The 57,671-nt window shown below is 70.8% G+C and carries 45 protein-coding genes, 1 tRNA gene and 1 pseudogene (2 of these 47 running past the window's edge); 25 read left to right on the forward strand and 22 right to left on the reverse strand.

What is annotated here, in order from left to right:
• The 4 genes in view from LMU33_RS14575 to LMU33_RS14590 are tightly spaced (at most 21 nt apart) and all read left to right on the forward strand, a layout consistent with a single transcriptional unit that may run on beyond the window.
• Positions 1 to 65, forward strand: the 3' end of a protein-coding gene (locus LMU33_RS14575) for a polysaccharide lyase (RefSeq protein ID WP_228620772.1). 721 nt of this gene lie to the left of the window's left edge; only the last 65 of its 786 coding nucleotides appear in the window; the start codon falls outside the window, past its left edge; the stop codon is at positions 63 to 65.
• Positions 66 to 78: 13 nt separating this feature from the next.
• Positions 79 to 3,324, forward strand: a complete 3,246-nt coding sequence (locus LMU33_RS14580; protein WP_372477961.1) for a glycosyl hydrolase family 28 protein — start codon at positions 79 to 81, stop codon at positions 3,322 to 3,324.
• On the forward strand, positions 3,321 to 5,570 hold the full coding sequence (locus LMU33_RS14585; protein WP_228620774.1) for an alpha-galactosidase: 2,250 nt from the start codon (positions 3,321 to 3,323) through the stop codon (positions 5,568 to 5,570). The genes LMU33_RS14580 and LMU33_RS14585 overlap by 4 nt, the downstream gene beginning before the upstream one ends.
• Positions 5,571 to 5,591: 21 nt before the next feature.
• Complete coding sequence (locus LMU33_RS14590; RefSeq protein WP_228620776.1) at positions 5,592 to 7,622, forward strand: PQQ-dependent sugar dehydrogenase; 2,031 nt, start codon at positions 5,592 to 5,594, stop codon at positions 7,620 to 7,622.
• Between the two features lie 16 nt (positions 7,623 to 7,638).
• Here LMU33_RS14590 and LMU33_RS14595 read toward each other — a convergent pair whose 3' ends face one another.
• Together LMU33_RS14595 and LMU33_RS14600 are read right to left on the reverse strand one after the other, a co-directional pair.
• Positions 7,639 to 9,465, reverse strand: coding sequence for an AMP-dependent synthetase/ligase (locus LMU33_RS14595; RefSeq protein WP_228620778.1), 1,827 nt, complete (start codon positions 9,463 to 9,465; stop codon positions 7,639 to 7,641).
• A gap of 345 nt (positions 9,466 to 9,810) precedes the next feature.
• Positions 9,811 to 11,313: an MFS transporter gene (locus tag LMU33_RS14600; protein WP_228620779.1), complete on the reverse strand. Its 1,503-nt coding sequence runs from the start codon at positions 11,311 to 11,313 to the stop codon at positions 9,811 to 9,813.
• 118 nt (positions 11,314 to 11,431) lie between these two features.
• On the opposite strand from LMU33_RS14600, the gene LMU33_RS14605 reads away from it, so the two are divergent.
• On the forward strand, positions 11,432 to 12,412 hold the full coding sequence (locus LMU33_RS14605) for an Lrp/AsnC family transcriptional regulator (protein ID WP_228620781.1): 981 nt from the start codon (positions 11,432 to 11,434) through the stop codon (positions 12,410 to 12,412).
• A 6-nt stretch (positions 12,413 to 12,418) separates the two neighbouring features.
• On the opposite strand, the gene LMU33_RS14610 is transcribed toward LMU33_RS14605, so the two are convergent.
• The gene (locus LMU33_RS14610; protein WP_228620783.1) at positions 12,419 to 13,288 is read right to left on the reverse strand and encodes a LysR substrate-binding domain-containing protein; all 870 of its coding nucleotides are present in this window, start codon (positions 13,286 to 13,288) and stop codon (positions 12,419 to 12,421) included.
• Between the two features lie 162 nt (positions 13,289 to 13,450).
• On the opposite strand from LMU33_RS14610, the gene LMU33_RS14615 reads away from it, so the two are divergent.
• Entirely contained in the window at positions 13,451 to 14,467 is a 1,017-nt protein-coding gene (locus LMU33_RS14615) for a bile acid:sodium symporter family protein (protein ID WP_249813814.1), read from the forward strand.
• Here the strand turns inward: LMU33_RS14615 and LMU33_RS14620 are convergent.
• Together LMU33_RS14620 and LMU33_RS14625 are read right to left on the reverse strand one after the other, a co-directional pair.
• Positions 14,417 to 16,294, reverse strand: a complete 1,878-nt coding sequence (locus LMU33_RS14620; protein ID WP_228620787.1) for a sialidase family protein — start codon at positions 16,292 to 16,294, stop codon at positions 14,417 to 14,419. The genes LMU33_RS14615 and LMU33_RS14620 overlap by 51 nt on opposite strands.
• Positions 16,295 to 16,425: 131 nt before the next feature.
• A complete protein-coding gene (locus LMU33_RS14625) occupies positions 16,426 to 17,343 on the reverse strand; it encodes a quinone oxidoreductase family protein (protein ID WP_228620789.1) in 918 nt (305 codons plus the stop codon).
• Between the two features lie 130 nt (positions 17,344 to 17,473).
• On the opposite strand from LMU33_RS14625, the gene LMU33_RS14630 reads away from it, so the two are divergent.
• Both LMU33_RS14630 and LMU33_RS14635 read left to right on the forward strand, forming a co-directional pair.
• Positions 17,474 to 17,911, forward strand: coding sequence for a MarR family winged helix-turn-helix transcriptional regulator (locus LMU33_RS14630; RefSeq protein ID WP_228620791.1), 438 nt, complete (start codon positions 17,474 to 17,476; stop codon positions 17,909 to 17,911).
• Between the two features lie 19 nt (positions 17,912 to 17,930).
• Entirely contained in the window at positions 17,931 to 18,458 is a 528-nt protein-coding gene (locus tag LMU33_RS14635; protein ID WP_228620793.1) for an isochorismatase family protein, read from the forward strand.
• 4 nt (positions 18,459 to 18,462) lie between these two features.
• On the opposite strand, the gene LMU33_RS14640 is transcribed toward LMU33_RS14635, so the two are convergent.
• The gene (locus LMU33_RS14640; RefSeq protein WP_228620795.1) at positions 18,463 to 19,182 is read right to left on the reverse strand and encodes an SDR family oxidoreductase; all 720 of its coding nucleotides are present in this window, start codon (positions 19,180 to 19,182) and stop codon (positions 18,463 to 18,465) included.
• 120 nt (positions 19,183 to 19,302) lie between these two features.
• On the opposite strand from LMU33_RS14640, the gene LMU33_RS14645 reads away from it, so the two are divergent.
• Entirely contained in the window at positions 19,303 to 20,118 is an 816-nt protein-coding gene (locus tag LMU33_RS14645; RefSeq protein ID WP_228620796.1) for a LysR family transcriptional regulator, read from the forward strand.
• 71 nt (positions 20,119 to 20,189) lie between these two features.
• Here LMU33_RS14645 and fdhD read toward each other — a convergent pair whose 3' ends face one another.
• The 5 genes from fdhD to LMU33_RS14670 are packed head-to-tail and all read right to left on the reverse strand — an operon-like array spanning position 20,190 to position 26,640.
• A complete protein-coding gene (fdhD, locus tag LMU33_RS14650; RefSeq protein ID WP_228620797.1) occupies positions 20,190 to 21,038 on the reverse strand; it encodes a formate dehydrogenase accessory sulfurtransferase FdhD in 849 nt (282 codons plus the stop codon).
• A 7-nt stretch (positions 21,039 to 21,045) separates the two neighbouring features.
• On the reverse strand, positions 21,046 to 21,906 hold the full coding sequence (locus tag LMU33_RS14655) for a 2Fe-2S iron-sulfur cluster-binding protein (protein WP_228620798.1): 861 nt from the start codon (positions 21,904 to 21,906) through the stop codon (positions 21,046 to 21,048).
• Positions 21,903 to 23,720 carry an NADH-ubiquinone oxidoreductase-F iron-sulfur binding region domain-containing protein gene (locus LMU33_RS14660; protein ID WP_228620799.1) on the reverse strand — a complete coding sequence of 606 codons (1,818 nt, stop codon included), beginning with the start codon at positions 23,718 to 23,720 and terminating at the stop codon, positions 21,903 to 21,905. Before LMU33_RS14660 ends, LMU33_RS14655 begins: the two co-directional genes overlap by 4 nt.
• Before the next feature lie 5 nt (positions 23,721 to 23,725).
• Entirely contained in the window at positions 23,726 to 25,645 is a 1,920-nt protein-coding gene (locus LMU33_RS14665) for a molybdopterin oxidoreductase family protein (RefSeq protein ID WP_228620800.1), read from the reverse strand.
• Between the two features lie 23 nt (positions 25,646 to 25,668).
• A complete protein-coding gene (locus tag LMU33_RS14670) occupies positions 25,669 to 26,640 on the reverse strand; it encodes a 2-dehydropantoate 2-reductase (protein ID WP_228620801.1) in 972 nt (323 codons plus the stop codon).
• Positions 26,641 to 26,863: 223 nt separating this feature from the next.
• Here LMU33_RS14670 and LMU33_RS14675 point away from each other — a divergent pair, with 223 nt between their 5' ends.
• The 4 genes from LMU33_RS14675 to LMU33_RS14685 all read left to right on the forward strand — a co-directional run bounded on the left by LMU33_RS14675 (position 26,864) and on the right by LMU33_RS14685 (position 30,180).
• Complete coding sequence (locus LMU33_RS14675) at positions 26,864 to 28,195, forward strand: OFA family MFS transporter (RefSeq protein WP_228620802.1); 1,332 nt, start codon at positions 26,864 to 26,866, stop codon at positions 28,193 to 28,195.
• Positions 28,170 to 28,298, forward strand: coding sequence for an MFS transporter small subunit (locus LMU33_RS41390; protein WP_283844141.1), 129 nt, complete (start codon positions 28,170 to 28,172; stop codon positions 28,296 to 28,298). The genes LMU33_RS14675 and LMU33_RS41390 overlap by 26 nt, the downstream gene beginning before the upstream one ends.
• 138 nt (positions 28,299 to 28,436) lie before the next feature.
• Positions 28,437 to 29,384: a beta-ketoacyl-ACP synthase III gene (locus LMU33_RS14680; RefSeq protein WP_228620803.1), complete on the forward strand. Its 948-nt coding sequence runs from the start codon at positions 28,437 to 28,439 to the stop codon at positions 29,382 to 29,384.
• 118 nt (positions 29,385 to 29,502) lie between these two features.
• Positions 29,503 to 30,180, forward strand: a complete 678-nt coding sequence (locus LMU33_RS14685; protein ID WP_228620804.1) for a GntR family transcriptional regulator — start codon at positions 29,503 to 29,505, stop codon at positions 30,178 to 30,180.
• 325 nt (positions 30,181 to 30,505) lie between these two features.
• On the opposite strand, the gene LMU33_RS14690 is transcribed toward LMU33_RS14685, so the two are convergent.
• From LMU33_RS14690 to LMU33_RS14710, 5 genes are all read right to left on the reverse strand, one after another.
• A complete protein-coding gene (locus LMU33_RS14690; RefSeq protein WP_228620805.1) occupies positions 30,506 to 31,924 on the reverse strand; it encodes an OFA family MFS transporter in 1,419 nt (472 codons plus the stop codon).
• Position 31,925: 1 nt separating this feature from the next.
• Positions 31,926 to 33,248 (reverse strand): MFS transporter, encoded by a 1,323-nt coding sequence (locus LMU33_RS14695; protein ID WP_228620806.1) that lies wholly within the window; start codon positions 33,246 to 33,248, stop codon positions 31,926 to 31,928.
• A gap of 364 nt (positions 33,249 to 33,612) precedes the next feature.
• Positions 33,613 to 35,745, reverse strand: coding sequence for an acetate--CoA ligase family protein (locus tag LMU33_RS14700; RefSeq protein WP_228620979.1), 2,133 nt, complete (start codon positions 35,743 to 35,745; stop codon positions 33,613 to 33,615).
• A gap of 4 nt (positions 35,746 to 35,749) precedes the next feature.
• Positions 35,750 to 36,991: a formyl-CoA transferase gene (gene frc, locus LMU33_RS14705; protein ID WP_228620807.1), complete on the reverse strand. Its 1,242-nt coding sequence runs from the start codon at positions 36,989 to 36,991 to the stop codon at positions 35,750 to 35,752.
• Positions 36,992 to 37,003: 12 nt separating this feature from the next.
• Positions 37,004 to 38,686: a thiamine pyrophosphate-binding protein gene (locus LMU33_RS14710; RefSeq protein WP_228620808.1), complete on the reverse strand. Its 1,683-nt coding sequence runs from the start codon at positions 38,684 to 38,686 to the stop codon at positions 37,004 to 37,006.
• Between the two features lie 235 nt (positions 38,687 to 38,921).
• Between LMU33_RS14710 and sucC the strand changes: the two genes are divergently transcribed.
• The 4 genes from sucC to LMU33_RS14730 all read left to right on the forward strand — a co-directional run bounded on the left by sucC (position 38,922) and on the right by LMU33_RS14730 (position 43,066).
• Complete coding sequence (sucC, locus tag LMU33_RS14715; RefSeq protein WP_228620809.1) at positions 38,922 to 40,052, forward strand: ADP-forming succinate--CoA ligase subunit beta; 1,131 nt, start codon at positions 38,922 to 38,924, stop codon at positions 40,050 to 40,052.
• 11 nt (positions 40,053 to 40,063) lie between these two features.
• Entirely contained in the window at positions 40,064 to 40,945 is an 882-nt protein-coding gene (gene sucD, locus LMU33_RS14720) for a succinate--CoA ligase subunit alpha (RefSeq protein WP_228620810.1), read from the forward strand.
• A gap of 262 nt (positions 40,946 to 41,207) precedes the next feature.
• Entirely contained in the window at positions 41,208 to 42,806 is a 1,599-nt protein-coding gene (locus LMU33_RS14725; protein WP_228620811.1) for an aldehyde dehydrogenase family protein, read from the forward strand.
• 175 nt (positions 42,807 to 42,981) lie between these two features.
• A tRNA-Leu gene (locus LMU33_RS14730) sits at positions 42,982 to 43,066 on the forward strand.
• Here the strand turns inward: LMU33_RS14730 and LMU33_RS14735 are convergent.
• Entirely contained in the window at positions 43,031 to 44,371 is a 1,341-nt protein-coding gene (locus LMU33_RS14735) for a recombinase family protein (RefSeq protein WP_228620812.1), read from the reverse strand. The two genes, LMU33_RS14730 and LMU33_RS14735, sit on opposite strands and share 36 nt — an antisense overlap.
• Before the next feature lie 65 nt (positions 44,372 to 44,436).
• On the opposite strand from LMU33_RS14735, the gene LMU33_RS14740 reads away from it, so the two are divergent.
• From LMU33_RS14740 to LMU33_RS41670, 5 genes and pseudogenes are all read left to right on the forward strand, one after another.
• Positions 44,437 to 44,763 carry a putative quinol monooxygenase gene (locus LMU33_RS14740; protein ID WP_228620813.1) on the forward strand — a complete coding sequence of 109 codons (327 nt, stop codon included), beginning with the start codon at positions 44,437 to 44,439 and terminating at the stop codon, positions 44,761 to 44,763.
• A 398-nt stretch (positions 44,764 to 45,161) separates the two neighbouring features.
• A complete protein-coding gene (locus tag LMU33_RS14745; protein ID WP_228620814.1) occupies positions 45,162 to 46,166 on the forward strand; it encodes an aldo/keto reductase family protein in 1,005 nt (334 codons plus the stop codon).
• Positions 46,167 to 46,369: 203 nt separating this feature from the next.
• Positions 46,370 to 47,140 (forward strand): SDR family NAD(P)-dependent oxidoreductase, encoded by a 771-nt coding sequence (locus tag LMU33_RS14750; RefSeq protein WP_228620815.1) that lies wholly within the window; start codon positions 46,370 to 46,372, stop codon positions 47,138 to 47,140.
• A 15-nt stretch (positions 47,141 to 47,155) separates the two neighbouring features.
• Positions 47,156 to 47,647, forward strand: a pseudogene (locus tag LMU33_RS41665) (catalase); the annotation flags it as partial.
• A gap of 57 nt (positions 47,648 to 47,704) precedes the next feature.
• On the forward strand, positions 47,705 to 47,974 hold the full coding sequence (locus tag LMU33_RS41670) for a catalase-related domain-containing protein (RefSeq protein ID WP_308280784.1): 270 nt from the start codon (positions 47,705 to 47,707) through the stop codon (positions 47,972 to 47,974).
• 688 nt (positions 47,975 to 48,662) lie between these two features.
• Here the strand turns inward: LMU33_RS41670 and LMU33_RS14760 are convergent.
• From LMU33_RS14760 to LMU33_RS14780, 5 genes are all read right to left on the reverse strand, one after another.
• Complete coding sequence (locus LMU33_RS14760) at positions 48,663 to 49,925, reverse strand: MFS transporter (protein ID WP_228620816.1); 1,263 nt, start codon at positions 49,923 to 49,925, stop codon at positions 48,663 to 48,665.
• Positions 49,926 to 50,353: 428 nt separating this feature from the next.
• The gene (locus tag LMU33_RS14765) at positions 50,354 to 51,457 is read right to left on the reverse strand and encodes a Gfo/Idh/MocA family oxidoreductase (RefSeq protein ID WP_228620817.1); all 1,104 of its coding nucleotides are present in this window, start codon (positions 51,455 to 51,457) and stop codon (positions 50,354 to 50,356) included.
• A 296-nt stretch (positions 51,458 to 51,753) separates the two neighbouring features.
• Entirely contained in the window at positions 51,754 to 52,611 is an 858-nt protein-coding gene (locus tag LMU33_RS14770) for an aldo/keto reductase (RefSeq protein ID WP_228620818.1), read from the reverse strand.
• A gap of 290 nt (positions 52,612 to 52,901) precedes the next feature.
• Positions 52,902 to 53,792, reverse strand: coding sequence for a GntG family PLP-dependent aldolase (locus LMU33_RS14775; RefSeq protein WP_228620819.1), 891 nt, complete (start codon positions 53,790 to 53,792; stop codon positions 52,902 to 52,904).
• 622 nt (positions 53,793 to 54,414) lie between these two features.
• Positions 54,415 to 55,299 carry a LysR family transcriptional regulator gene (locus tag LMU33_RS14780; protein ID WP_228620820.1) on the reverse strand — a complete coding sequence of 295 codons (885 nt, stop codon included), beginning with the start codon at positions 55,297 to 55,299 and terminating at the stop codon, positions 54,415 to 54,417.
• Positions 55,300 to 55,410: 111 nt separating this feature from the next.
• Between LMU33_RS14780 and LMU33_RS14785 the strand changes: the two genes are divergently transcribed.
• The 3 genes in view from LMU33_RS14785 to LMU33_RS14795 are tightly spaced (at most 55 nt apart) and all read left to right on the forward strand, a layout consistent with a single transcriptional unit that may run on beyond the window.
• Positions 55,411 to 56,286, forward strand: a complete 876-nt coding sequence (locus LMU33_RS14785; protein WP_228620821.1) for a dioxygenase family protein — start codon at positions 55,411 to 55,413, stop codon at positions 56,284 to 56,286.
• A gap of 55 nt (positions 56,287 to 56,341) precedes the next feature.
• On the forward strand, positions 56,342 to 57,316 hold the full coding sequence (locus LMU33_RS14790; RefSeq protein WP_228620822.1) for a quinone oxidoreductase family protein: 975 nt from the start codon (positions 56,342 to 56,344) through the stop codon (positions 57,314 to 57,316).
• A gap of 32 nt (positions 57,317 to 57,348) precedes the next feature.
• Positions 57,349 to 57,671 carry the start of an MBL fold metallo-hydrolase gene (locus tag LMU33_RS14795; protein WP_228620823.1) on the forward strand. The gene runs 649 nt beyond the window's last position, so the window shows 323 of its 972 coding nt (coding positions 1-323); its start codon is at positions 57,349 to 57,351; the stop codon falls past the right edge of the window.

The raw sequence follows: 57,671 nt of genomic DNA on the forward strand, positions 1-57,671 counted from the left end.
CCTCCGGATCCCTGCAGGACACCTACCTGCTGCTCACCAACCTCCGCGGCTACCAACTCGCCTAGAGGAGCGGTCTTCGTGAAACCCGCCATCGCCGACCCGAGACGGGCGGCGGCGATCGTCCTGTGCGTCCTCGCCGTCGTCCTCGGCCTCACCCACCCCGCCGCCTTCGCGGCCCCGCACCCTGCAACGCCCCGCCCGGCAACCGTTTACGACGTGCGCGACTACGGCGCCAAGGGCGACGGCTCGACCAACGACACCCCCGCCATCGACAAGGCCATCACCGCGGCCAACGCGGCGGGCGGCGGCACCGTCCGCCTCCCGGCCGGCACCTACAAGTCCAAGAACACCATCCACATGAAGAGCCATGTGACGCTCCAGGTCGACAAGGGCGCCACCCTCCAGGGCTCCTCCGCAGGCACCTACGACCCGCCCGAGTCCAACCCGAACGACAAGTACCAGGACTACGGGCACAGCCACTTCCACGACGCGATGATCTACGGCGACCGGCTGACCGACATCGGTTTCACCGGCGACGGGGTCATCGACGGCGCCGGCAACCTGATCACCGGCAACCCCAGGTCCGGGCAGGCCGACAAGATCCTCTCGCTGACCCGCTGCGACGGGCTCCGGCTCGGCGACGGTCTCACGCTGCGCCGCGGCGGCCACTTCGCCGCCCTGGTCAACGGATGCACGAACGTCGTCTCCGACCACCTGACCATCGACACCGCGAGCGACCGCGACGGCTGGAACGTCATCTCCACGACCGACGTCACGATCACCAACGCGCACATCGCGGCCAACGACGACGCCCTGGTCTTCAAGAGCGACTACGCCCTCGGCGCCAAGCTCCCCAACGGCCATGTGCGCGTGAGCGATTCGGTGCTGTCGGCGCGCTGCTGCAACGCCCTGATGTTCGGGTCCGAGACCTGCGGCGACTTCTCCGACTACCAGTTCGAGAAGATCCGTATCGAGGGCGCCGACAAGTCCGGGCTCGGCATGGTCTCCATGGACGGCGCGAAGATCTCCGACGTCCACTACCGCGACATCACCATGACCAACGTGCACTCGCCGATCATGGAGAAGATCGGCACGCGCAAACGGTGCGGAAACAGTCCTGGTGTCGGATCGATCAGCAACATCACCTACGACAGCATCACGGCCACCGGCAACAGCCCGTCCTTCAGCCCGACCCTGTGGGGCGAGGACGGCCACCGCATCAGCGACGTCACCTTCAACCATGTCAACATTACCGTCCCCGGCGGCAACGGCACCATGTCCACCGGTGTGCCGAGCAACGACCCCAAGGACTACAACCCCAAGAGCATCGGGACCCGGCCGGCGTACGGCTGGTACCTGCACGATGCCGACGGCGTCACCTTCACCGACAGCTCCGTGAAGTTTGCGGCGGACGACGGCCGCCCCGCCTTCATCGCCAACGCGGCGAGCGGCATCCGGTTGACCCGGTTCACAGCGCAGAAGGGCGGCAACTCACCTCACGACCTCGGTTTCCAGTCCGTCACCGGCTACTGCGTCAGCGACAGCCACACCACCAACGGCGGCGCCCTGCGCGTGTCGGCGAGCGGATCCAGCCAGAACTGCGCGGCACCGGTGCGCCCCGGCGACGTCCAGAACCCCCGCCAGGCCTTCCTCCGCGCCTCCGTCGGCGGCCTCTTCCTGCACTGGGGCCTGCGCACCGCCCCCGCGCACACCAGCTGCACCGCCTGGGAGAAGGACGTCACCAGCGGCGGCTGGACGCCGGACTACTGGGTGAACGAGGCGCGGAAACTGCACACGCAGTACATCGTGCTGGCGACCTTCCACAGCCGGCTCGGCTACGGCCGCCCGTGGCCGTCGAAGATCCCCGGTTCCTGCTCCACCGAGCGGGACTTCCTCGGTGAGCTGATCAACGCCGCGAAGGCCAAGGGCATGAAGGTCATCCTCTACATGACCGACGACCCCCAGTGGCACGACGAGGGCGGCCACGAGTGGCTCGACTCGGCCGCCTACTCCGCCTACAAGGGCAAGAACGTCGACCTCACCACCCGCGACGGCTTCGGGCAGTTCTCGTACGACAACTTCTTCGAGGTCATGGACCGCTACCCCGACCTCGGCGGCTTCTGGATCGACAACGACAACGCGTACTGGGAGAGCCACAACCTCTACGCGCAGATCTATCAGAAGCGCCCGAACTACACGCTCAGCAACAACAACGAAGACACGCCGATCATGGACATGATCAGCAATGAGCAGAAGACGGGGATGACGCCCGCCTACGACTACCCGCAGGCGATCTACACCGCCCAACCCCGCCTGACCGAGGCCGACTTCAAGCTGCCGTCGACCGGCGCCTGGTGGTACGACGGCTCGAACCCCACCGTCGACAAGATGCTCACGCTCGGCCGGCTGATCACCAACGCCGGCTCCTCGGTGAAGGCGCTCATGGCGGAGACCGCCCAGGTCAACGGCAAGTTCCCGGCGAACCAGGCGGACTTCAACAACTTCGCCAACTCCTACCTCGACAAGATCTGGGAGGCCCTGCACGGCACCGAGGGCGGTGGCTACATGTACGGCGGCCTCAAGCCCGGCTTCTGGAACGACGGCGCCCACGGCGTCACCACCGTCGCCAAGGACGACCCGAACCGGCAGTACATCCACGTCCTGACCCCGCCGAGCACCGGCACCCTGCGCATCCGCGACAACGGATACCGCATCGCGGCGGTCACCAACCTCCGTACCGGAGCGCCGGTTTCCTGGTCGCAGTCCGGCGGCGTGCTCACCCTCACCGGCCTCGGCGGCTGGGACCCGTACGACACCGTCTTCAAGGTGATCACCGCGGGGCGCCAGGGCATCGCGACCGGCGTCAAGGTCACCGCGAGCACGTCCGCGAGCGGCCACTCCGGCTCCGCCGCCGGCGACGGCGACCACCTCACCTACTGGGACAACGACAAGACGCTCCCGGTCAGCCTCACCTTCGACCTCGGCACGGCGCAGAAGGCGCAGTACCTCGGGCTGAACCAGCGCGAGGACTCCGTCGCCTACGCCCGCTCCGCCACCGAACAGTCCGCGCGGATCAAGGCCTACAAGGTCTACCTCAGCGACGACGGCAAGAACTGGGGCAGCCCCGTGAAGACCGGACAGCTCCCGAGCGCCCGTGGCATCCAGGGCATCGACCTGCCCGGCACGACGGCCCGCTATGTCCGCCTCGAGGTCGACACCACCTGGGCCGCCTCCACCGACACCACCCGCTACCAGCGGCTGCGGATCGACGAGGCCTGGATCGGCACCTCCTACGCCACACCCGCCCCGAAGGGACGTCCATGACCCGGCTCAGAACCCTCACGACTGCGGCGGCCGGGCTGCTCGTCGCCGCCGCCGTGCCCCTCGCCGGCGCCGCCCACCCCGCGGCCGCCTCCGGCAACGGCCAGTCCCTGCGGCCCGCCATGGGCTGGAGCAGCTGGAGTTTTGTACGCCGGCAGCCCACCGAGGCGAAGATCGAGGCCCAGGCCGACGCGCTGGCGTCGAGCGGCCTGAAGGACCACGGTTTCGTCCAGGTCAACCTCGACGACTTCTGGCAGAAATGCGATGCAAACGGTTTCACGGTCGACTCCCACGGCCGCTGGGCCGTGGACACCGCCAAGTTCCCCGACGGCATCAAGGCCCTCGCCGATCACGTCCACGCCAAGGGCCTGAAGTTCGGCTTCTACGTCACCCCCGGCATCGCGAAGAACGCCGTCCTGAAGAACACCCCGATCGAGGGCACGCCGTACCACGCGAAGGACATCGCGGACACCTCGAAGACGGAGAAGAACTACAACTGCAAGAACATGTACGCCATCGACTACTCCCGGCCCGGCGCCCAGGAGTTCGTCGACTCGTGGGCTGGCCAGTTCGCTTCATGGGGGGTCGACTACCTGAAGATCGACGGCGTGGGCAGCCAGGACATCCCCGACGTCCAGGCCTGGGACAAGGCCCTGCGCGCGACCGGCCGGCCCATCACCTTCGCCCTGTCCAACAACCTCCCCCTCGACCACGCCACCACCTGGCGTGCGCTCGCCAACAGCTGGCGCACCCAGGGTGACGTCGAGTGCTACTGCGGTCCGGGCCCCAACGGAAGCGGTTACCCGCTCACGAACTGGTCCCATGTCTCCACCCGCTTCGACTCGGCCGCCGCCTGGCAGCCGTACGCCGGCCCCGGCGGCTGGAACGACCTGGACTCCCTGGAGATCGGCAACGGCGACCAGGCGGGACTCACCGCCGACCAGCGCCGCTCCCAGTTCACGCTGTGGTCGATGGCGGCGGCACCGCTGCTGCTGGGCACCGACCTGACCCACCTCGACCCGGTCGACAAGGCGATGCTCACCAACGACCGGCTGATCGGCGTGGACCAGGACGGGGCCGCGGCGAAACGGATCGTGAACAGCGGGGTCAAGCAGGTCTGGAGCAAGCGGGAGAGCACCGGCGACTACGTGGTGGCCCTGTTCAACACCGGAACCTCCGGCAGCGCCACGGTCACCGTGAACTGGTCCCAGGTCGGGTTCACCGGCTCCGGTGACGTCACCGACCTGTGGTCCGGCTCCCACAAGGGCACGGTCACCGGCTCCTACAGCGCGACACTCCGCCCCGGCGAGACCCGGCTCGTCCGGGTCAGGCCCACCGCCGCCCCGAAGTCACTCGCGGCGTCCCCCGGCATGGCCGTCGCCCCCTACGAGTACCTGGGCTGGGGCGATCCGCCGGACCCGACCGAGGTGATGTCCGCGACCGGCGCCAAGTGGTTCACCCTCGCCTTCGTCCTGTCCGACGGCACCTGCAACCCCAAGTGGGACGGCACCCGGCCGCTGACCGGCGGCGGCGACCAGTCGGCGGTCAACCGCATACGGTCCGCGGGCGGCGATGTGATCGTCTCCGTCGGCGGCTGGAGCGGTGCCAAACTGGGGGAGAAGTGCTCCAGCGCCTCCGCACTGGCCGGCGCCTACCAGAAGGTGATCAACGCGTACAGGCTGAAGGCGCTCGACATCGACATCGAGAACACCGAGTGGTCGAACGCCACCGTCCGCCAGCGTGTCGTGGACGCCCTGAAGACCGTGAAGGCGAACAACCCCGGCCTGAAGACGGTCATCACCTTCGGCACCGCCACCAGCGGCCCCGACGCCACCGGCGTCGACATGATCAAGCGCGCGGCAAGGTCCGGCCTGGCCAACGACGTCTGGTGCGTCATGCCGTTCGACTTCGGCGGCGGCACCACGAACATGGGCACCCTCACCACGCAGGCCATGGAGGGCCTCAAGGCCCGGGTCAAGGCGGCCTACGGCTACGACGACGCCACCGCCTACGCCCACATCGGCCTGTCGTCCATGAACGGAAAGACCGACGACTCCGGTGAGCGCGTCCGCGTCGCCGACTTCCGGACCATGCTCGCCTACGCCCGGCAGCACCACATCGCGCGCCTCACCTACTGGTCCGCCAACCGCGACCGCCCCTGCGGCTCCGGCACCGACGGCGACTCCTGCAGCGGCGTGCCGCAGCAGCCGTACGACTACCTCAAGGTCTTCACCCAGTACACGGGCTGAGGGGAAACAAGGGGAACACCCATGCATCTCAAGAGAGTTCTGCCGTACGGCCTGGCCGCGGCCCTCGCGCTGCCCCTGGCCGGCCTCAGCCAGGGCACCGCCGTCGCGGCGACCGACTACCAGGCCGAGGACGCCCTGATCTCCCAGGGCACTGTCGCCAGCAACCACACCGGCTTCACGGGCACCGGTTTCGTCGACTACACCAACGTCAAGGGCTCCTACGTGGAGTTCACGGTCAGCGCGGCCTCCGCCGGTCCCGCGTCGGTCACCCTGCGGTACGCCAACGGCACCGCGGCCGACCGGCCGATGGACCTCTCCGTCAACGGCACTGTCGTCGCGCCCGCCGTCTCCTTCCCGGCCACGGCGGACTGGAACACCTGGGCCGCCAAGTCCGTCAACGTCACCCTGAAGGCGGGCAGCAACGAGATCCGGGCGACGGCCACCACGGCGAACGGCGGCCCCAACCTCGACCGCGTGAGCCTCGGCACGCCGACCGACACGCAGGCCCCGACCCGCCCCGGGCAGCCCTCCTGCTCGGACATCGGCGAGGACCGTCTGACCCTGTCCTGGGGCGCGTCGACCGACGACGTGGGTGTCGCGGCGTACGACCTCTACGAGCACGGCAACAAGATCGGCGAGGCGCCGGGGGACACGACCTCGAAGTCGCTGACCGGACTCGCCCCGAACACCACCTACGACCTCACGGTCATCGCCCGTGACGCGGCCGGCAACACCTCGCCCGCCAGCCCGGTCGTCGACTGCACCACCAAGCCCAGCTCCGACACGACACCGCCGACCGCGCCCGGCACCCTGCACACGGCCGACGTCACGTCGAACACGGTCGACCTCACCTGGGGCGCCTCGACCGACGACCACGCGGTCACCGCCTACGACGTGCGCAGCGACACCACCGTCTACAAGACCGTCACCAGCGGGACGTCCACCACGCTCACCGGGCTCGCCTGCGACAGCCCGTACAGCCTGAACGTCGTCGCCCGGGACGCCGCCGGCAACGTCTCCGCGCCGAGCAACACGGTCTCCTTCACCACCAAGGCCTGCGCCACCGACGGCGGTGTCCCGTCCTCCATCGCCACCCTGTCCACCGGCTGGACCATCCCCTGGGGCACCTACTGGATGCCCGACGGCCAGTCCGCCCTGGTCACCGAGCGGGACGACTTCCGGGTGTGGAAGCTGACCAAGAGCGGCGCGAAGACACAGGTGGGCACGGTCCCCAACGCGGTCACCACCAACGGCGAGGGCGGTCTGCTCGGCGTCGCCGTCGACCCCAAGTGGGAGACCAACCACTACGTCTACTTCATGCACACCGCCGCCGAGGGCAACCGGGTCGTCCGCATGACCTACGACGGCACGACACTCAGCGGCTACAAGGTGCTGCTGCAGGGCATCAAGAAGAACCGCTACCACAACGGCGGCCGCCTCGCCTTCGGCCCCGACGGCTACCTGTACGTCTCCACCGGCGAGGCCCAGCAGCCCGACCTCGCGCAGGACAAGAACTCCCTCAACGGCAAGATCCTGCGCATGACCACCGACGGCAAGCCGGCCCCCGGCAACCCTTTCGGCAACTACGTCTACTCCTACGGCCACCGCAACCCGCAGGGCCTCGCCTTCGACCGCAACGGGCGGCTCTGGGAGGCGGAGTTCGGCAACAGCTCCAAGGACGAACTGAACCTCATCAAGCCCGGCTCCAACTACGGCTGGCCCACCTGCGAGGGCAGCTGCAACGTCGCCGGCATGACCAACCCCAAGGCCACCTGGAACGTCTCCGAGGCCTCGCCGAGCGGCATCGCCATCGTCCGCAATGTGATCTACATGGCGTCCCTGCGCGGCGAACGCCTCTGGCGCATCCCCGTCAACGGCGACACCGAGAGCGTCGGCACACCGAGTGCGTACTACGTCGGCACCTACGGCCGGCTGCGCACCGTGACCAAGGTGCCGGGCGCCGACCAGCTGTGGCTGTCCACCACCAACTGCGACAACAACGGAGGTGCCGCCGACGGCTCGGACAAGATCTTCAAGGTGACGATCAGTTGACGCCCCATAGGGAAGATCACGTCCGGTAGAGGGCCTCGACCTCGTTGCCGTACGCCTTCTCGATCGCCTTCCGCTTCAGCTTCAACGAGGGTGTGAGCAGGCCGTGTTCCTCGGTGAACGGCTGCGCGAGTATGCGGAAGGTACGGATCGACTCGGCCTGGGAGACGAGGGTGTTGGCGGCGACCACCGCCCGCCGCACCTCCGTCTCCAGGTCCGGGTCGCGCACCAGCTCGGCCGGGGTCATCCTCGGCTTTCCGCGCATCTGCAGCCAGTGCTCGACGGCCTCCTGGTCGAGGGTGACCAGGGCGGCGATGTAGGGGCGGTCGTTGCCGACGACGATGCACTGGTTGACCAGCGGATGCTCCCGGACCCGCTCCTCCAGCACACCGGGGGAGACGCTCTTGCCGCCGGAGGTCACCAGGATCTCCTTCTTGCGGCCGGTGATGGTCAGATAGCCGTCCTCGTCCAGCGAACCGAGGTCGCCGGTGGCCAGCCAGCCGTCGTGCAGGGTCTCGTCGCTGGCCTTCGGATTGTTGAGATAGCCCTGGAAAACGTTTCCCCCGTACAGCCAGATCTCCCCGTCGTCGCCGATGTGCACGGTCACCCCGGGGATGGCCTGGCCGACGGTGCCGTAGCGGGTGCGCTCGGGCGGGTTGGCGGTCGCGGCGGCCGTCGACTCGGTCAGGCCGTAGCCCTCGTAGATCTGCACGCCGGCGCCGGCGAAGAACAGGCCCAGCCGGCGGTCCATCGCCGAACCGCCGGACATGGCGTTGCGGATCCGGCCGCCCATCGCCGCGCGGACCTTGGAGTAGACGACCTTGTCGAAGAACTGGTGCTGCATGCGCAGCCCCGCCGACGGACCGGGCCCGGTGCCCCACGCCTTGGCCTCCACGGCCTCCGCGTACTTCACCGCGATGTCGACCGCCTTCTCGAACGGCCCCGCCTTGCCCTCCTTCTCCGCCTTCCGGCGGGCGGCGTTGAACACCTTCTCGAAGATGTACGGCACCGCGAGGATGAACGTCGGCTTGAACGCCTGCAGGTCGGGGAGCAGGGCGGCGGCGTTCAGCTGCGGCTGGTGCCCGAAGCGGACCCGGCCGCGGATCGCGGCGACCTCCACCATCCGCCCGAAGACGTGCGCGAGCGGCAGGAACAGCAGGGTGGAGGCCTCGTCGTCCTTCTTGGTGTGGAACACCGGCTGCCACCGCTGGATCATCGTGTCCGCCTCGTACATGAAGTTCGCGTGCGAGAGGACACAGCCCTTGGGGCGGCCGGTGGTGCCCGAGGTGTAGATGATGGTGGCGACCGAGTCCGGGGTGACCGCCTGCCGGTGCCGGTGCACCAGGTCGTCGTCCAGGTGCGCCCCGGCGTCGTACAGCTCCTGCACACAGCCGGAGTCCAGCTGCCACAGCTGGCGCAGCTGCGGGAGGCGGTCGATGACGGTGGCGATGGTCATCGCGTGGTCCTCGTGCTCCACGATCGCCGCGGACACCTCGGCGTCGTACAGCATCCAGAAGCACTGCTCGGCCGAGGACGTGGGGTAGACGGGCACCACCTGGGCGCCGATCGACCACAGGGCGAAGTCGAACAGGGTCCACTCGTAGCGGGTGCGGGACATGATGGCGACGCGGTCGCCGAAGCGGATGCCGCGCGCGAGGAGGCCCTTGGCGAGGGCCATGACCTCGTCGCGGAACTCGGCGGACGTCACCTCCCGCCACTGCCCGGAGGCGTCCTTGCGTCCGAGAGCGACGTGTGCCGGGTCCGTCCGGGCATGCTCGAAGACCGCGTCGGCCAGACCGCCCACCGGCGTTGCCGACGTGAGCGGCGGGTTGGTGAACTCGCGCAAACCTCGCTCCCCGATCCTCGCTGCATGGTCACGCCCGTGATGCTCGGCACAGCGCGGTGAAAGCTACCCCACCCCGTCACCGGGCGGGAGGGGGGCGGAAACCGAGCAAACCTCACGTTTCCCCCGGGAGGTGACCGGAAAATGCCCGCACATGGGGAAGGGCCGGACACGATACTGACGGGTCAGTAAGTTTCGGTGCCGTAATCTCCACCGAATCTGTACGCGGCGATTACGGTGCAACCGTATCGATCGTCGCATACCCGGCACCACCGGGAGCGGGTGGCGTACACCGCGAGGGGCGGCCCCGGAGAACCCCCGGACCGCCCTCACCGCCGCGCGTAGCGGTCAGCGGTGCGCCGGCACCGCCTTCCCCGCCTCCGCCTTCTCCGCGTCCGCCCCGGATCCCTTCCGCTGCGCGGGCCGGTCCGCCCGCACGAGCAGCAGCACCAGCACGCCCGCGACCGTGCCCGCGAGCCCCGCCACCACCAGCGCGCCGTTCAGACCGGAGGCGAACGCGTCGCGCAGGGTGCGCTCAGGGAAGCCGCCGCGCAGCGCCCCGGCCCCGCCGCCGGCCAGGGCGTGGGCCGCGCCACCCGGCAGCGTGCCGGTCATCCGGGAGGTCAGCACGGTACCGAGGACGGCCACGCCGAGCGCGTACCCGAGCTGCCGGACGGTGTTCACCGCACCGCCCGCCATCCCGGCCCGCTCCGGCGGCACCGCGGCCAGCGCGGCGCCGGCCACCGTCGGACCGACGAACCCGGTGCCGACGCCGACCAGCACGAACCCGGGCACCAGCGCCGTCCAGGAGGCACCGGCGTCCAGAACGGCCTGGCACAGGTTTCCGGTGCCGATCAGCAGCAGGCCGCCGCCGATGGTGAGCCGCGCCGGCACGCCGTGCAGCAGCCGGCCCACCAGTACGGCGACGAGCATCGCCGCGACCGTCATCGGAAGCAGCGTGAGTCCGCCGCGCACCGGCGACATCCCCAGCATCGTCTGCATCCAGATCGACAGGTACGGCGTCACGCCGAAGGCCACCCCGTTGAAGGCGAACGCCCCCAGCATCACCCCGACGAACGCGGGCCGCCGCAGCAGTGCCAGGTCCAGCAGCGGATGCGCGCTTCTCCGCTCCACCACCACGAACAGCACCAGCGCCAGTGCCGCGCACCCGAACGCCGTGAGCGCCGCCGGCGACGTCCAGCCGTCCTCGCCGGCCCGCACGACCGCATACGTCACACCGCCGCCGAAGCCGGCGAACGTGGCCATGCCCGCCCAGTCCACGCGCATCCCGCGCGGACCCCGCGACTCCGGCACAGCACGCAGCGTCAGCCACACCTCGACGACGCTCACCGGCAGATTGACGAAGAAGATCCAGCGCCAGCCGGGCCCCTCGGTGAGCAGACCGCCCAGCACCGGACCGACCGCCGCCGCCCCGCCGCTCACCGCACCCCACACACCGAGCGCCACCGACCGCTGCCTGTCCCGGTAGACCGAGCCCAGCAACGGCAGCGTCGTCGCGAGCATCGCCGCCGCGCCGACGCCCTGCAGCGCCCGCGCCGCCACCAGCACGGCCGGCCCTGTCGAGATCCCGCACAGCAGCGAGGCCACCGCGAACAGCACGACACCCGCCACATGCACCCGGCGGCGCCCGAGGATGTCGGCGGCGGCCCCCGCCCCGAGCAGCAGCGCGGCCAGCGCGAGCGCGTACCCGTCGACCACCCACTGCAGATCACCCAGCGACGCGTGCAGCGAAGCGGCCATGTCCGGCAGCGCCACCACCACGATCGTCACGTCCAGCAACAACATGAACGTGCCCAGGCACACGGCCGTGAGCGTCCCCCAACTGCGCATGTCCTCCCACTCCCCGTAAGTCTGTACAACGGCGTTCGATCGCTCCGTACGATGGCCCCGGCACGGCCGATCGACTGCGTCCATCCCGCCCAACCGGTGGAATCCGACAGGAGAGCACATGCTGGAGATGGAATCCGACACATTCGACCGGCTCGACCTGCAGCTGCTGTCCGCGCTGGAGGTCGACGCCCGGGCCTCCTTCACCCGTATCGCCTCCGTGCTCGGCGTCTCCGACCAGACCATCGCGCGCCGCTACCGGCGACTGTGCGCGGAAGGAGGCCTGCGGGTCGTCGCCATGCGGGACGCCTACCGGCTCGGCCAGGACCAGTGGATGCTGCGGATCCGCTGTGCGCCGGACGGCGCCGTCGCCATCGCCGAGGCCCTCGCGCGGCGCCCCGACACCTACTGGATCGGGCTCGCCTCGGGCGGCACCGAGGTGCTGTGCCTGACCCGGCCGCGCACCCCGGGCGACCACGACGAGTTGTTGCTCGGCAAACTGCCGCGCACGCCGAGCGTGGTCGAGATCCGCGCCCACCAGCTTCTGTACCGGTTCTACGGCGGTGCGGAGGGCTGGCTCCGCAAGTTCGCCGTCCTCACCGACGAGCAGATCGCCGCACTGCGCCCCGCCGTGGACCCCGCCCCTGGCCCCGCCCGCATCGAACCCGAGGACGAACCCCTGCTGGCCGTCCTGGAGCGTGACGGTCGGGCCTCCTACCCCGAGCTCGTACGCGCGACAGGCCGCTCGGAGTCCTCGGTCAAGCGCCGGCTGGCGGCGCTGCGTGCCTCCGGGGCGGTGTACATCGACGCCGAGTACCACTCGGAGATGCTCGGCCATCCCGTCGTCGCCGCGCTGTGGATCACCGCCGCACCGGCCGCCCTGCACTCCGTCGGCGAGGCCCTGGCCGCACACGAGGAGACGGCCTGGGTCTCCGCGACGGCCGGTCCCTCCAACCTCGTGGTCACCGCGCTGGCCCGCAGCACCGCCGGCCTCTATGCCTACCTCAGCGGTCCCCTCGGGCAACTGCAGGGAGTGCAGCACGTGGAGACCACGCCGTTCCTGCGCCGGGTCAAGCAGCTGACGTACCCGGTGCCGCGCTGACCGCCTTCAGCCGCCCCGCCGCCGCAGCCGCTCCCCGCCCGCGAGGACGGCCGCGGCCAGTGCGTTCGCCGCTTCCTCTGCCGTGCCGCGGCGTCGGCCGTGGGCGAGGACGAAGTCGACCTTGCCGAGGTCGGGCAGGCCGGTGCGGTCCGGCAGGCGGACGAGGCCGGGCGGGATCAGGTGCCGGGAGTGGGCCATCACGCCGAGCCCGGCGCGCGCCGCCGCGAGCAGCCCGTTGAGGCTGCCGCTGGTGCACACGATCCGCCAGGCGCGGCCCTCCCGCTCCAGCGCCTCCAGTGCGCGGGCCCGGGTGATGCCGGGCGGGGGATACACGATCAGCGGGACGGGCCGGTCCGCGTCCAGGCGCAGCCGCTCGGCGCCGATCCACACCAGGTCGTCGCGCCAGACCAGGTCGCCACGCGGATCCTCCGGGCGCCGCTTGGCGAGGACCAGGTCCAGCTTCCCGGCGGCCAGCTGCTCGTGCAGGGTGCCGGACAGTTCCACGGTCAGCTCCAGGTCGACCTCCGGATGGTCGTAGCGGAAGCCCTCCAGGATCTCCGGCAGCCGAGTGAGCACGAAGTCCTCGGACGCCCCGAACCGCAGCCGGCCGCGCACCCGGGTGCCGGTGAAGAACGCCGTCGCCTGCTCGTGGACGCGCAGGATCCGGCGGGCGAAGCCCAGCATCGCCTCGCCGTCCTCGGTGAGCTCCACCGAATGGGTGTCCCGGGTGAACAGCTGCCGCCCGGTCGCGTCCTCCAGGCGGCGCACATGCTGGCTCACCGTGGACTGACGCAGCCCCAGCCGGCGCGCGGCCTGCGTGAAGCTCAGCGTCTGGGCGACCGCGAGAAAGGTGCGCAGGTGCGTCGGGTCGTACACGAGACGAGGCTATCGCATTTCATGATGACAGTCAGAGCGGTAACCGGGATTCCCGATCGGCGCTCCGAGGGGGAAGATGAACGGGGGCCCTGCGGGGCTGCACCGGAACGAAAGCAAGAGAGCAATCGGAGCACCGTGAAACGCCTGCGCTGGCCGAGCTGGATGCCGATCGACCCGTACATCGTCCTGCTGCTGGGTACGGTGGGGCTCGCCGCGCTGTTCCCGGCCAGGGGCACCGGCGCCGACGTGGCCTCGGGCGCGTCGACGGCCGCGATCGCCTTCCTCTTCTTCCTCTACGGCGCCCGGCTCTCCACCCGGGAGGCGCTGGACGGGCTGCGCCACTGGCGCCTCCACGTCACCGTGCTGGTCTGCACGTTCGTCCTCTTCCCGGTGTTCGGGCTGGCGGCGCGCGCTCTGGTGCCGGTGCTGCTGACCCAGCCGCTCTACCAGGGGCTGCTGTTCCTGACGCTGGTGCCGTCCACGATCCAGTCGTCCATCGCGTTCACCTCGATCGCCCGCGGCAACGTGCCCGCGGCGATCTGCGCGGGCTCCTTCTCCTCCCTCATCGGCATCGTCCTCACCCCGCTGCTGGCGGCCGCGGTGCTCGGCAACAGCGGGGGCGGGTTCTCCGCCGACTCGCTGGTCAAGATCGTGCTGCAGCTGCTGGTGCCGTTCCTCGCCGGGCAGGTGCTGCGCCGCTGGATCGGAGGCTTCGTCGCCCGGCACAAGAAGGTCCTCGGGCTGGTCGACCGCGGCTCGATCCTGCTGGTCGTGTACACCGCCTTCAGCGAGGGCATGACCCGGGGCATCTGGCACCAGGTCAGCCCCGCCCGGCTCGGCGGGCTGCTCGCCGTGGAGGCCGCCCTGCTCGCCGTGATGCTCCTGCTGACCTGGTACGGCGGCAGGGCGCTCGGCTTCGGCCGGGAGGACCGGATCGCCATCCAGTTCGCCGGCTCGAAGAAGTCCCTCGCCTCCGGGCTGCCCATGGCCAGTGTCCTCTTCGGCGCCCACGCCTCCCTCGCCGTGCTGCCGCTGATGCTCTTCCACCAGATGCAGCTGATGGTGTGCGCGGTCATCGCCAAGCGCCGGGCCCGGGACCCGGAGGAGGTCCGGGGCAGCGCCGGCGAGTCAGCCGCCCACCTGGTCCAGGGGCAGCCACAGGACCGTGTCCTTCGGTGACCCGAGCGCCTTCGCGTCCGACAGTTCCTCGTCGCTCAGGGCCCGGTCCCAGACGTGCACCTCGTCGATGGCGCCGGTGAAGAAGGCCCGGCTGTCCATGCGCTGACCGATGTGCACGCCGAAGGGGGAGTTACGGCTGACCGACCCCGGTATGTCGGCGACGGAGGTCTCCGTACCGTCGACGAACAGCGACAGCCGCCCGCCGCCCCGGCGCAGCACCAGGTGGTGCCACCGGCCGTCGTTGTACGCGGTGTCCGTGCGGACGTAGGCGGTCTGCGGCGCGATCGCCCCGTCCCGTACCGTGATCAGCCCCTGTATGCGGTTGTTCGCCGGCTCCCCGCGCACCCACACCTGCGGCTGGCTGGTGCCGGTCCCGCCCATCCACAGCAGCGGCTGCTCCCCGGTCGTGGCCGTGTACCGGAACCACAGGGAGGCTGTGAAGTCCTTCGTCCCCAGGGGCAAACCGGTGCGGAAGGGCAGGCGTACCGCGGCGTCGGTGCCGTCGAACTCCAGCGCGCCGCCGAAGACCCCGTCCGTCTCCTCGGCGCCGCCGAGCACCGCGGCCGGGCGGGCGTGCGGGGCGAGGTCGGCGGTGACCGGGTCGGGGCCGCGGCGGGGGGCGAGCCAGTCCTCGGTGAAGCGGGCGAAGCGGATCTCGTCGCGCGCGTCCACGGCGCCGCCCTCGTAGATCAGGCCCACCGTGTCCGCGTCGGCGCGCACCAGGTCGGAGTAGCCGGACCAGTCCCGGGTGACGACCGTGCCGCGGTCCACGCTGTCCCAGGTGCGGCCGCCGTCGTAGGAGGAGCGGATCATCATCGTGCGCCGCCGGTCGGGGTCGGCGGGGCAGGCCAGCAGAAGGCGGTCGCCCAGGCGCAGCATGGAGCCCTGCACCTGCGGGACGTACAGGTCGGGCAGGTCGTGGAAGGGCGCGGTGAAGCTGCCTCCGCCGTCGCGGCTGACGGCCTGGGTGCGGTGGCCGAGGTCGGTGCCGTCCTGCTCCCGGCCGCTGACCAGGAGGGAGCCGTCGCCGCGCTCGGCGAGGGTGAGTTCGGACGGCTTCTGCCGGAAGGTGCCGTCGGCGGCGATGGGCCAGGTGTCGGTGGCGCCGATCCGCCAGTGGCCGCCGTGGTCGTCGCTGACGATCAGCGCCGCGTGGTTGGCGGTGATCCGGCTGCCGTCCCAGGTCTCGGTGTTGACCCCGAAGACCAGCCGGCCCGCGTACCGGCCCCGGGTCAGCTGGATGCCGTGCACGGGCCCGGTCGCGTACCAGGAGTTCCAGTCGGCGGGCAGGATCTCCGGGCTCAGATCGCGCGGCTCGGACCAGGTCCGGCCGTCGTCGTCGCTGTACTGCAGGTGCGGGGTGCGGTCGCAGGGGATCGAGCAACTGGCGCTGTCGGTGCGGCCGGTGTTGTACGTCTCCGCCAGCCAGACCCGGCCCGTTGCGCGGTCCACGATCGGCGCCGGGTTGCCGTGCGTGTCCCCGGCGCCCTCGTTGACCACCTGCAACGGGCCCCAGGTGCGGCCGCTGTCGGTGGAGCGCTTGAGCACGATGTCGATGTCGGCGGCGTCCCCGCAGTTGAGGACCCGGCCCTCGGCGAACGCCAGCAGGGTGCCGTCGGCCGTCCGCACGATCGCCGGTATGCGGAAGCAGGCGTAGCCGGGGTCCTGGGAGGCCTTGAAGAGGATCTGCTGCTCGAACTCGCGGTCGCCTGCAGGGGATTGAGCGTGTGCCGGGTGGGGGGTTGCGAGCGGAACCAGGAGCAGAGCCGCCGTGGTGAGGGCGGTGGCGAGTACGGCTCTGAGACGGGCGCGAAGACCTGACGGCATGCTGCGACCTGCCCTTCGTCGGCAGACATCCGGACAACCGGACATCCCACGTCCAACGTGCGCCCCATCGACGGTAGTTGGGGCCAGGTCGCCTCACAAGGAGCGTGCAGCACAAGGAGCGCGCACCGGGTCTACGGGTGCAGCACCACCTTGCCGAGGTTGGCCCGCCGCTCGATCGTCTCGTGCGCCTTCGCCGCGTCCTCCAGGGCGAACTCGGCGTGCACGGCGGGCTTCAGGGTGCCGTCGGCGAACAGCCGCCACAGCTCCTGGCGCCACAGCTCGTACAGGTCCGGCCGGCCGCGGGCGATCAGGGCCATCTGGAACCCGATCACCGACTTGGCGCCGACCAGCAGGTCGTACGCCTGGATGGTGCCGCCGCCCGAGCTGTAGGCGACGAGGCGGCCGTGCGGGGCCAGGGCGGCGAGCGCGGGGGTGAGCAGGTCACCGCCGACGGCGTCCAGTACGCAGTCGACGGGGTCTCCCCAGCTGTCGTCGCCGTACGGGACACAGTCGTCCGCACCGAGCGAGCGGACGAACTCGGCCTTGCCCGGGTCGGACACGGCCCCCACCACCCGTCCGGCGCCCCGCGCCCGCGCCAGCTGGACGGCGAGGTGACCGATCCCGCTGGCCGCCGCCGTGACGAGGACCGCCTCGCCCGGTGCCGGCCGCGCCGCCTCCAGCGCCCCGTACGCCACCAGGCCGCTGCGCACCAGTGCGATCGCGTCCACGGCGTCGGCGCCGTCCGGTATCGGGGAGGTCATGGCCTCGTGCAGCAGGGCGAAGTCGGCGTACCCGTGCCCGAAGCACATCCCCGTCACCTGCTCGCCCGGCCGGAAGCGGGTCACGCCCTCGCCGACCGCCACCACCTCGCCGGCGATCTCGCCGCCGAGCGCGATCGGCTCGGCGGCCTCGGTGACCTTGCGGACCACGGGCAGGGTGACGCCGATCGCGGCGCAGCGCACCAGCAGCTCGCCGGGACCGGGCTCGGGGACGGGTGCCTCCTCCAGGAACAGGGGGCCGCCGGCGGATTCATACCGGACGCGACGCATCGCACACACCTCCACGGCCGGGCACACCCCGGCACATTGGCCGTTGGGAACTCCAACGAATTCGTTGGGAGGCCCAACGGTAGCGGAGTTTCGTTGGGAGGTCCAACGGTTTCTCGGCTAGGCTGCCGTCATGGCCGAAGCATCCCTGCCCGCGATCCGCTCCCTGCCCAGCTGGCTCCTCGGCCGCGCCGCCGCCCGGGGCCGTTCCCTGGTCGCCGACGCGCTCGCGGCCGAGGGTCAGAAGATGTGGCACCACGTGGTCCTCTCCGCCGTCCGCGACCTCCAGCCCGTCGCCCAGGCCGACCTCGGCCGCAGTGTGGGCCTGGACCCCAAGGACCTGGTCGGCGTGCTCAACGACCTGCAGTCCGCCGGCCATGTCCTGCGTGCCCCCGACCCCAGGGACCGGCGCAAGAACGCCGTGTCCCTCACCGACGACGGCGCCCGCCTCCTCCTGCGCTGCGAGAAGGCGGCCCGCGAGGCCAACGACGAGCTGCTCGCCCCGCTGTCGGCCGCCGAACGCGATCAGTTCACGGGCCTGTTGATCCGGATTTCCGGCACGGACGGCTGACGGCGGCTAACGTTCCGTCATGACCGCAGCTCCCGTCCTCGACCCGCAGCGCACCGCCCTGGTCCTCGTCGACCTGATGGAACGTATCGTCGCGCTGCCCCTGGAACCCCGCAAAGGCACCGAAGTGCTCACCTCCGCCGAGGAGTTGGCGCGCACCTTCCGCACCGCCGGCGCACCCGTCGTCCTCGTCCGGGTCGAGCGCCCCTCGGTCGCCGAACAGCCGCCCGGCAGCTCGCTCGTGCCCGGCCTCGCCGCGCACGGCGACCTGGAGGTGGTCAAGCGGACCATCGGCGCCTTCCAGGGCACCGGCCTGGACGAGCGGCTGCGCGAACGCGGCGTCACGACCCTGGTGTTCGGCGGCATCGCCACCAACCTCGGTGTCGAGTCGACCGCCCGCGCCGCCGGCGACCTCGGCTACGACCTCGTCTTCGTCGAGGACGCCATGGCCGCCCTCACCGCCGCCGAGCACGAGGCCTCCGTCCGGCTCGACTTCCCCCGGCTCGGCACGGTGGTGAGCGCCGCCGACGTACGCCTCACCCCCGCATGAGCCCTCACACCAGCGTCCCGCCCCCGTCCACGACCACCACCGAACCGGTGCTGTAACCCCCACGCATCAGATACAGATACGCCTCCGCCACATCCGCCGGCTCGCCGACCCGCCCCACCGGCAGCGACTCGGCGGACGACCGGAACAGCCCCTCCCGTGCGTCCTCAGGCACCTCCCGCCACAGCTCGGTGCGCACCAGCCCGGGCGAGACCGCGTTGACCCGCAGCGGAGCCAGCTCCACCGCCAGCGCCCGGGCCAGCGACTCCATCGCCCCGCACAGCGCCGAGGCCGCACTCGACCCCGGCAGCGGCCGGCGCCCCGCCGTCCCCGTGGTCAGCACCACCGACCCGCCCGGGCGGATCGAGGCGGCGCCGTACTTCACCGCCGTGTACGCCCCCCACAGCCGCGTGTCCAGGAACCGCCGCGCCCGTACGACATCCGCCTCCGCCAACGGCTCCAGCAGCAGCGACTCACCCGCGGTGTACACCAGGTGGTCGTACGCGCCGATCCGCTCGAAGAAGCCGCGCACCGCGTCCTCGTCCGTCGCGTCCAGCACCCTCCCCTCGGCGCCCTCCGGCAGCCGCTTCAGCGCCGCGTCCACGCTCTCCTGCCGGCGCGAGGCCACGACCACCTCTGCGCCCTCCCGTGCCGCGCCCTCGGCGACCGCGAGCCCGATCCCCGACGTACCCCCGATGACGACGATCCGCTGTCCTTGCAGCCCCATGCTGTGTCCCCTTCCTCGTTGCCTGACGGGATCCAGCCTGCGACCGCCCGCGGCCCGCCGTCCAAGACCTCTTCCGGCCGTGGCGATACCCTGAAGGTATCGCCGGGGAAAGGGGCGGCCGTGGACCTCGACCTGCGGAAAGTCCGCTACTTCGTGGCGGTCGCCGAACACCTGCACTTCGGCCGCGCCGCCGAACGGCTGCACATCGCACAGCCGGTCCTCAGCCGTCAGATCCGCGCACTGGAGAAGGACTTGGGCGCCGAGCTGTTCGTACGCGGCAGCCATGGCGTGACCTTGACCGACGCCGGACGGCAACTCCTCGACGACGGACGGCAGTTGCTGGCCACCGCCGACGGGACGCGCCGCCGCGTACTGCGCGCCGCACGCGGGCCCCGGCGCCTCCTCGTCGGCTTCCGCGCCGGTGTCGTCGTCACCCGCGCCCTGCGCGCCTTCACGGCGGCGCACCCGGACGTGGAGACCAACGCCCGGCGAGTCGAGTGGGACGACCAGGAGCGGCTGATCCTCGACGGGACCGTCGACATCGCCTACGTACGGCGACCGGTCCGCGAGGACGGGCTGGAATTGCGTCCCCTGTACAGCGAGACCCGCGTGGCCATGCTCCCGGAGGGCCACCGGCTGGCCGGCAAGCAGGAGCTGTCGCTCGCCGACCTCGACGGCGAGCGGTGGCTCAGATACGCCGATCCCCGGCCCGGCGACCTGCCGATCCGCACCATCGAGGAGAAGTTCGAGTGCGTGGCCGCCGGCACCGGCATCACGCTCGTCCCGCGCTCGGTCGCCGAGCAGTACTCCCGCCCGGACATCAGCTATGTGCCGGTCCCCGACGCCGAACCGGACCAGGTCCTGCTGGCCTGGGCGGCCGGCCGCGGCTCACCCCTGATCACGGCGTTCGTCGAAGCGGCGCAGTCCCTCGGCTGAGGCGGGGCCCGGCGGCGCAGGGGGCGCTCCCCGCCGGTCCGGGCCCCGCCGCCGTGCCGCGGGGAGGCACCTCAGCCCTGGGCGGCCGCCTCCCGCAGGGCGATGCGGTGCTCGCCCGCGTACACGTTCATCGAGCTGCCCCGCAGGAACCCCACCAGCGTCAGACCCGTCTCCGCGGCCAGGTCCACCGCCAGCGACGACGGCGCCGACACCGCGGCCAGCACCGGGATGCCCGCCATCACCGCCTTCTGCGCCAGCTCGAACGAGGCCCGCCCGGAGACCAGCAGGATCGCCCGCGACAGCGGCAGCCCGCCGTTCTGCAGCGCCCGCCCGACCAGTTTGTCGACCGCGTTGTGCCGGCCCACGTCCTCCCGTATGTCCAGCAGCTCGCCGGCCTCGGAGAACAGGGCCGCCGCGTGCAGGCCCCCGGTCCGGTCGAACACCCGCTGGGCCGCCCGCAGCCGGTCGGGGAGGCTCGCCAGCAGCTCCGGGGCGACCCGGACCGGGGGAGTGTCGGCGATCGGGAAGCGCGCCGTCGTCCGTACGGCGTCCAGGCTGGCCTTGCCGCACAGGCCGCACGAGGAGGACGTGTAGACGTTCCGCTCCAGGGTGAAGTCCGGCAGGGCGACGCCGGGCGCGGTCTTCACGTCGACCACGTTGTAGGTGTTCGAGCCGTCCGCCGTCGCACCCGCGCAGTAGACGATGTTCTGCAGATCGTCCGCGGTGGCCAGGACGCCCTCGCTCACCAGGAAGCCCGCCGCCAGCGCGAAGTCGTCGCCGGGTGTGCGCATGGTGATCGCGAGCGGCTTGCCGTTGAGCCGGATCTCCAGGGGTTCCTCGGCGACGAGTGTGTCCGGCCGGGTGGAGAGCGCCCCGTCCCGGATGCGGAGGACCTTGCGTCGTTCCGTGACTCGTCCCATGTCCTGATCAGCCCCGGTTCTGTACGTGCTGGTAGCCGAAACGGCCCTTGATGCAGAGATTGCCGTGGGTCACCGGGTTGTCGTGCGGCGAGGTGACCTTCACGATCTCATTGTCCTGCACATGGAGCGTGAGGGTGCAGCCCACTCCGCAGTACGCGCACACCGTGGACGTCCGCGTCTGCCGGGACTCGTCCCAGGTGCCCGCCGCCCGCATGTCGAACTCCGTCTTCGGCGCGAGCGCCCCGGTCGGGCACACCTCGACGCAGTTCCCGCAGTACACGCACGCCGAGTCGGTGAGCGGAGCGTCGTGCTCGACGGCGATCCGGGCGTCGAAACCGCGCCCGGCGACCGAGATCGCGAAGGAGTTCTGCCACTGGTCGCCGCAGGCGTCGACGCACTTGTAGCACAGGATGCACTTGCCGTAGTCGCGTACGTACAGCTCGTTGTCGATCCTCGGTTCCTCGTTCACCCGGGCCGCGTCGGGGCCGAAGCGGTCCGGCTTCGCCTCGTACTCCTTGATCCACTCGGCCGCCTTCGGCGTGGTCGACAAGTCGACCGAGGAGGCGAGCAGCTCCAGGACGATCTTCCGGCTGTGCCGGGCGCGCTCGCTGTCGGTGCGGACCTCCATCCCCGGCTCCGCCCTGCGCGAGCAGGCCGGCACCAGCGTCCGCGAGCCCTCGACCTCCACCACGCACACCCGGCAGGCGTTCTTCGGGCGCAGCGTGTCGCCCTGGCACAGCGTCGGGACGTCCTTCCCGGCCGCCCGGCAGGCGTCCAGGACGGTCGAGCCCTCCGGGACCCGCGCGGGCTCGCCGTCTATGGTGCACTCCAGCAGCCGGCGCGGGATCCCCAGCGGTGTGACGGTCATGCGTACGCCCCCAGACGGTCGATGGCGGATTCCACGGCGTTCCAGGCGGTCTGCCCCAGGCCGCAGATCGAGGCGTCCCGCATCGCCCGGCCGACCTCCCGCAGCAGGGCGATGTCGTCGGCGGCCGCGGCCCCGGTCCGCTCGGCGATCCGGCGCAGCGCCTCCTCCTGCCGGACGGTCCCGACCCGGCACGGCACGCACTGCCCGCAGGACTCCTCCCGGAAGAACTCGGCGATCCTGAGCAGCAGCCGGGGCAGCGGCACGCTGTCGTCGAAGGCCATCACCACGCCCGAGCCGAGCGTGGTGCCCGCCTGACGGGTGCCCTCGAACGTCAGCGGGATGTCCAGCTCGTCGGGCCGGACGAACCCGCCCGCCGCGCCGCCGAGCAGCACCGCCCGCAACCCCTCCCGGACCCCGGCCAGTCCGAGCAGCTCGCCGAGCGTGGCACCGAAGGGGAGTTCGTAGACACCGGGCCGCGCCACGCTCCCGGAGACGCAGTACAGCTTCGGCCCGGTCGACCTTTCGGTGCCGATCGCCGCGTACGCCGGGGCGCCCATGGTCAGGACCGGCAGGACGTTGACCAGCGTCTCGACGTTGTTCTCGACCGTCGGCTTGCCGAACAGCCCCTTCTCCACCGGGAACGGCGGCTTGGAGCGCGGCTCGCCCCGGTAGCCCTCGATGGAGTTGAACAGGGCCGTCTCCTCACCGCAGATGTACGCCCCCGCGCCCCGCCGGATCTCGATGTCGAAGGCGTAGCCCTGACCGAGGACGTCGTCCCCCAGGAACCCACGCGCGCGTGCCTGCCCGATCGCGTGCTCCAGGCGGCGCAGGGCGCGCGGGTACTCGCCGCGCAGATAGAGGTAGCCCTTGTGGGCGCCGGTCGCGTACGCCGCGACGGTCATCGCCTCGACCAGCGCGTACGGGTCGCCCTCCATGAGCACGCGGTCCTTGAAGGTGCCCGGCTCGGATTCGTCGGCGTTGCACACGAGGTAGTGCGGGTGGTCGGGCTGGGACGCCGTGGCCTGCCATTTGCGGCCGGTGGGGAAGGCGGCGCCGCCGCGGCCGACCAGGCCGGAGTCGGTGACCTCGCGGATGACTTCGGCCGGCCCCAGCTCGAAGGCCCGGCGCAACGCCGTATACCCGCCGTGCGCGCGGTAGTCGTCCAGGGAGGCCGGGTCGACGACCCCCACGCGCCGCAACAGCACGAGGTCATCCCGGCCGGCCTGAGGCACCGCCATGACCGCCTCAGGTTCCTCCGGTGCCGAGTCGGGCGCGGCGGCCGCGCGTACGGCCTCGTCCACGGTCGCCGGTGCCGCCACCGCCGTACGCACCGGATCGCCCGCCCGGACGGCGAGGGTCGCCGGAGCGCGTTCGCACAGGCCCAGGCAGGGACTGCGCTCGACCCCGGCCCCGCTGCCGAGACCTTCCTCCACGCCCGTGCACAGCGCCTCGGCTCCGGCGGCCGCGCAGGCCAGGTCGGTGCACACGTGCAGCACGGTCGCCGGGCGGGGCTTCAGGGAGAACATGGCGTAGAAGGTGGCGACCCCGTAGGCCTCGGCCGGCGGCACGGTCAGCCGGCGGCAGAGATAGCCGAGGCCGCCCTCGCTGATCCAGCCGACCCGGTCATTGAGGGCGTGCAGCCCCGGCAGCAGCAGATCGCGCCGGTCCCGGGCCGCCCGCCCGCCGCGCGCCCACCGAAGGTCGGCGTCGCTGCGGTCGGCGCCCTCCCAGGAGGACTCGGGCGGGCCCAACAGGGCGTCCACGGCGGCCCGTTCCTCGTCCGTCGGCTTGCCGTCGCCGAAGTGCAGGTCCACTCACGTCACCTCACGTACGTCGCTGCGGGCAGCTTCTCGATGCGGATCGCCGACGCCTTGAACTCCGCCGTCCCCGCGATCGGGCAGTTGGCCTCGATCGTCAGCTGGTTGGTGTCCACCTCGTCGGGAAAGTGCATGGTCATGAAGGCCAGCCCGGGCCGCAGCGCGGTGTCGACCCACACCGGCGCCAGCACCGATCCGCGCCGCGAGACGACCCGCACCTCCTCGCCGACCACGACCCCGTGGCGCTCGGCGTCCTCCGGGCACAGCTCGACGTACTCGCCGCGGCGCAGCGGGGAGGCGAAACCGCCGCTCTGCACACCGGTGTTGTACGAGTCCAGGCGCCGCCCGGTGGTCAGCCGGATCGGGTACTCCTCGTCGGTGAGGTCCACCGGCGGATCGTGCTGCACCAGCCCGAAGGGTGCCGGCACACCCCGCATGTCCGGCTCGGACTCCCACAACCGGCCGTGCAGGTACGTCGGTTCGAGCCGGTCGGTGCTGGGGCAGGGCCACTGGATGCCCCGGTGCTCCTCCAGCCGCTCGTACGTCATCCCGTAGTGGTCCGGGGACACCGAGCGCAGCTCGTTCCAGACGGCCTCGGCGTCGGCGTACTTCCAGTCGTGGCCCAGCCGGGCGGCCAGCTCGCAGATGATGTGGATGTCCTCGCGGGCCTCCCCGGGCGGGGTGACCGCACGCCGCACCCGCTGCACCCGGCGCTCGCTGTTGGTGGTCGTGCCCTCGGTCTCCGCCCACCCGGCGGTCGCCGGCAGCACGACGTCCGCCAGTTCGGCCGTCCTGGTGAGGAAGATGTCCTGCACGACGAGGAAGTCCAGCGCCTTCAGCCGCCGTACGGCCCGCTCGCTGTCGGCCTCCGACTGCGCCGGGTTCTCCCCGATGCAGTACACGGCCCGCAGACTCCCCTCCTCCATCGCCTCGAACATCTCCGTGAGATTCAGCCCGTAGTGCGGCTGGACGACGGTGTCCCAGGCGGACTCGAACTTCAGCCGGACATCGGGGTCGAGGATGTCCTGGAAGCCGGGCAGCCGGTTGGGGATCGCGCCCATGTCGCCGCCGCCCTGCACGTTGTTCTGCCCGCGCAGCGGCTGCAGACCCGAGCCGTAGCGGCCGACGTGGCCGGTGAGCAGGGACAGGTTGATCAGCGCGCGGACGTTGTCGGTGCCGTTGTGGTGCTCGGTGATGCCCAGCGTCCAGCACAGCTGGGCACGCTCGGCGCGGGCGTAGGCGTGCGCCAGCTCCCGTATCGCGCGGGCCGGTACGCCGGTCACCTTCTCGGCGAGCGACAGCGTCCACGGCTCGACCAGCGCGCGGTACTCCTCGAAGCCGGTGGTCGCCCGCTCGACGAACGTCTCGTTGGCGAGACCGGCCCGGATGATCTCGCGGCCGATCGCGTGCGCCATCGGGATGTCCGTGCCCACGTTCAGCCCGAGCCAGCTCTCCGCCCACTCGGCGGTGGAGGTGCGCCGCGGGTCGACCGCGTACATCCGGGCGCCGTTCCTGATCCCCTTCAGCACGTGCTGGAAGAAGATCGGGTGCGCGAAACGCGCGTTGGACCCCCACATCACGATGACGTCGGTGTGCTCGATCTCCTCGTACGACGACGTGCCCCCGCCGGAGCCGAACGCCGCCGACAGGCCCGCGACGCTCGGGGCGTGGCAGGTGCGGTTGCAGGAGTCGACGTTGTTGGTGCCCATGACGACCCGGGCGAACTTCTGGGCCACGTAGTTCATCTCGTTGGTGGCGCGGGCGCAGGAGAACATCCCGAACGCGCCCTTGTTGCGGGCGAGGCCCCGGGCCGCCCGGTCCAGCGCCTCCTCCCAGCTCGCCTGACGGAACGGTTCGTCGCGGCTGTCCCGGACCAGCGGGTGGGTCAGCCGGGTGTAGGTCTTCGGTTGCCGTTTCCTCATGCGGCGCTCCTCAGGCATGTTCCTCATGCGGCGCTCCTCAGCGCGAGCAGGTCCGAGATGGCGTGCACGGTGCGCAGGGTGGGCACCTCCACGCCGGTGATCTCCGCGAGTTCGACGACGGCCGCGAGCAGCACGTCCAGCTCCAGCGGCTTGCCGCGCTCCAGGTCCTGGAGGGTGGAGGTGCGGTGGTCGCCGACGCGTTCGGCGCCCGCGAGCCGGCGTTCGACGGAGACGCCGACCGTGCAGCCGAGGGCCTCGGCGACCGACAGCGTCTCGCGCATCATCGTCTCGATGACCCGGCGGGTGCCGCCGTGCAGGCACATCTGCCGCATGGTGGCGCGGGCCAGGGCGCTGATCGGGTTGAACGAGATGTTCCCGAGCAGCTTGACCCAGATGTCCCCGCGCAGGTCGGTCTCCACCGGGCACTTCAGCCCGCCGGTCCGCATGGCCTCGCTGAGGTCCAGGCAGCGCGCGGAGATGCTGCGGTCGGGCTCGCCGAGGGAGAACCGGGTGCCTTCCAAATGCCGTACGACGCCGGGTCCTTGGAGTTCGGTGGCCGCGTAGACGACGCAGCCGACGGCCCGCTCGGGGGCGAGGACGCGGCTGACGGCGCCGTCCGGGTCGACGCTCTCGAGGCGGTGGCCGTCGTAGGGGCCGCCGTGCCGGTGGAAGTACCACCAGGGGATGCCGTTCTGCGCGGCCACCACCGCGGTGCGCTCGTGCAGCAGCGGTGCGATCAGCGGCCCGCACGCCGCGTACGCGTTGGCCTTCAGGCCGAGGAAGACGTAGTCCGCCGGGCCGACCTCGCCGGGATCGTCGGTGGCGTGGGGGTGCGCGGTGAAGTCGCCGCGCGGGCTGAGCACGCGCACTCCGTGCTGCCTCATGGCCGCGAGATGCGGTCCACGGGCGATGAGATGCACATCGGCGCCGGCGCGGTGGAGCGCGGCACCGACGTAGGCGCCGATGGCGCCGGCGCCGAGAACTGCCACTTTCACGGGAGCACTCCGTTCGGTTTGAGGGATACCGCGGAGAGGGGAATCAGGGCCGACGCGAGCACGCTCGTCGGCTGGATGCTGTCGACGAAATATTGTCTACAGTATGGAATGGTGCTGAGCAAGGGTTCGCGCGCGACCGTTGAGCGCCTCCGGGACACCGTTCACCGCATACGGTCGACCGCGCCCTTCTCAACTCCCGCCGCCCGCCCTACCGTCCGCGGGCATGAGCCCCCCTCTCGCACCCCCGGGCTGGAGCCGCTGGCTCGTCCCGCCCGCCGCCCTCGCCGTCCATCTGTCCATCGGGCAGGCCTACGCCTGGAGCGTGTTCAAGCCGCCGCTGGAATCCGCGCTCCATCTCGACGGCACCCAGAGCGCGTTGCCCTTCCAGCTCGCGATCGTGATGCTCGGCCTGTCCGCCGCGTTCGGCGGCACGCTCGTGGAGCGCAACGGGCCGCGCTGGGCGATGACCGTGGCCCTCGTCTGCTTCTCCTCCGGCTTCCTGATCTCCGCGCTCGGCGCCCAGACGCAGCAGTACTGGCTGATCGTCCTCGGCTACGGCTTCGTCGGCGGGATCGGCCTCGGCATCGGGTACATCTCGCCCGTCTCCACCCTGATCAAGTGGTTCCCGGACCGGCCCGGCATGGCCACCGGCATCGCCATCATGGGCTTCGGCGGCGGCGCCCTGATCGCCTCGCCCTGGTCGGCGCAGATGCTCTCCTCCTTCGGCACCGGCCACTCCGGGATCGCCCTCGCGTTCCTGGTGCACGGACTGTCGTACGCCGTCTTCATGACGCTCGGCGTGTTCCTCGTGCGGGTGCCCCGCGGGGACACGCCCGGCGCGGGTGCGAGCGGGCCGAGCTCCGTCGCCGGTGTGCAGGTGTCCGCCAACAGCGCGCTGCGCACCCCCCAGTTCTGGTTGCTGTGGGTCGTGCTGTGCACCAACGTGACCGCCGGCATCGGCATCCTGGAGAAGGCCGCCCCGATGATCACGGACTTCTTCGCGGACAGCTCCACGCCGGTGTCGGCCTCCGCGGCCGCCGGTTTCGTCGCGCTGCTGTCGGCGGCCAACATGGCCGGCCGGATCGGCTGGTCGTCCGCCTCCGACCGGATCGGCCGCAAGAACATCTACCGCTGCTACCTCGGCGTCGGCGCCCTGATGTACCTGCTCATCGCCCTGTTCGGGGACTCGGCGAAGCCGCTGTTCGTGCTGTGCGCGCTCGTGATCCTCTCCTTCTACGGCGGCGGCTTCGCGACGGTCCCCGCCTATCTGAAGGACCTCTTCGGCACCCACCAGGTCGGCGCCATCCACGGCCGGCTGCTCACCGCCTGGTCCACCGCGGGCGTGCTCGGACCGCTGATCGTCAACTGGATCGCGGACCGGCAGAAGGAGGCCGGGAAGCACGGCCCGGCGCTGTACGGGCTGTCGTTCGGCATCATGATCGGCCTGCTCGTCGTCGGCTTCGTCGCCAACGAACTCGTCCGGCCCGTCCACACCCGCCACCACATCCCCGCCCAGAGGGAGGCCGCAGATGCCCAGCGCCAGCAGCCCGCCTAGCCGCCGGGGCCTGATCGCCCTCGCCTGGCTGTGGGTGGGGGCGCCCCTAGCCTACGGGGTGTACGAACTCGTGCAGAAGGCGACGCAGCTGTTCACAGGGTGAGTGCTCGGGCGTCCGAGGGTCTGAGGGAAGCCGACAACTCGGACGCCCGATTCCTGTGGCTTCACCTGCCGTCGTACCCGTGGGTCACTGATCAGACTGGTGGATCCCGCTACCCACGGCCACGAGGGGACTTCCGCCATGCACGGCTCGCGCATCGCCGCCATCGGTCACTACCAGCCCGCCCGGGTACTCACCAACGAGGACCTGGCCGGCATGGTCGACACCAGCGACGAGTGGATCCGCAGCCGGGTCGGCATCCGGAACCGGCACATCGCCGGACCGGACGAGCCGGTCGACGAGCTGGCCGCGCACGCCGCCGCCAAGGCCCTCGCTGCCGCCGGTCTGACCCCCGGCGACATCGACCTGGTCCTGGTCGCCACCTCCACGGCCATCGACCGTTCCCCGAACACCGCCGCCCGGGTCGCGGCCCGGCTCGGCATCCCGCAGCCCGCCGCGATGGACGTCAACGTGGTGTGCGCCGGGTTCACCCACGCGCTGGCCACCGCGGACCACACCGTCCGGGCCGGCGCGGCCGCCCGCGCGCTGGTCATCGGCGCCGACAAGATGTCCGACGTCACCGACTGGAGCGACCGCACCACGTGTGTGCTGGTCGGCGACGGGGCCGGGGCCGCCGTCGTCGAGGCCTGCCCGCCGGGGGAGGAGCCGGGCATCGGGCCGGTGCTGTGGGGATCGGTGCCGGAGATGGGGCACGCCGTGCGGATCGAGGGCACCCCGCCGCGGTTCGCGCAGGAGGGGCAGAGCGTCTACCGCTGGGCCACCACTCAGCTTCCGGCCGTCGCCCGCCGCGCCTGCGAACGGGCCGGGGTGGCCCCCGAGGACCTCGCCGGGGTCGTCCTGCACCAGGCCAACCTGCGCATCATCGAGCCGCTGGCCGAGAAGCTCGGCGCCGTCAACGCCGTGGTCGCCCGCGATGTCACGGAATCCGGCAACACCTCGGCCGCCAGCATCCCGCTCGCCTTCTCCAAGCTGCTCGAGCGGGGGGCGCTCAGCGCCGGCGATCCGGTGCTGCTGTTCGGCTTCGGCGGCAACCTGTCCTACGCCGGGCAGGTCGTACGCTGCCCCTGAACGGCGAAGTGGGCGCAAACAGGTCTGGATTTTGTGCACCGTAGACTGTAGACAAAAGACAATCGATACTGAGCGTCCAGCGTCCACACAGCCGGACCTGCCCAGGAGGGGGACCGCGATGTTGCCGACCGGACTGCCGCAGGGGGCGGTGCCCAGGCTGGAACGCCCCGGACCGCTGCGCGAGCGCGTCTACGAGGCACTGCTGGAGCTCATCACCACCCGCGCACTGCAGCCCGGCCAGCATCTGGTCGAGAGCGAGCTCGCCGGACACCTCGGCGTCTCCCGGCAGCCGGTGCGCGAGGCACTGCAGCGGCTCAACACCGAGGGCTGGGTCGATCTGCGGCCCGCACAGGGCGCGTTCGTGCACGAGCCGACCGAGGAGGAGGCCGACCAGCTCCTCACCGTCCGCACCCTGCTGGAGGCGGAGGCGGCCCGGCTGGCCGCCACGCACGCCGGTGCCCCGGGCGTCGGCGCGCTGGAGGAGCTGTGCGCCGAGGGCGAGAAGGCCGTCGCCGCCGACGACGTGGACCGCGCCGTCGCCCTCAACGCGGCCTTCCACACCAAGATCATGGAACTGGCGGGCAACGCGGTCCTCGCCGAACTCGCCGCCCAGGTCGACCGCCGGGTCCGCTGGTACTACACCCCGGTGGCCCGCCAGCGCGGACGCCAGTCCTGGATCGAGCACCGCGAACTGATCACCGCGATCGCCGCCCGCGACGAACAGCGGGCCGCGCAACTGATGCGCACCCACACGGAACACACCCGCCGCTCCTACCACGAGCGCAACGGGTCCTGATCGCCAACGCGGCCATCTGCGGCGGGAGTTCACCGCAGACAGGTACACGGTCGGCCGTACGGAAGACCGCGTCGCCCGCGCACTGGGCGATGCCGAGCGGGGTCGGCAGGAAGGCGTGGTAGCACGCGTTCATCGCCGGCCGACGGCCGCCGGTGGGCCCGCGGTGCCCGGAACGAGGTCTCGGCCTGCCTCCACGTCCCGCATGGTCAAGATCCGGGGGATCGCGGGCGCGCCGTCCGGAACCGGCATGCGGAGATCCCCCTCCGGCGACCGATGAGCGGATCGCAGAGGGGGAACATCCACAGGGCGGCCTTGCCGGCTGCGCTCAGGACGTCGGCTGTGTCCTCGGTGTCGTGGCGGTCCGCTCGGTCCGCCCGGTGCTGTCCCCGCCCGGCTGGCGCAGCAGCAGGGCGATCGCCGCCGCCACCATGGACACCCCGCCGGCCAGCGCGTAGGCGCCGTTGTAGCCCCAGGCGCCGACCACCATGGAGCCGAGGCCGCCGCCGAACAGGCCGCTGACCAGCTTGCCGCTGTAGACGAGGCCGTAGTTCGTGGCGTTGTAGTTCTCGCCGAAGTAGTCCGGGGTCAGCGCCGCGAACATCGGGTAGAAGGCGCCGCCGCCGAAACCGGAGAGGAAGGCGAAGAACAGGAACAGCCACTCGCTCTTTACGTCACCGGCCCAGATGACGCCGAACTGGGCGAGCCCGAGCACCACGATGACGAAGACCAGGGTCGTCTTGCGGCCCCACCGGTCCGACAGCCACCCGACCGCGGCCCGCCCCACGCCGTTGATGACGGCCATCACGCCCATCGACGACGCCGCGACCAGCGGCCCGAAGCCGATCTTCTTGGCGAAGTCCACCTGGAAGGAGATCCCGAAGATCGACACCCCGGCGGTCATCACCACGGTGATCCACATCAGCGGCAGCATGCCGGTCCGGACGGCCTCCATGGGCGTGAACTGCCGTACGGCTGGCGGGTTCTTGGTCAGACTCACGGCGCTGCGGGTGTTCCCCGAGAACGACAGCGGGTCGACGTCGGCCGGCCACCAGTTCTTCGGCGGGTCCTTGAAGAACCACGCGCACACGGCGACCACGATCAGCACGTAGACCCCGATCAGATCCAGCACCTCGTTGTAATTGCCCGTGTCGAAGGCGTAGTTGAAGATGAAGATGAACGGCAGCGAGCCGTACGCGAAGCCGCCGTTGACGAAGCCGGTCTTCGCGCCGCGCCGCTCCGGGAACCACTTGCCGACCATGTTGATGCAGGTCGCGTAGATCAGCCCGGAGCCGACGCCGCCGACGACACCGAAACCGAGGATCGCCAGGAACACGTCGTCCAGGTGGGACAGCGCCAGGAAGCCGAGCAGACACATCGCGGAGCCGAGGTACATCGCGCGGCGCGCGGTGAGGATGCCCTTCTCCCGCAGCCAGCCCGCCGGGAAGGCGATGCCGGCCTGGAAGAACACCCAGACGCTGAGGATCCAGAACGTGTTGCTCTGGGTCCAGCCGTGCGCTGCGGACAGGGTGTCCTCGGCGGAGCCGTAGGCGTACTCCGAGACGCTGATGGCCATCATCGATATCCACGGCAGGTACACCATGAGCTTGCGCGAGTGGCCGAGTATGTCGCGGTCCGTCTCGCCGACGCGGTAGACCCGCCCCCGGGAGTCGGTGACTTCGCGGTACGAGCGGTTCGCCGCGCCGGGATCGGCCGGCGTGTTCCTTGTTGTGGGATCAGCCGTCATGTCAGGCCATCTCCTCGCCGAGGGGGTGGGGATTGGGGACGATGCGCCGGACGCTGAGCCTGCCCGGCGCTCTGAGGAACAGCGCCACTGCGGCGCAGGCGAGCCCGGTGCAGCCCGCCAGGAGGAACGCGGCGTGCGGGTCCCGGGCGGCGTACCCGGCCGCCCCCGTGCCGCAGCCGGCGGCGACCGGCAGGAGCCAGGCGCCGGTGAGCAGTCCGTGGACGCTCGCGTGGTGGTTCTCACCGAACAGGTCCGCGGCCAGCGCGGTGACCAGCGCCAAGGCCGTGGCACCGGCGGCCCCGGTGGCCGCCGCACAACCGAGGAGCAGCGCACCGCTGCCCGTGCGGGCCGCGATCAGCACGCCGAACTGTGCGGTGCCCAGCAGCAGACAGGCCGCCACCAGGGCGGTGCGCCGCCCCGAGCGGTCCGACAGCGCACCGGCCACGGCCGCCGCGGCGGCGCCCGCGACGGTCACCGACCGCAGCAACTCACCCGAGACACCGAGCTGTTGGGCGTACCGCACCTGCAGGAGGATGCCCAGCACGGTGACGGCGGCCATGCCCAGCAGGCAGAGCCACGTCAGCCACAACGCCGGGCTCCTGCCCGCCTGCCGGAGAGTGTGGTGGCGTACGGCGGGCGGGTTCTTCTCGCGTGCCCGGCGGGCGACGGGATCGGCCGGCAGGGCCAGCGGGTCGGGCCGCGGCGGCCACCAGTTCCGCGGCGGGTCCCGGAGGAGACGGCCGGCGCCGGCCACGGCCAGGGACCCTCCGGCGCCCGCGACCGCGAGCAGCACCCGCGGGTCGGCGCCGACGACCGGAGGGAGGAGAAGCGGTACGGCCCCGAAGGCGAGCCCGCTCGCCACAACTCCCGTGGGGCCGCCCCGGCGCTCCGGCCACCACCTGCCCGGCAGCGTCAGACAGGTGGCGTGCACCAGGCCGGCCCCGACGCCGGCGCACACCGCGAAGGCGAGGCGGGCCACGTCGAGTTGGGGGGCCAGGGCGAGCGCCAGGTACCCGGCCAGGGTGCCGAGCGCTCCGGTGGTCATGGCCGTACGGGCGGGGAGCCGGCCGCTCTCCCGCAGCCGCCCGGCAGGGAGGGCGACGGCCGCCTGGGCGAGCGCCCACACGCCGGCCGGCCAGTACAGGTCCCCGCCCCACCGGTGGGCGGCACGGAGACCGGGCTGCGCCGCGAAGAACGCGTACGCGGCCCAGCTGATGCCCGCCATGCCCACCCAGGGCAGGACGACCATCCAGATCCGGCCACGGCCCAGCAGTTCGACGTCGCTCTCGCCGACCCGGTACACGCGGCCCCTGCGGTCCCTCACCTCCCTGCACAGCACGGGAGCGGGGGGATCGATGGTTTCCATCTCGCGGCTTGCACCCCTTGCGTCGAAAGTTCTGGCCAGCGCCCCCTGTCCATTGCCTTTCGTGCGCGCGCGGGTCCCGGGGCCGACCGACGCGCACCGCCGGCCGGCCCCCGCGTCACTCAGCTCATGAACCGCCCCCCAACAGCCCGGCCACCCGCGCCGCACCGGACGGTGTTCCGCCCGGGGACAACCCCCGGCCTCCCGGCCGATGCCGTGTGGGCTCCGGTCGTCACAGGAGCCCGGCTGCTCGTGCCCGGCGGTCGGTGTTTCGCCCGGGGGGCAACCCCGGGCCTCCCGGCCGATGCCGTGCAGGCCCCCGCCGTCACAAGAGCCCCGCAGCCCGTGCCCAGCGGTACTTCGCCCCGAGCACCGCCACCGGCTTCTCGGTCGTGTACGGGTACGCCACGACCCCCCGCTCGAACAGGTACTGGCAGGCCTCCTCGACCTCGACGTCCCCCGCGAGGGACGCCACGACCGGCTTCTCGATCCCGCGCTCGCGGAACTCGGCGACCACGCGCGCCGTCAGCTCCGCGAACACCATCGGCGGGGTGACGATGGTGTGCCAGTAGCCGAGCACCAGCGCGTGGATCCGCGGATCCTCCAGGCCGAGCCGGATCGTCGCCTCGTACGTCGACGGCGGCTCGCCCCCGGTGATGTCGACCGGATTGCCGGCCGCGCCGAACGGCGGGATGAACCGGCGGAACGCCTCGTCCAGGTCGGGCGGGATCTCCATCAGGGACAGCCCGTTGTCGGTCACCGCGTCCGACAGCAGCACGCCGCTGCCGCCCGCGCCGGTGATGATCACGACGTTGTCGCCCCTGGGGGCGGGCAGGACGGGCAGGGCGCGGGCGTATTCCAGCATGTCGTTCAGGCCCGGCGCCCGGATGACGCCCGCCTGCCTGAGGATGTCGTCGTACACCGCGTCGTCGCCCGCGAGCGCGCCCGTGTGCGAGCCGGCCGCCTTCGCGCCCGCCGCCGTACGGCCCGCCTTCAGCACCACCACCGGCTTCTTGGGCACGGTCGCCCGCGCCGCCGCCACGAACGCCCGCCCGTCCTTGAGGTCCTCCAGGTGCATGGCGATGCACTCGGTGTGCGGGTCCTCGCCGAACCAGGTCAGCAGGTCGTCCTCGTCCAGGTCCGACTTGTTGCCGAGGCCGACGATCGCCGACACACCCGTCTTCGTGGTGCGGGCGAACCCCAGGATGGCCATGCCGATGCCGCCGGACTGCGAGGTCAGCGCCACCCCGCCCCTGACGTCGTACGGCGTGCAGAACGTGGCGCACAGGTCCTGCCAGGTGGAGTAGTAGCCGTAGATGTTCGGGCCGAGCAGGCGAACCCCGTACCGCTCGGCGATCTCCACGATCTCCGCCTGGAGTCGGTGCTCGCCGGTCTCGGCGAACCCGGAGGGGATCAGGACGGCGTTGGGGATCTTCTTCCGTCCCACCTCCTCCAGCGCGGCTGCCACGAACTTGGCGGGAATGGCGAAGACGGCCACATCCACCTCACCGGGAACGTCCGTGACACTCTTGTACGCCTTGCGGCCCAGGATGTCATCGGCCCTGGGGTTCACCGGATGGATCTCCCCGGAGAATCCGCCGTCGACGAGGTTGCGCATCACCGAGTTGCCGATCTTGCCCGCCTCGTTGGACGCGCCGATGACGGCGACCGACGACGGCTGCATCAGCCGGCGCATGGACGCGAGGATCTCGTCACGTGTGTACGTCTTCCTCGCCACCGGCTGCTTCCCGGCGAGGATCACCCGGATGTCGGCGGCCATCGCGCCCTCGGGTGTCGCGATCACCGGGTTGAGGTCCACCTCGGCGATCTCCGGGAAGTCCGCGACCAGTTGGGAGACCCGCCGGATCTGTTCGGCGACCGACCACCGGTCCACCCCGGCCTGCCCGCGCACCCCGCGCAGGATCTCCGCCGACCGGATGGAGTCCAGCATCGACAGCGCCTCGTCGGCCGTGACCGGCGCCAGCCGGAACGTCACGTCCTTCAGCACCTCGACCAGCACCCCGCCGAGCCCGAACGCCACCACCTTCCCGAACGTCGGGTCGGTGACCGCGCCGACGATCACCTCCTGCCCCTTGGGCAGCAGCTCCTGCACCTGCACGCCCTCGATCCGGGCCGCGGCGTCGTACGCGCGGGCGTTCTGCACGATCCGGCAGAACGCGGCCCGTACGTCCGCCGCGCCCTCCACGCCCACCACGACCCCGCCGGCGTCGGTCTTGTGCAGGATGTCCGGCGAGACGATCTTCATGACCACCGGCCCGCCGAAGCGTGCCGCCGCGGCCACCGCCTCGTCCACGTCCGCCGCCAGCTCCTCGCCCGGTACGGCGATCCCGTACGCGTCGGCGATCACCTTGCCCTCGGGCGCCGTGAGTGCCGTACGGCCCTCGGCGCGCACCGAGTCGAGGAGCGCGCGCACCCGCAGCTCCCGGTCCTCTGCCACCACGTCAGATCACTCCGTTCGACTTCAGCAGGCGCAGCTCCTCGTCACCGAGGCCGAGTTCGCCGATGTAGACCTCTTCGTTGTGCTCGCCGAGCAGCGGTGAACTGGTCACGTCCACAGGGGAGTCGGAGAGTTTGAGCGGGCTGCCGACGGTCACGAACTCGCCGCGCTCGGGGTGCGGGACGCGCACCACCATCTCGTTGGCGGCCAGCGAGGCGTCCTCGATGATCTCCTTGGTGGACAGGATCGGCCCGCACGGGATGTTGTGCGCGTTGAGCTTCTCCAGCACCTCCCACTTGGGGAGGGTGGACGACCACTCCTCGATCAGCTGGAACATCTTGTTCAGCTTGGGCAGCCGGGCCTCGGGAGTCGCCCACTCGGGGTCGTCGGCGAGTTCGGGCCGGCCGATGAGCTCGCTGAGCGGCTTCCAGCCGACCGGCTGGACGATGACGTACACATAGTCGTTCGGGCCGCCGGGTGCGCACTTGACCGCCCAGCCGGGCTGGCCGCCACCGGAAGCGTTGCCTGACCTGGGAACCTCGGTGCCGAAGTCGTCGTTGGGATATTCGGCGAGCGGCCCGTGCGCCAGGCGCTGCTGGTCGCGGAGCTTGACCCGGCAGAGGTTGAGCACGGCGTGCTGCATGGCGACGTTGACGCGCTGGCCGCGCCCGGTGCGCTCGCGCTGGAAGAGGGCCGCGAGGATGCCCGCGACGGTGTGCACTCCGGTGCCCGAGTCCCCGATCTGGGCGCCGGTGGCGAGCGGCGGCCCGTCCTCGAAGCCGGTGGTCGACATCGACCCGCCCATGGCCTGGGCGACGACCTCGTAGGCCTTGTAGTTGGTGTACGGGCCCTCGCCGAAGCCCTTGATGGAGGCGTAGACGATCCGCGGGTTGATCTCCTTGATTCGGTCCCAGGTGAACCCCATCCGGTCGACCGCGCCGGGGCCGAAGTTCTCGACCATGACGTCCGAGCGGCGGATGAGTTCGGTGAGGATCTCCTTGCCGCGTTCGGTCTTGGTGTTCAGGGTGATGCTGCGCTTGTTGCAGTTGAGCATCGTGAAGTACAGCGAGTCCACGTCCGGGAGGTCGCGCAGCTGTTTGCGGGTGATGTCGCCGGTGGGTGCCTCGAGCTTGACGACGTCGGCGCCGAGCCAGGCCAGCAGCTGGGTGGCGGAGGGCCCCGACTGGACGTGGGTCATGTCCAGGACGCGTATGCCGTCAAGAGCCCTGGTCGCAGTTTCGTTCATGACGGGCGCTCCTCACTTGTACATGGTCTGGTTCATGGTTCCGGGGGCGTAGGCGTCCGGGTCGACCCAGACGTTGATCAGCGACGGCTTGCCCGACTCGCGGGCCCGGCGCAGCGCGGGGCCGATGTCGGCGGGGTCGCGGACCTCCTCGCCGTAACCGCCCAGCATCTGCGCGAACTTGTCGTACGGCACGTCGCCGAGGGTGTTGCCGACCCGCTCGCGGTCCTTGCCGTACTTGGCGGCCTGGCCGTAACGGATCTGGTTCATCGAGGAGTTGTTGCCGACGATCCCGACGAAGGGCAGGTCATAGCGGACCAGGGTCTCGAAGTCCCAGCCGGTCAGGGAGAACGCGCCGTCGCCGAAGAGGGCGACGACCTCCTTGTCCGGGCGGGCCTGCTTGGCGGCGAGCACGAAGGGGATGCCGACGCCGAGGGTGCCGAGGGGGCCCGGGTCCATCCAGTGGCCGGGCGACTTGGGCTGGACGACCTGCCCGGAGAAGGTGACGATGTCGCCGCCGTCGCCGATGTAGATCGAGTCCTCGGTGAGGAAGTCGTTGATCTCGCTGACGAGGCGGTACGGGTGGATGGGGGAGGCGTGCGACCTCAGCTGCGGCAACCGCTTCTCCAGCGCCGCCTGCTCGGCCGCCCGCAGCTCCTCCAGCCACTCCTTGCGCTTGGCCGCGCCGCCGTTGATGCGTCCGGAGGCGGCCTCGGTGACGGACTTCAGGACCAGGCCGGCGTCACCGACGATGCCGAGGTCGACGTCCCGGTTCTTGCCCACGGTGCGGTAGTCCAGGTCGATCTGGACGACCGTGGCGTCGGGGGAGAGGCGCTTGCCGTAACCCATCCGGAAGTCGAACGGCGTGCCGACGATCACGATGACGTCGGCGCCCGCGAAGGCGTAGCGGCGGGAGAGCTGGAAGTGGTGCGGGTCGCCGGGCGGGAGGGTGCCGCGTCCGGCGCCGTTCATGTACGCGGGAACGTTGAGGGTGCGCACCAGCTCGATGGCGGCCTCGGTGCCGCGCGTCGTCCACACCTGGCTGCCGAGCAGGATCGCGGGCTTCTCGGCGTGCACGAGCAGGTCGGCGAGCTTCTCGACCGCGTCGGGGTCGCCGGCCGAGCGGGTGGAGGCGCGGTAGGCGCCGGGCCGGGGCACTCGTGCCTTGTCGGCCGGCACCTTGGCGTCCAGGACATCGCGGGGGATCTCCAGGAAGGAGGGGCCGGGCGCGCCGTGGTAGCACTCGCGGAACGCCATCGAGACCATGTCGGCGGCGCGGGCGGTGTCCGGGACGGTCGCCGCGAACTTGGTGATCGGCGTCATCATGTCGACGTGCGGCAGGTCCTGCAGGGAGCCCATCTTGTGCTGGGTGAGCGCGCCCTGGCCGCCGATCAGCAGCATCGGGGACTCGGCGCGGAAGGCGTTGGCGACCCCGGTGACGGCGTCGGTGGTGCCGGGGCCGGCGGTGACGACCGCGCAGCCGGGCTTGCCGGTGATGCGGGCGTAGCCGTCTGCGGCGTGCGCGGCGACCTGCTCGTGGCGTACGTCGACGACTTCTATGCCCTCGTCGACGCAGCCGTCGTAGATGTCGATGATGTGGCCGCCGCACAAGGTGTAGATACGGTCGACCCCCTCGGCCTTCAGCGCCTTGGCAACGAGATGACCACCGGAGATCACGTCCTGGGTGTCGTCGGGCATGGCGAAGTCCTGTCCCTTTCGTAGGGGGTTGGGCGGGTCGCGGTGCGCTGCATACGGACAGTGGAGGGCTGTATGCAGTAGATTGCATACAGTCGACGAATACTGTATGAAACTTGTTATCCCGCATCGGGTGGGTGGTGTCCAGGGGGCGTACACACTTTTCGGTCGTCGAAGTCCGGTCCTTTCCAGTCAGTAACGGCCGGACCCGCGACGACCTCGCAGACAGGAGCCACACATGGACCTGTACGAACACCAGGCACGGCAGCTCTTCGAGGAACACGGCATCCCCGTCCCGCGGGCCGAGGTCGCCGACTCGCCCCAGCAGGCCCGCGGGATCGCCCGCCGGCTCGGGGGCCGGGCCGTGGTCAAGGCCCAGGTGAAGACCGGAGGGCGCGGCAAGGCGGGCGGGGTCAGGTTCGCCGCCGACCCGGCCGCGGCGGAGCTGACCGCACGGCAGATCCTCGGCATGGACATCAAAGGCCACCGTGTCCGCACGGTGCTGCTCGCCGAACCGGTCGACATCGCCGAGGAGTTCTACGTCTCCTACGTCCTCGACCGCACCGCCGGCGGCTTCCTCGCCATCGCCTCCGCCCAGGGCGGCATGGAGATCGAGGAGGTCGCGGCGACGAGACCGCAGGCGGTGGCGCGGATCCCGGTCGACCGGGCCGAGGGCGTAACCTCCGCCAAGGCGGGGGAGATCGCGAGCGCGGCCGGCCTGCCCCCGCAGACCGTCGACGTCCTCGTGCGCCTTTGGCAGGTACTGGTCCGCGAGGACGCCCTGCTGGTCGAGGTCAACCCGCTGGTGCGCACCGCACAGGGGCGGATCCTCGCCCTGGACGGCAAGGTCACCGTGGACGACAACGCCCGCTTCCGGCAGGCCCGTTGGGGCGCACGGGACGAGGAGCACCAGGACCCGCTGGAGGCGGCCGCCGCCGAGCGCGGCCTCACCTACGTCAGGCTCGACGGACAGGTCGGGGTCATCGGCAACGGTGCGGGCCTGGTCATGTCCACCCTGGACGTCGTCGCCGGCTGCGGCGCCCGACCCGCCAACTTCCTCGACATCGGCGGCGGGGCCTCCGCGCAGGTGATGGCCGACGGACTGTCGGTGATCCTCTCCGACCCGGCCGTGAAGTCCGTCCTCGTCAACGTCTTCGGCGGGATCACCGCCTGCGACGCGGTCGCCGAGGGAATCGTGGCGGCCGTCGACACCGTCCGGCTGACCAAGCCGCTCGTCGTCCGCCTCGACGGCAACAACGCCGCACGCGGACGCGCGATCCTCGGCGAGCGCGCCCATCCGCTCGTCGAACAGGCCACCACCATGGACGGCGCCGCCCGCCGGGCCGCCGAACTCGCCCACACCGTCTGAGGAGCCGGGACATGGCCATCCACCTCACCAAGGAGAGCAAGGTCCTCGTCCAGGGCATGACCGGAGGCCAGGGCATGCGGCACACCCGGCGCATGCTCGCGGCCGGCACGAACGTCGTCGGCGGGGTCAACCCGCGCAAGGCCGGGCAGACCGTCGACTTCGACGGGCGGGCCGTACCCGTCTTCGGCTCGGTCGCCGACGGCATCCGGTCGACCGGAGCCGATGTCACCGTCGTCTTCGTGCCGCCCGCCTTCGCCAAGGCCGCCGTCACCGAGGCCGCCGACGCCCGCATCCCCCTCGCCGTCGTCATCACCGAGGGCATCCCGGTCCACGACACGGTGGCCTTCACCGCGTACGCGCGTCGCAACGGCACCCGGATCATCGGCCCCAACTGCCCCGGCCTGATCACCCCCGGCCAGTCCAACGCCGGCATCATCCCCGCCGACATCGCCAAGCCCGGCCCCATCGGCCTGGTCTCCAAGTCGGGCACGCTGACGTACCAGCTCATGTACGAGCTCCGCGACACCGGCTTCTCCACCTGCGTCGGCATCGGCGGCGACCCCGTCGTCGGCACCAGCCACATCGACTGCCTCGCCGCCTTCCAGGACGACCCCGACACCGAACTCGTCGTCCTCATCGGGGAGATCGGCGGCGACGCCGAGGAACGCGCCGCCGCCTACATCCACGACCACGTCACCAAGCCCGTCGTCGGCTACATCGCCGGGTTCACCGCACCCGAGGGCCGCACCATGGGCCACGCCGGCGCGATCGTCTCCGGCTCGTCCGGCACCGCCCGCGCCAAGCAGGAGGCCCTGGAGGCGGCCGGAGTCCGCGTCGGGCGTACTCCGACGGAGACGGCGCGACTGGTCCTGGACGCGCTGGGGGCCGGCTGACCCGTCCCCAGACGCCCCCCTTCCCTTCCCACCTCGTCCCCCCTCCCACCCCATCCCCCTTCCTCCTCATTCCCCTCCCTCCTCATTCCCCTCCCACCCCATTGCCTCCCATCTCGTTGCCGCCCCTCGGGTTCGACCCCCGTACCCGAGCGACCCCCTCCGAGCCATCCCCGAGCCACCCCACCCCTTGCGCGAGCCACCCCACCCCTTGCCCGAGCCACCCCACCCCGCCCCGACCGTGCACCGAGAGCGGAGCCGACGTATGACACCCACCCTCCCCCCGAACCCGCCGCCCCCGAACTCGGCCGAGCGCCCCGCCGGCCCGATCCCCGCGCTTGTGAAACCCGGCACGGCCTACGCCGACGCCTGGCGGCGCTGTCTCGCCGCCGCGCCCGAGGCCTTCCGGGAGGACCGGATCCTCAATCTCTGGGGCGCGGACTGGCGGCCCGACGGACGGACGCTCCCGGCGACCACCCCGGTCGACGGCACCCCGATCGCCGGAGCCCCGCGGCTCGACGAAGCCACCGCCCGGCGGGCCGTACGAGCGGCCCTCGACCAGCACCGCGCCTGGCGGCACATCCCGCTGCCCGAACGACGGGCGCGGACAGCCGCCACCCTGGACGCGCTCACCGCACACCGTGAGCTGCTCGCCCTGCTGCTCGTCTGGGAGATCGGCAAGCCCTGGCGGCTCGCCCTCGCGGACGTCGACCGGGCGATCGACGGCGCGCGCTGGTACGCCGACGGCATCGAGCCCATGCTCGCCGACCGGACCCCGCTGGACGGACCCGTGTCCAACATCGCCAGCTGGAACTATCCGATGAGCGTGCTCGTGCACGCCGCCCTGGTGCAGGCCCTGGCCGGCAACGCCGTGATCGCCAAGACCCCGACCGACGGCGGTGTCGCATGCCTCACCCTGGCCATGGCGCTGGCCGCCCGCGAGGGAGTGCCGGTCACCCTGGTCGGCGGCAGCGGCCGCGAGCTGAACGAGGCACTCGTGCGGGCGCCGGAGATCGGCTGCGTGTCCTTCGTCGGCGGCCGCGACACCGGAGCCGACGTCGCCACGGCGGTCGCCGGCCTCGGCAAACCGCACATCCTGGAACAGGAGGGCCTGAACACCTGGGGCATCTGGGACTTCTCCGGCTGGGAGCGGCTCACCGCCGTGATCCCCAAGCTCTTCGACTACGGGAAACAGCGCTGCACCGCTTACCCGCGTTTCGTCGTGCAGCGCTCCCTGTTCGACGCGTTCCTGGCCGCGTACCTCCCCGCGGTCCGCTCGGTCCGCGTCGGCCACCCCCTGGCGGTCGCGGACCCGGCCGACCCACTCCCCGAGCTGGACTTCGGCCCGCTGATCAACGCGGCCAAGGCCAAGGAACTCACCGACCAGGTGGCCGAGGCCGTCGACCGGGGCGCCGTACCCCTGTACCGGGGCCGCCCCGACGAAACGCGGTTCCTGCCCGGCCAGGACACCTCCGCCTACGTCCACCCGGTGACCCTCCTCAACCCGCCGCCGTCCTCCCCGCTGCACCATGCGGAGCCCTTCGGCCCGGTCGACACGATCGTCCTGGTCGACACCGAGGCCGAGCTACTGGCCGCCATGAACGCGTCCAACGGCGCGCTGGTCGCCACCCTCGCCACGGACGACCGGGCCACCTACGACCGGCTCGCCCCGCAGATCCGCGCCTTCAAGACCGGGCACTCCGTCCCACGCTCCCGGGGCGACCGCGACGAACTGTTCGGCGGTTTCGGCGCCTCCTGGCGGGGTGCTTTCGTCGGCGGCGATCTTCTGGTGCGAGCCGTCACCCGGGGCCCGGCGGACGAGCGGCTGCCGGGGAACTTCCCGGAGTACCACCTCATGCCGTGACCCTCACACGACGTACACGGAATCATGCATTCCGTACACGCCCGCCGACCAGGCGGCCCGGCTCGCCCCGGGCCGCCCCCACGGGACGGATACGCAGGTGAAACGCACTCCGAAACCTTGGTATTGTTGTCCCTGTCGCCGCGGGGAACACCCCCGGCAAGGCGGCAGACACCTAGTCCGGGTGGCGGAATGGCAGACGCGCTAGCTTGAGGTGCTAGTGCCCTTTATCGGGCGTGGGGGTTCAAGTCCCCCCTCGGACACAACGATTGACGATACGGTGACGAGGGCCTCGACCTTACGGTCGCGGTCTTCGTTGCGTGTTCGTAGCTGATAGTGATGCCTAGGGCTTCGTAGAGCGGACCTTTCTTCTCGACGGCGGCAGTCTGGATACGCCGTGCAAGATCTCCAAGACTCTCAGTGATTCCCCGGATCTGTTGCGCGTCGAGCGGGGATTGCTTCTTCCGGGTGACGGCGGGTTTCGCGTTGAGCTTGTTCTGCGCCGTGTCCTTGTCCCGCTGGGCCTCGTTGATCCACTGGGTGACGACGGCCGGGTCGGCTCCGGCGTCGAGGGCTGCCTGGTAGCGGACGAGGCGCCGCTCGCACTCCTTGATCGCCTGGCGTGCTTGGGTCTGTTCGGGGGTCTGGGGCTCTGCGGTGCTCGCTGCGGTGCTCGCGTGGGTGAGGGCTTCGATGGTGGCGGAGAGCCGGTCCGGGGCGAAGGCCCGGGCGATCCACTGATCCAGGGCCTGGCAGACGATGTCTTCGCGCAGGTAGACGGTGCGTGGGTGGGTGAGGTCGGGGTAGAGGGCGGCTTCTTCCTCTTTGAACTCGCAGCGGTAGTAGACGCGGCTGCGGATGGTGGCGGGCTGCATCTTGCGCCCGCACGGGCTGCACCGGACCCGGCCGCGCAGAGCGTAGGGGCGCGCGCCCCGCTTGCCGGCGCGCTCCTGACGGCCCTGGTTGCGGGCGCGCTGTGTGCGCACGGTGCGGGCGGCATCGAAGAGATCGGTGCTGATGATCGCTTCGTGGGCGGGTTCGATGGAGGGGATCCACTCCTCGACGGGATTGTGGGTCATGTGGGTGCGGTGGCCGAGGGTGACGTCGTCGACGTCGAGGAGGCGTTCCTCCTTGCGCTGCTTGTTCCAGACCTCGTGGCCGGTGTAGCGGGGGTTGAGGAGGATGGCGCGCACGGCGCCCTGCTGCCATGCGGTCTTCTTGCGGTGCGGATTGCGGGTGGCGTCGTGGGCGGAGGGGCAGGGAACGCCTTCCCGGGTGAGCAGGGCGGCGATGGCGCTGTAGCTCATGCCCTCCACATACATGGTGAAGATCCGCTGCACGACGGGTGCGGCGGCGGGGCGGGGTCCAGCTCGAGTTTGTGGATGCGCTGGCCGGCGGCGGCCTTGGACGGGTTGGGGTGGGGTCCGGTGTCGGCGATCCGGTAGCCGTAGGGTGGCCGCCCGCCGAGGTAGCGGCCTTGGAGCTGGGCCTGGGAGCTCATGGCCCGGCTCACGCCATGGCGACCTGGTTGACGGAGAGGAGGATCTCGATGGGGCCAGGCTCCTCACGCTAACGCGCGGTGGTCGCCCGTCGTCCTACGATGGGTGAAGATCACATGCGAAGGGAGCGTGAAATGATCTTCATCACGGCCAAGTTCCGGATCAAGCCGGAGTACGCGGAGAGGTGGCCCGAGATCTCCCGTGAGTTCACGGAGGCCACTCGCAGTGAGCCCGGCTGTCTGTGGTTCGACTGGTCGCGCAGCCTCGACGATCCCACCGAGTATGTGCTCGTAGAGGCGTTCCGGGACGGTGACGCCGGTACCGCGCATGTCCAGTCCGACCACTTCAAGTCGGCGCAGCAGACCCTGCCACCCCACCTGGTCGAGACGCCGCGAATCGTCAACGCGGCCCTGGAGCAGGATGACTGGTCCCTGCTCGGGGAAATGGCAGTCAAGGGCTGACGGAGTCGCGGAGGGGCAGGGAAACACGACTGCCGCGTTCTCCCGCGCCGGGACATGTCACTCACCGCCAGCATGTGCGTGCGGTGCCAGGGTCTCGCCCACCGCCTCGCCGGAAGACAGTGGATCCACGTCGCCATCCGGGGTGTCTCGGCCTACCTCTGGCCAAGACACCCGGGTCGCCGGGGCACGAGGCCGGCCGGCGGCTGGGTAACCCTGTCCGGGGTACGTTCAGCAGCAGTAGGCAAGTGCTGTTGCCGGGGCCCACGAAATGATCTGATGAAAGTCCCTGCCAAGCGCCGCTCCGGTAACCGCCCGGGTGCCGAGCCTGCGGCAGACCGTGGTGCGCCTGCACCGGGCCGTGTCGACTGCCTCGCGCATGACAACAAAGGACTGCCCCTATGGAATACCGTCATCTTGGCCGCAGTGGTCTGGTCATCAGCGAGATCGCCTACGGGAACTGGCTGACCCATGGCTCGCAGGTGGAGGCGGAGGCGGCGACCGCGTGCGTGCGCGCGGCGCTGGACCTCGGCATCACCACCTTTGACACGGCCGATGTCTATGCGGCAACGCGTGCCGAGTCGGTGCTGGGCGATGCGCTGAAGGGCGAGCGCCGCGAGGGGCTGGAGATCTTCACCAAGGTGTACTGGCCGACCGGGCCGGGTCGCAACGATCGGGGGCTCTCCCGCAAGCACGTCATGGAGTCGATCGAAGGGTCGCTGCGACGCCTGCGGACCGACTACGTGGACCTGTACCAGGCGCACCGGTACGACGTGGCCACGCCGCTGGAGGAGACGATGGAGGCGTTCGCCGACATCGTCCACTCCGGCAAGGCTCACTACATCGGTGTTTCCGAGTGGCCCGCGGAGCAGATCCGGCGTGCTCACGCGCTGGCGCGGGAACTGCACATCCCTCTGGTGTCCAATCAGCCCCAGTACAACGCCTTGTGGCGAGTGATCGAGGGTGAGGTCGTGCCCACCTGCGAGGAACTGGGCATGGGTCAGGTGGTGTTTTCTCCGATCGCGCAGGGTGTGCTGACGGGCAAGTACGAGCCCGGTCGCCGGCCCCCGCAGGGCTCGCGGGCCACCGATGACAAGGGCGGGGCCGACATGATCGCGCGGTGGATGCGCGACGAGGTGCTGGAGGCCGTACAGCGGCTCAAGCCGCTGGCCGCCGAGGCCGGGCTGTCGCTCGCGCAACTGGCCGTGGCCTGGGTGCTGCAGAACTCCAACGTCTCGGCCGCCATCATCGGGGCCTCGCGTCCGGAGCAGGTCGAGGAGAACGCCAAGGCGTCCGGTGTCGTGCTGGAGGCTGACCTCATGGCCCGCATCGAGGAGGTCCTGGAGCCGGTTGCGGTCACCGACCCCAAGCGGGTCCACGACAATGTGCCACAGCGCCGCCCCTGAGGCGTCGACGTCCTTGCGGTGATCGGCAGCCGCGACCTTTCGGGCCTCCAAGCCGGTCTCCGTGAAGCGTCACAACAGCACGCCCCCTGCCTCCTCACAGCGGAATGAGGTGGCCGTGGGAGCAGCACTCCACAACGGCGGCCCCTTTCGACGGCCGGTCCGCTCCCTCCGCACATCCGAATCACACACAGTGGCTGGATCGCATGACTCGTTTTCAGGACCGGGTGGCAATCGTCACGGGCGCAGGAGCTCCGGACGGGATCGGTGCCGCGGTGGCGCGGGGACTTGTCGCGGAGGGCGGCCGGGTCGTGTTGTGCGCGACCTCCGAGCGGATCCACGAGCGGGCCGCGGAATTGGGCGAGGCTGCTGTGGGTATGGTCGCCGACCTGACACTCGAAGGAAGCGCGGATGCCGTGCTGCACGCCGCATTCGAGCGATGGGGTCGGGTCGATGTGCTGGTGAACAATGCGGGCATGACCTCGGTGACCTCGGGCTGGGACGCTGACGGGGACGTCGCCGCCCTGTCACTGGCGGACTGGAACGCGGCCCTGGCCCGCAATCTGACGACGGCCTTCTTGATGTGCCGTGCCGTGGTGCCCGCCATGAGGGCGGCTGGATACGGCCGGATCGTCTCGGTCGGCTCCACCACGGGAACGGTCACGGCGATGCCGGGGCAGGCCACCTACACAGCGGCGAAGGCCGGCCTGGTGGGGCTGTCCCAGGCGCTCGCCCTCGAGGTCGTCAGGGACGGCGTGACGGTGAACATCGTGGCTCCCGGTTATGTGGCGACCGGTTCACAGCTGGAGTTCGAGGCCGCGGCCGCCGCGGCGGGGCCGTTTGGACGCAGCGGCACGGCGGAGGAGATCGCGGCGTGCGTGCTGTTCTTGGCGCATGAATCGGCTTCCTTCGTCACCGGCACGGTCCTGGTGGCGGACGGCGGTCACCATCTCCCGGAGACCTGGCCCGCTTCGTGAAGCAAGACCGAGCAGGGAATCCAGAACATGACCGACGCCGAGGCCAGAGCCATGCGCGCCGAGGACCTCGACTGCCACCGACGCGACCTACGGAACGCGATCACCCGCAGGGACTTCCCTTCCTGGCGCCTCGAAATGCAGATCATGCCCTACGAGGAGGCGGCCGACTACCGCTTCAATCCGTTCGACATCACCAAGGTCTGGCCGCACGACGACTACCCGCCGATCACCGTCGGGTGCTTGGTCCTCGACCGCAACCCCGAGAATTTCTTCGCCCAGATCGTGCAGGCCGGATTCGACGTGGCGAACTTCGTCCCCGGCATCGGGCCGAGCCCGGACCGCATGGTGCTGGGCCGGATGTTCGCCTACGCCGACTCAAGCCGCTATCGCACCGGCCCCAACTACGCGCAGCTTCCCGTCAACCGGCCCGTCAACGAGGTGCACAACTACAACAAGGACGGCCCGATGTGCTACCACCACATCGGAGACCAGCCCGTCTACGCACCCAACAGCTACAGCGGACCCAGAGGCGAGCCGCAGCGCTACCGCGACCCCGGCTGGTTCGTGGAAGCCGGTGAGATCACACGCGCGGCCTACGAGGCGCACAAGGGCGACGACGACTTCATCCAGCCCGGCACGCTCTACCGCGACGTGATGACGCCGACGGACCAGGATCATCTGGTCGAAAACATCGTCTCGCACCTGAGTCAGGAGGTGGAGCGCTTCGTCCAGGAACGAGCGGTCAACGACTACTGGACGAAAGTCGACCCCAACCTCGGCGCCCGGGTCGCCGAAGGTATCGGTCTGGGGTCGCCGCAGCCGGGCCACGGGTAACAATCGCCGAGACCGAACTCCCTCGTCCTCAGCGCAACGAGCACGACAGGTCGTCCTGGGTCCCGAGCCAGGCGCCAGAGTGACGTTCGCATACCTGCCAGCAAACAGCACTGACGCCGCCGATGGCCGTGGCCAAGCGGCGCAACGAACTACGCCTGCCCGGGGTCAGCTCAGGAACTCGGCCAGCGGGAACGAACGGCGACTCCGCGGTGGCCCCAAGGGCGACAACGTCCGCCAGGAGTGGGCCGCCGAGCAGGTTGGCCGGGAGGGCTTCACCATCCTGGAGGCCGTCTGGGCACCTCAGGCTCCAGCGTGGTTACGGGAAGTCCCCGCTGTCCAGGTCCTGCGCCGGGCCTGGGTGGAGCAGTACCGCCGCGACGGCGAGGATGTGCTCTGAGGGGAGGGCAAAGACCTCCCGCCGGGCAGACGCCGGGCTCTCCTCGCCCTATGATCCCGACGCCCGCTATGCGACCGGTGGAGACGAGTGGTACGGGGGAGTTTCTCCGGGCCGGATCGACGCCCTTGTTGGGTGACGACGGCCAGAAGGTGGATCCGTCCAGGCGTCGAAACGACCGCCGGCGCGGCCAGCCGCTCGCGCACCGGGCTCTGCCGGTGCGGCTGTTCGGCCAAGACATCCACGAGCACTTCAGGTAGGGCCGGCCCCAGCAGGCCACCGGGGCCCGGGGCGCTACCCCCGATCCCCGAGGGCTGCCGGAGGCTGGGGGGAGGGAGTAGGTGCGCCCATGCGTTGGGCTGCCATGACTTGTCCGGCCTCCGCGTCGGACGAAGCGACCACCTCGGAGCGACGACTGCCCCGGTCCATGAGGCCGCCCGTGAAGGCGAGGCCGAGACCGGCCATGGCGAGAGCCGCGCCGATCAGGTTGGGCGAGGCCCAGCCCCAGCCCGCCGAGATGACCAGGCCGCCGAGCCAGGCGCCGCCCGCGTTGGCAAGATTGAAGGCGGAGTGGTTGGAGGCCGCCGCCATCGTCGGAGCGTTCTGCGCCTTGGCCATGAGCAGCATCTGGACGGGCGTGGTGATGAGGGAACCCAGCGCGCCGATGAAGGTGATCGTCACCAGCGCGGGCACGGTGCTGTGGACGGTGAAGTAGAACGTCACCAGCGCTGCGGCGAGCAGAGCAAGACCCGCGTACAGCGTCGGCCGCAGAGCGCGGTCCGTGAGTGGGCCCGCAACCAGAGTGCCGAGGGTCATGCCGACGCCGTAGAGCGCGAGGACCAGGGTGGTCGAGGAGTCGGAGATGCCCGTCAGGTGCGTCAGCATGGGCACGAGGTAGCTGTAGACGGCGAAGAAGCCACCGAACCCGACAACGGCCGTGGCCAGGCCGATCGCCACCTGCTTGTTGCCCATCGCCCGCAGCTCGTGCCGGATGCCGGACTGCCGGCCGCGTGGCTGGTGAGGAATGAAGAAGGCCAGCGAGGCAAGGGCGACGAGGCCGATGACGGCGACCGCGTAGTAGGCGGACCGCCAGCCCAGCTGCTGTCCGAGGGCCGTGCCGGCCGGTACACCGACGATGTTGGCAATGGTGAGTCCGAGGAACATCCTCGAGACGGCACGTGCCGCCCGTTCGGGGGCGACCAGCCGGGAGGCGACGACGGCGCCTACGCCGAACAGTGCTCCGTGCGGCAAACCTGCCAGGAAGCGCGCGGCAAAGAGCAGGCCGAAGTCGGGAGCGAGCGCGGACGCGGTGTTGCCGACCACGAACAGCCCGGACAGGAGCAGCAGCAGCCGCTTGTGGGATACGCGCGCCCCGATGCCCGTCAGCACGGGGGCGCCGACGACGACGCCGAGCGCGTAAGCCGAGACGAGGTTGCCGGCGTGCGGCACGGACACGCCGATCCCGTCAGCGATCTGGGGCAGCAGCCCCATCGTGGCGAACTCGGTCGTGCCGACGCCGAACGCGACGACAGCAAGGGCCAGCAGAGCCAGTGGCATGGCGTAGGGGAACCTTTCGAGACAGCGGTCCGGGGACGGATGGAGGAAGGCGTGCCTGGGGTCCTCTCCGGCCCCGTGACCAGCCCTGCGCAACCCCAGAACGAGGCAAGCCCCCTGAGGGCAGCAGCGGGACAAGGCCTCGCATTCCAAGATTGATCAGCACATGTCGGTGACCTCTGTCACGCCCCCTTTTTGCGGGTGACGGGGCACGAGGAGGTATGTCTGAACGCGCATCCGCGCAGTGGCGGCAGCGATGGGACGTGTGACATCGGGGGATGGCGGCTCGTTGGGGAGCAGGCTGAGCCGGTGGTGGCGCGCATGCGTACGGCGGGCGGAGGCCGGTGAGTCCGACGGTGTGTGCCGAGGCCGTCGCGGGAGCGTCGCGGCGAGGGCCGGGGCGGGCCCTGCAGCCCAGCGGGCCGGCGGTGTCAGCGGGCCGCCCATGCTTCCACCGCTGTCGTCACCGGCGCCCCCGTCCGAGCCGACTCCTCGACCGCCATCGCCAGCAGATGGTCCTGGCAGCCCTCGGCCAGCGGATACGGTTCCGGGCCGGCGTCCCGCACCCATGCGCCCGTGCGGCACAGCAGGTCCACTACCGCGAGATCGTCCTCGGACAGGCTCGCGCCCAGATAGTCGTTGCGCCACACCACCCGTCCGTCCAAGGAGATGTGGTGCACCTCGGCGCCTTCCAGGTTGAGATCCGTGCCGGTGCGGCGCCGCATCAGAGGGGACTCCACGGGGCTACGTGGATCGGCCATCCGCACCACGGTGTCGTCCACGATCTCGCCGAGTGAGCCGCGCACCACGACGCGGCGGGCTCGCAGCGGATTCCACCACTGGTTGTCCGTGAAGTCGTACAGGCCCGTGCGGGCCGCGCCGAAGTCGAGGAACGCGAGGGTGGTGACGGCGTCCTTGGGCATCAGGTCGTCCGACCAGCCGCGGGGGGACAGCGGGTCGGCGAGCGGGGCAGTGAAGGCCCGGGCCGTCACCGTCGCGGGCCTGGAACCGACGTCCAGCGTGTGCCGGATCAGCGAGATCGCGTGGTACATGTGTGTCGAGGACACCTGGACCGACGTGACCTCGCCGATCAGGCCCTGCCTCACGAGCGCGATACGAGCGGCGTGGCCCGGCATGAGCGGGTACTGCTCAGCAACTTGGACGAGTGCACCGCCGCCGACGCGTGTCGCGCCCCCGACGGCGCCCCACAACTCCCGCAGCCCGACAACGTCGGGTGCCGGCGGCGTTTCGGCGAGGACCGGTACCTCGCGCTCGACGAGTTCTCTTACGACCTCGGGCGTGACGTCCCACGGCACCGACGCGACCACGAACTCCGGCCCGATGCTGCACAGTTCGCCGACCGTGCCGAAGGCGGGTACCCCCCACGCGGCCTCAACCTGTGCGGCCCGTGCGGCCGAGCGCGTTACCACGCCGGCCACTGTCAGCCGTTCCGGCAGCGCCCGCGCCAGCCGTGCGAGGAACGCAGCGCGCCAGCCACTGCCCACGATGCCGAAACGTACGGGTGCCGCGCTCACGTGTCCGCTCCTTCATACATGGGGCCGGGGAGTCCATCTGCGTGCCGACGTGAGGTGATCGCCTCTGTCGGCTCCGCCGCCCCGTGGAACTCGGCGATCAGTTCCGCTTGCGCCGGGGGCGCCGTGGTGTCGACGAGATCGCGCGCGGCAACGACCATGCGCCCGAGGCAGTGGCCCCGCGGGCCGCCATGGCCCACTCCGCGTCGTCATCCCGACGGGTACGTGCGCATTCCTTGGAGCCCTCGTGCGACGCGGACTCGGTGGCCGAGCCGGCGTCAAGCGCAAGCTGCACCGTGTCACACGCTGTCCAGCTCGGCGATTTCCTCGTCCGTCAGCTTCAGGTCCGCAGACGCTGCCGAGTCGCGGATGGTCTCCGGTCGGCTCGCGCCGGGGATCGGAACGACGGCCGGCGACTTGGCGAGCATCCAGGCCAGACAGACCTGCTGTGGGCTGACCCGGTGAGCCTCGGCAACCCGCGCGAACGGTGCGTAGGCCGAACCGAGTTCGCGCGCACGGGAGATGCCGCCCAGAGGACTCCACGGCAAGAACGCGATGCCGAGCTCGTCACACAGCTGAAGCTCCGGCTCGCTGGAGCGGAAGGCAGGCGAGAACTGGTTCTGGACGGAGACGAGGCGGCCGCCGAGGATCTCGTTGGCCTGCCGGATCTGCTCCGGGTTGGCGTTGGAGATACCGGCCATGCGGATCTTGCCCTCGTCGAGGAGCTCCCGCACCGCACCGACCGACTCCGCGTAGGGAATCCTGGGGTCGGGACGGTGGAACTGGTAGAGCCCGATGGCCTCCACGCCAAGGCGGCGCAGGGAGGCTTCACAGGCCTCCTTGATGTGCTTGGGGGAGCCGTCCAGCGTCCAGCTGCCGTCTCCGGGGCGCAGGTGGCCGCCCTTCGTGGCGACGAGGATCTGCGCACCCAGCGCGTGGCGGGCGAGAGCCTTGGCGATCAGGATTTCGTTGTGACCGACTTCACCGGCGTCCCGGTGATAGGCGTCGGCGGTGTCGATCAGCGTCACACCGGCGTCGAGCGCGGCGTGAACAGTGGCGAGGGAGCGTGCCTCCTCCGGGCGGCCCTCGATCGACATGGGCATGCCGCCCAGGCCGATCGCGCTGACCTCGGTGTCACCGATTCGGCGAGTGTGCATGTGCTCGAGACCTCTTTCGACTTTCAGGCGGAACTGATGCCGGCCAATACCTGAGCTACGGGACTGCGGCGACGTCGGCACAACCCAGGGTCGTTGAGCAGCAGCCAGGGGTCCAATAGAAGAAGGCGAACGCATTCAGCAGCAAATTCTCTGAATGGGGTGACCTTCACAACGCTCACCGATTGCAGCGCGAGCGGGATCGCGCGCAACGGTATGTCACTGGGCGCGTTCCGACTCCAGGAATCTCGCGGCAGTGCAGCCGCGCGCATGGCTGCCCCCGCTGCACCCCATCAGGCGGTGCACCCGGCCGGGGTCTCCCGCACCACGATCGCCGCGCGCTCCGCATCCTCCCGCGAGACGTCGAGGTGGAACGCGAAGCGGAACTGCGGTCCGCCCGTGCACAGCACACCCCTTGCCGCCAGCCGCCCCACCAGGTCCTGCGGCGTGACGCCCGCAATGGCCCGTGCGAACACCATATTGGTGCGTGCCGCGGCGACCTCCAGCCCCGGCACGCCGTCGAGGGCCTCGGCGAACAGGGCGGCGTTCGCGTGGTCCTCGGCCAACCGCTCGACGTGGTGGTCCAGCGCGTACGACGCGGGCGCAGCCAGCACTCCCGCCTGCCGCAAGCCGCCGCCCAGAACCTTCCTCCACCGCCGGGCCTCGCCGACGAATTCCCGCGAACCGAGCAACACCGGAGCCCACCGGTGCTCCCAAGCCCTTGCTGAGCACACCGACACGCTGTCGAAACACTCCGCGATCTTCCGGGCCCCGTGGTACGGATCGCCGCCGCCGGCCACCGCGGCATTGAACAGCCTGGCACCGTCCAGGTGCGTCGCCAGCCCGTGCTTGTGGGCCACAGCCGTGGCTGCCTCCAGATACTCGGGCTCGATCACCGTGCCGCCGAACGTGTTCTCCAGACACAGCAGCCGGGTCCGCGTGAAATGCGGATCGTCCGGCTTGACCGCTGCCTCGATCCGCGTGCGGTCGAGCGTCCTGTCCACCCCGTGCGGCAACGGCTGCGGCTGAATCCCTCCGAGCGCGGCCGCACCGCCGCCCTCATGGGAGTAGAGGTGCGCGTTCCCGCCAGCGATGTACTCGTCACCGCGCCCGCAATCGACACCGGTGAGCAGGCACTGGTTCTGGCGAAGATTGCCGAGGCAGCTGCCGCGGCCGACGACCATGATCGCGTAGCGGTCGTGGCCACGCTCCCGTTCCCGACCCGGCTGATCAGCGAGTACGGCGGCACGGCGACGGCAACCGCCTTCTATGCGGCGGCGATTGCCCTGAGCATCGCCCTCCTCTGCGGGATGTATCTGCGCCTCCTGGCCAGGCCCGCGCCGGCGGCGTCGCATGGTGCGCCCGCGCGGCTGAGGGAGGCGGTCCGCCGCAGCCTCCTGATGGCCCTGGTTTTCGCCGGCTCGCTCCCGGTGGCGTTCTTCTCGCCGACCCTCGCCAAGTGCTGCCGGCTGCTGGCGATCCCGGTTCGGCTGCTGTTCCGCGAGGCGCCCAACAGCGCACGGGACCGGCCGAGGAAAGTGCCGGTCAGGAGGGGGAGTCGGCCGGGGCGAGCGGCGATGAGTCGACGGGGCAGGCGGACGCTTTTGGAGCCGGCGGCGCCGCCGAACGCGGTGGGACCGCGCTCGGTGAGATCCGGGCCGCACCGGGCGACGAGCGACGGCACCGGTCACCGGTCGCCGAAGAATTCCCGCCCGACCTGGCCGGCCGCCGGACTCGCAGCGCTGCGAGGCCTCACCCCCCGTATGCCGGTGACGGCAACACCCTCACGGAACGGCCCCTCGGCCATCAGGAAGGCGGGCAGGCCTCGAGCAGGGTGTCGGCCATCGCCACCGCCGCGGGAGATATGGGGAGTTGCGCCGTGGTGGCCAGTGACAGCGTCCACGTGATGGTGGGACTGATCGGAACGGCGCGGAGGTCCGTGTAGTGGCCGGCCGGCGTGGCGGGCATCAGGCTGATGCCGAGCCCGTTGCGGACGAGACCGGCGGCGGTGTCGTAGTCGGCCACCTCGTAGGGGGCGTCCGGGGCGATGCCTGCGGCGGCGAAGGCATCGTCGGTCTCTAGGCGGATACCCCAGCCTGCGGCGAAGCGCACGACCGTTTCCTCGGCAAGGTCCGCCACGTGGATCTGGCTGCGGTCGCCGAGCCGGTGGTCGGGTCGGCAGAGCAGCACCATGGGGTCGCGGGCGACCGGTCGAAGGGTGACCTGCCTCGATGCCGTGGTGGCCGCGACCAGGGCGAGGTCGAGTGAACCGTCCACGACGGCGGCGAGGTGCGCGGCTGTGCCGGTGACGCCCTGGTGCAGCCGAATCGACACCAGAGGATAGCGGGTGTGGAAGCGGCCCAGCGCAGCGGGCAGGTCGAGGGGCCCGGAGGACATCAGGATCCCGAGGTCGACGCTGCCGCCGAGCTGCTCCCGGTACGGGGCGACCGAATTCCTCGCGCGCCGGGCTGCGGCCAGGGTGCTGCGGGCCTCGGCGAGGAACGCGGCACCGGCGGGGGTCAGCGTGATCCGGTGCCCGGCCCGGTCGAGAAGCTGCATATCGAGCTCGCGTTCAAGCTTGGCGATGGCCGTCGACACTGCCGACTGCACGACATGGGCCCGCTCGGCACCCCGAGAGAAGCTGCGTTCCTCGGCGACGGCGACAAAGTACTCCAGCTGACGTAGCTCCATTCTCTCAATATCTCACATCGAGATGTTGACCATCTAAAGGTTTCGCTAGACGAGATGAAGCCTCCCGTCTGATGCTTTTCGGCAAGGACGCGGACAGAAAGGAGTCGAGCGATGTCCATCGATCTGACCGAGGAAACGATCACAGACGCCGTTCAGCAGACCTTTGAGGGGTGCACGAACGAGCGCATGCGCGAGGTCTTCGTGACGCTCGTCCAGCATCTGCACGACTTCGCCCGCGAGGTCCGACTCACCAGTGAGGAATGGTTCACCGCGGTCGACTTCCTGGAGCGGGTCGGCCGCATCTCCACTCCGACCCGGCAGGAGTTCGTGCTGCTCTCGGACATCCTGGGGCTCAGCGTCCTGGTCGACCAGATCAACCACGGCAACGGCTCTGCCACCGACTCCACCCTGCTCGGCCCCTTCTATGTGGAAGGCCGGCCACGCGCGGAGAACGGCGCCGACATCTCCGGCGGTGTCGCAGGCATGCCGTTGTTCTTCAGCGGCACGGTGGTGGACCCGGACGGGCGGCCGGTGGTCGGCGCGGACGTGGACACCTGGCACAGCGACAGTGAGGGTTTCTACGACGTGCAGCAGGCGGACAAGCTGCACGGCGAGCCCGCCATGCGGGCGCTACTGGACACGGACGACGACGGACGTTTCTGGTACCGCTCGATCGTGCCGCGGTACTACCCGGTCCCGACCGACGGACCCTGCGGCGAGATCCTCCGCGCCGCCGGGCGCTCACCGATGCGGCCGGAGCACATCCATTTCTGGCTCCACGCCGAAGGCTACGAACCGCTGGTCACCATGCTGTTCCGCGGCGACGACCCGTATCTGGAGCGGGACGCTGTCTTCGGCGCCAAGCGCTCGCTGGTCGCCGACTTCGTCCAGCACGAGGCCGGCGAGACCGCGCCGCACGGCACCGTGATGCCCGAGCCCTTCCAGACCGTCGAGTGGACCTTCACCCTCGCCCCGGCTCGAGGGTGACCACACCGCACCGGACGTACCACCCGCTGATCATCAGCCCAGAAAGGACACCTGCGTGCGCGCGCTACGCTTCGACCAGTTCGGAGGCCCCGACGTCCTGCGGGTCGCCGAACTGCCTGATCCCCTGGCCACCGACGGCACGGCCGTGGTCGCCGTCCGGGCAGCCTCGGTCAACCCCTCCGACCTGAAGAACGTCGCCGGCATCATGGAGGGCACGGTGCTGCCCCGCGTGCCCGGCCGCGACTTCGCCGGCATCGTCGTCGACGGTCCACCGCAGTGGCGCGGCGTGGAGGTGTGGGGCACCGGCGGCGACGTTGGCTTCACCCTGGACGGCTCGCACGCGGAGTACATCCGTGTGCCGGTCACCGCACTCGCCCGCAAGCCGGCAGCACTGAGCTTCGAGGAGGCCTCGGCGGTCGGCGTCAACTTCGTGATCGGCTGGCTCGGTGCCGTCGAGATCGCGCACCTGAGCCGGGGTGAGACCGTCGTCGTCTTCGGCATTTCCGGCGGGGTGGGCGGCGCCGTCGCCCAGATCGCGCGGACCCGCGGGGCCCGGGTGCTCGGCGTCGACCGGGTTCCCCCCGCCGACGGCACTCCGGCAGCGGAGATCATCGACGCGTTCGTTCCCTTCACCCCCGACGCGGACGCCGTGGCCGACACCCTGCTTGCGCACACCGGCGGCCGGGGAGCCGAGGTCGTCTACGACGCAGTCGGCGGCGTCACCACCGCCGCGGCCCTCGCCTCGCTGGCCCAGCGGGGCAGACTGGTGGTCATCAGCGCGGTCGGAACACCCACGGTGGAGATCAACCTGCCGGACTTCTACCACCGCGAGGCCCGGATGCTGGGTGCGGACAGCCGCAAGCTCGACGTTACGGAGTCGGCCGAGCGTCTGGCCGTTCTCACCCCCTACTTCGAGCGCGGCGAGTTCCGGCCACTGCCGGTCGCGCACCAGTTCGGCCTCGATGAGGGACACAAGGCCTACACGGCGGTGGCGGAACAGGTTTCCGGCCGCGTCGTCATCGTTCCCTGAGGCCGCCCACGACCACTGAGAAAGGCGACGCCATGACGCGCTGCGCCGGCGCCCGTATCACCGTTCTCGACGAGAACTTCATCGACATCCTTCTGCCGTCGACCCCCCGCGTACGCCGCTACAACATGGATCAGCACTTCAATTCCCGGTACGGCGAACTGCTCGCCGAGAACGGGTTGTGCTTCCTCGTGGAGACGTTCACCGAGGGCAGCTCCACGACGATCCTCTTCGACGCCGGGCTGACCGCCGACGTCGTGCTGCACAACGCGCACCACCTCGGCGTGGACCTGCACGAGGTGGAGGCGGTGGTGCTCAGCCACGGCCATCCCGACCACTTCGGCGGCATCAACGGAGT

The organism is Streptomyces barringtoniae (assembly GCF_020819595.1).
In the GTDB taxonomy this organism is placed as follows: domain Bacteria; phylum Actinomycetota; class Actinomycetes; order Streptomycetales; family Streptomycetaceae; genus Streptomyces; species Streptomyces barringtoniae.

What these genes read in the sequence shown, in the direction of transcription:
- LMU33_RS14585 (WP_228620774.1), top strand. Translation starts at nt 3,321, where the DNA reads ATGACCCGGCTCAGAACCCTCACGACTGCGGCGGCCGGGCTGCTCGTC.
- LMU33_RS14590 (WP_228620776.1), top strand. Translation starts at nt 5,592, where the DNA reads ATGCATCTCAAGAGAGTTCTGCCGTACGGCCTGGCCGCGGCCCTCGCG.
- LMU33_RS14600 (WP_228620779.1), bottom strand. Translation starts at nt 11,313, where the DNA reads ATGCGCAGTTGGGGGACGCTCACGGCCGTGTGCCTGGGCACGTTCATG.
- LMU33_RS14605 (WP_228620781.1), top strand. Translation starts at nt 11,432, where the DNA reads ATGCTGGAGATGGAATCCGACACATTCGACCGGCTCGACCTGCAGCTG.
- LMU33_RS14615 (WP_249813814.1), top strand. Translation starts at nt 13,451, where the DNA reads ATGCCGATCGACCCGTACATCGTCCTGCTGCTGGGTACGGTGGGGCTC.
- LMU33_RS14620 (WP_228620787.1), bottom strand. Translation starts at nt 16,294, where the DNA reads ATGCCGTCAGGTCTTCGCGCCCGTCTCAGAGCCGTACTCGCCACCGCC.
- LMU33_RS14625 (WP_228620789.1), bottom strand. Translation starts at nt 17,343, where the DNA reads ATGCGTCGCGTCCGGTATGAATCCGCCGGCGGCCCCCTGTTCCTGGAG.
- LMU33_RS14630 (WP_228620791.1), top strand. Translation starts at nt 17,474, where the DNA reads ATGGCCGAAGCATCCCTGCCCGCGATCCGCTCCCTGCCCAGCTGGCTC.
- LMU33_RS14635 (WP_228620793.1), top strand. Translation starts at nt 17,931, where the DNA reads ATGACCGCAGCTCCCGTCCTCGACCCGCAGCGCACCGCCCTGGTCCTC.
- LMU33_RS14640 (WP_228620795.1), bottom strand. Translation starts at nt 19,182, where the DNA reads ATGGGGCTGCAAGGACAGCGGATCGTCGTCATCGGGGGTACGTCGGGG.
- fdhD (WP_228620797.1), bottom strand. Translation starts at nt 21,038, where the DNA reads ATGGGACGAGTCACGGAACGACGCAAGGTCCTCCGCATCCGGGACGGG.
- LMU33_RS14655 (WP_228620798.1), bottom strand. Translation starts at nt 21,906, where the DNA reads ATGACCGTCACACCGCTGGGGATCCCGCGCCGGCTGCTGGAGTGCACC.
- LMU33_RS14665 (WP_228620800.1), bottom strand. Translation starts at nt 25,645, where the DNA reads ATGAGGAAACGGCAACCGAAGACCTACACCCGGCTGACCCACCCGCTG.
- LMU33_RS14675 (WP_228620802.1), top strand. Translation starts at nt 26,864, where the DNA reads ATGAGCCCCCCTCTCGCACCCCCGGGCTGGAGCCGCTGGCTCGTCCCG.
- LMU33_RS41390 (WP_283844141.1), top strand. Translation starts at nt 28,170, where the DNA reads ATGCCCAGCGCCAGCAGCCCGCCTAGCCGCCGGGGCCTGATCGCCCTC.
- LMU33_RS14680 (WP_228620803.1), top strand. Translation starts at nt 28,437, where the DNA reads ATGCACGGCTCGCGCATCGCCGCCATCGGTCACTACCAGCCCGCCCGG.
- LMU33_RS14685 (WP_228620804.1), top strand. Translation starts at nt 29,503, where the DNA reads ATGTTGCCGACCGGACTGCCGCAGGGGGCGGTGCCCAGGCTGGAACGC.
- LMU33_RS14690 (WP_228620805.1), bottom strand. Translation starts at nt 31,924, where the DNA reads ATGACGGCTGATCCCACAACAAGGAACACGCCGGCCGATCCCGGCGCG.
- frc (WP_228620807.1), bottom strand. Translation starts at nt 36,991, where the DNA reads ATGAACGAAACTGCGACCAGGGCTCTTGACGGCATACGCGTCCTGGAC.
- LMU33_RS14710 (WP_228620808.1), bottom strand. Translation starts at nt 38,686, where the DNA reads ATGCCCGACGACACCCAGGACGTGATCTCCGGTGGTCATCTCGTTGCC.
- sucC (WP_228620809.1), top strand. Translation starts at nt 38,922, where the DNA reads ATGGACCTGTACGAACACCAGGCACGGCAGCTCTTCGAGGAACACGGC.
- sucD (WP_228620810.1), top strand. Translation starts at nt 40,064, where the DNA reads ATGGCCATCCACCTCACCAAGGAGAGCAAGGTCCTCGTCCAGGGCATG.
- LMU33_RS14725 (WP_228620811.1), top strand. Translation starts at nt 41,208, where the DNA reads ATGACACCCACCCTCCCCCCGAACCCGCCGCCCCCGAACTCGGCCGAG.
- LMU33_RS14740 (WP_228620813.1), top strand. Translation starts at nt 44,437, where the DNA reads ATGATCTTCATCACGGCCAAGTTCCGGATCAAGCCGGAGTACGCGGAG.
- LMU33_RS14745 (WP_228620814.1), top strand. Translation starts at nt 45,162, where the DNA reads ATGGAATACCGTCATCTTGGCCGCAGTGGTCTGGTCATCAGCGAGATC.
- LMU33_RS14750 (WP_228620815.1), top strand. Translation starts at nt 46,370, where the DNA reads ATGACTCGTTTTCAGGACCGGGTGGCAATCGTCACGGGCGCAGGAGCT.
- LMU33_RS14760 (WP_228620816.1), bottom strand. Translation starts at nt 49,925, where the DNA reads ATGCCACTGGCTCTGCTGGCCCTTGCTGTCGTCGCGTTCGGCGTCGGC.
- LMU33_RS14770 (WP_228620818.1), bottom strand. Translation starts at nt 52,611, where the DNA reads ATGCACACTCGCCGAATCGGTGACACCGAGGTCAGCGCGATCGGCCTG.
- LMU33_RS14775 (WP_228620819.1), bottom strand. Translation starts at nt 53,792, where the DNA reads ATGGTCGTCGGCCGCGGCAGCTGCCTCGGCAATCTTCGCCAGAACCAG.
- LMU33_RS14780 (WP_228620820.1), bottom strand. Translation starts at nt 55,299, where the DNA reads ATGGAGCTACGTCAGCTGGAGTACTTTGTCGCCGTCGCCGAGGAACGC.
- LMU33_RS14785 (WP_228620821.1), top strand. Translation starts at nt 55,411, where the DNA reads ATGTCCATCGATCTGACCGAGGAAACGATCACAGACGCCGTTCAGCAG.